Annotated in this window: 52 protein-coding genes, 1 tRNA gene, 1 other RNA gene and 3 pseudogenes (1 of these 57 running past the window's edge); 28 read left to right on the top strand and 29 right to left on the bottom strand. The window is 66.7% G+C overall.

The window, feature by feature from the left end; translation table 11 throughout:
• The 5 genes from sfnG to ABIB14_RS08545 all read right to left on the bottom strand — a co-directional run.
• Positions 1-881 carry the 5' portion of a dimethylsulfone monooxygenase SfnG gene (gene sfnG / locus ABIB14_RS08565; RefSeq protein WP_354235453.1) on the bottom strand. It extends 313 nt beyond the left edge of the window, so the window shows 881 of its 1,194 coding nt (coding positions 1-881); it begins with the start codon at positions 879-881; its stop codon lies off the left edge, out of view.
• 23 nt (positions 882-904) lie between these two features.
• Positions 905-3,013, bottom strand: a complete 2,109-nt coding sequence (locus tag ABIB14_RS08560; RefSeq protein WP_354235530.1) for an acetate--CoA ligase — start codon at positions 3,011-3,013, stop codon at positions 905-907.
• Positions 3,004-3,915, bottom strand: coding sequence for an ABC transporter permease (locus ABIB14_RS08555; RefSeq protein WP_354235452.1), 912 nt, complete (start codon positions 3,913-3,915; stop codon positions 3,004-3,006). Before ABIB14_RS08555 ends, ABIB14_RS08560 begins: the two co-directional genes overlap by 10 nt.
• Positions 3,915-4,967 carry an aliphatic sulfonate ABC transporter substrate-binding protein gene (locus ABIB14_RS08550; protein WP_354235451.1) on the bottom strand — a complete coding sequence of 351 codons (1,053 nt, stop codon included), beginning with the start codon at positions 4,965-4,967 and terminating at the stop codon, positions 3,915-3,917. Before ABIB14_RS08550 ends, ABIB14_RS08555 begins: the two co-directional genes overlap by 1 nt.
• Positions 4,968-5,066: 99 nt before the next feature.
• Positions 5,067-5,960 carry an ABC transporter ATP-binding protein gene (locus ABIB14_RS08545; RefSeq protein ID WP_354235450.1) on the bottom strand — a complete coding sequence of 298 codons (894 nt, stop codon included), beginning with the start codon at positions 5,958-5,960 and terminating at the stop codon, positions 5,067-5,069.
• A 337-nt stretch (positions 5,961-6,297) separates the two neighbouring features.
• Between ABIB14_RS08545 and ABIB14_RS08540 the strand changes: the two genes are divergently transcribed.
• Positions 6,298-6,720 carry a CoA-binding protein gene (locus ABIB14_RS08540; RefSeq protein ID WP_354235449.1) on the top strand — a complete coding sequence of 141 codons (423 nt, stop codon included), beginning with the start codon at positions 6,298-6,300 and terminating at the stop codon, positions 6,718-6,720.
• A 74-nt stretch (positions 6,721-6,794) separates the two neighbouring features.
• The gene (locus ABIB14_RS08535; RefSeq protein WP_354235448.1) at positions 6,795-7,673 is read left to right on the top strand and encodes a polysaccharide deacetylase family protein; all 879 of its coding nucleotides are present in this window, start codon (positions 6,795-6,797) and stop codon (positions 7,671-7,673) included.
• 28 nt (positions 7,674-7,701) lie between these two features.
• On the opposite strand, the gene ABIB14_RS08530 is transcribed toward ABIB14_RS08535, so the two are convergent.
• The gene (locus tag ABIB14_RS08530) at positions 7,702-8,730 is read right to left on the bottom strand and encodes an isopenicillin N synthase family dioxygenase (RefSeq protein WP_354235447.1); all 1,029 of its coding nucleotides are present in this window, start codon (positions 8,728-8,730) and stop codon (positions 7,702-7,704) included.
• A gap of 236 nt (positions 8,731-8,966) precedes the next feature.
• Here ABIB14_RS08530 and ABIB14_RS08525 point away from each other — a divergent pair, with 236 nt between their 5' ends.
• The 6 genes from ABIB14_RS08525 (at position 8,967) to ABIB14_RS08500 (ending at position 11,782) form a co-directional block, all read left to right on the top strand.
• Positions 8,967-9,380 (top strand): MmcQ/YjbR family DNA-binding protein, encoded by a 414-nt coding sequence (locus ABIB14_RS08525; protein ID WP_354235446.1) that lies wholly within the window; start codon positions 8,967-8,969, stop codon positions 9,378-9,380.
• Entirely contained in the window at positions 9,377-9,925 is a 549-nt protein-coding gene (locus ABIB14_RS08520) for a DUF1990 domain-containing protein (protein ID WP_354235445.1), read from the top strand. The genes ABIB14_RS08525 and ABIB14_RS08520 overlap by 4 nt, the downstream gene beginning before the upstream one ends.
• Before the next feature lie 218 nt (positions 9,926-10,143).
• Positions 10,144-10,461 (top strand): putative quinol monooxygenase, encoded by a 318-nt coding sequence (locus ABIB14_RS08515; RefSeq protein WP_354235444.1) that lies wholly within the window; start codon positions 10,144-10,146, stop codon positions 10,459-10,461.
• Between the two features lie 76 nt (positions 10,462-10,537).
• On the top strand, positions 10,538-10,831 hold the full coding sequence (locus tag ABIB14_RS08510; RefSeq protein ID WP_354235443.1) for a DUF503 domain-containing protein: 294 nt from the start codon (positions 10,538-10,540) through the stop codon (positions 10,829-10,831).
• A 136-nt stretch (positions 10,832-10,967) separates the two neighbouring features.
• The gene (locus ABIB14_RS08505) at positions 10,968-11,183 is read left to right on the top strand and encodes a hypothetical protein (protein ID WP_354235442.1); all 216 of its coding nucleotides are present in this window, start codon (positions 10,968-10,970) and stop codon (positions 11,181-11,183) included.
• Positions 11,180-11,782, top strand: a complete 603-nt coding sequence (locus ABIB14_RS08500; protein WP_354235441.1) for an endonuclease domain-containing protein — start codon at positions 11,180-11,182, stop codon at positions 11,780-11,782. Before ABIB14_RS08505 ends, ABIB14_RS08500 begins: the two co-directional genes overlap by 4 nt.
• Before the next feature lie 80 nt (positions 11,783-11,862).
• On the opposite strand, the gene purL is transcribed toward ABIB14_RS08500, so the two are convergent.
• The 3 genes from purL to purS are packed head-to-tail and all read right to left on the bottom strand — an operon-like array spanning position 11,863 to position 15,216.
• A complete protein-coding gene (purL, locus tag ABIB14_RS08495; RefSeq protein ID WP_354235440.1) occupies positions 11,863-14,196 on the bottom strand; it encodes a phosphoribosylformylglycinamidine synthase subunit PurL in 2,334 nt (777 codons plus the stop codon).
• On the bottom strand, positions 14,193-14,963 hold the full coding sequence (gene purQ, locus ABIB14_RS08490) for a phosphoribosylformylglycinamidine synthase subunit PurQ (RefSeq protein WP_354235439.1): 771 nt from the start codon (positions 14,961-14,963) through the stop codon (positions 14,193-14,195). The genes purL and purQ overlap by 4 nt, the downstream gene beginning before the upstream one ends.
• Before the next feature lies 1 nt (position 14,964).
• Entirely contained in the window at positions 14,965-15,216 is a 252-nt protein-coding gene (gene purS, locus ABIB14_RS08485) for a phosphoribosylformylglycinamidine synthase subunit PurS (RefSeq protein WP_011690410.1), read from the bottom strand.
• 232 nt (positions 15,217-15,448) lie between these two features.
• Between purS and ABIB14_RS08480 the strand changes: the two genes are divergently transcribed.
• The gene (locus ABIB14_RS08480; RefSeq protein ID WP_354235438.1) at positions 15,449-15,634 is read left to right on the top strand and encodes a hypothetical protein; all 186 of its coding nucleotides are present in this window, start codon (positions 15,449-15,451) and stop codon (positions 15,632-15,634) included.
• Positions 15,635-15,924: 290 nt separating this feature from the next.
• Positions 15,925-19,158 carry a S8 family serine peptidase gene (locus ABIB14_RS08475; protein ID WP_502909636.1) on the top strand — a complete coding sequence of 1,078 codons (3,234 nt, stop codon included), beginning with the start codon at positions 15,925-15,927 and terminating at the stop codon, positions 19,156-19,158.
• A gap of 73 nt (positions 19,159-19,231) precedes the next feature.
• Here ABIB14_RS08475 and ABIB14_RS08470 read toward each other — a convergent pair whose 3' ends face one another.
• The 4 genes from ABIB14_RS08470 to ABIB14_RS08455 form a co-directional block, all read right to left on the bottom strand.
• Positions 19,232-19,609 (bottom strand): serine protease inhibitor, encoded by a 378-nt coding sequence (locus ABIB14_RS08470; protein ID WP_354235436.1) that lies wholly within the window; start codon positions 19,607-19,609, stop codon positions 19,232-19,234.
• Positions 19,602-20,576 (bottom strand): 3-methyladenine DNA glycosylase, encoded by a 975-nt coding sequence (locus ABIB14_RS08465; RefSeq protein WP_354235435.1) that lies wholly within the window; start codon positions 20,574-20,576, stop codon positions 19,602-19,604. Before ABIB14_RS08465 ends, ABIB14_RS08470 begins: the two co-directional genes overlap by 8 nt.
• Positions 20,545-21,105, bottom strand: a complete 561-nt coding sequence (locus ABIB14_RS08460; RefSeq protein ID WP_354235434.1) for an SSI family serine proteinase inhibitor — start codon at positions 21,103-21,105, stop codon at positions 20,545-20,547. The genes ABIB14_RS08465 and ABIB14_RS08460 overlap by 32 nt, the downstream gene beginning before the upstream one ends.
• Positions 21,106-21,180: 75 nt before the next feature.
• Complete coding sequence (locus ABIB14_RS08455; RefSeq protein WP_354235433.1) at positions 21,181-21,666, bottom strand: MarR family winged helix-turn-helix transcriptional regulator; 486 nt, start codon at positions 21,664-21,666, stop codon at positions 21,181-21,183.
• A 79-nt stretch (positions 21,667-21,745) separates the two neighbouring features.
• Here ABIB14_RS08455 and ABIB14_RS08450 point away from each other — a divergent pair, with 79 nt between their 5' ends.
• Both ABIB14_RS08450 and ABIB14_RS08445 read left to right on the top strand, forming a co-directional pair.
• A complete protein-coding gene (locus ABIB14_RS08450) occupies positions 21,746-21,970 on the top strand; it encodes a hypothetical protein (protein ID WP_354235432.1) in 225 nt (74 codons plus the stop codon).
• Positions 21,971-22,136: 166 nt separating this feature from the next.
• Positions 22,137-22,352 (top strand): hypothetical protein, encoded by a 216-nt coding sequence (locus tag ABIB14_RS08445; protein ID WP_354235431.1) that lies wholly within the window; start codon positions 22,137-22,139, stop codon positions 22,350-22,352.
• Between the two features lie 92 nt (positions 22,353-22,444).
• Here ABIB14_RS08445 and ABIB14_RS08440 read toward each other — a convergent pair whose 3' ends face one another.
• The 4 genes from ABIB14_RS08440 to ffs form a co-directional block, all read right to left on the bottom strand.
• Positions 22,445-23,803, bottom strand: coding sequence for an aspartate kinase (locus tag ABIB14_RS08440; RefSeq protein ID WP_354235430.1), 1,359 nt, complete (start codon positions 23,801-23,803; stop codon positions 22,445-22,447).
• Positions 23,804-24,240: 437 nt separating this feature from the next.
• Positions 24,241-24,840: a recombination mediator RecR gene (gene recR, locus ABIB14_RS08435; RefSeq protein WP_354235429.1), complete on the bottom strand. Its 600-nt coding sequence runs from the start codon at positions 24,838-24,840 to the stop codon at positions 24,241-24,243.
• Between the two features lie 51 nt (positions 24,841-24,891).
• On the bottom strand, positions 24,892-27,897 hold the full coding sequence (locus tag ABIB14_RS08430) for a DNA polymerase III subunit gamma and tau (protein WP_354235428.1): 3,006 nt from the start codon (positions 27,895-27,897) through the stop codon (positions 24,892-24,894).
• Positions 27,898-27,924: 27 nt separating this feature from the next.
• Positions 27,925-28,021, bottom strand: an RNA gene (gene ffs / locus ABIB14_RS08425) — signal recognition particle sRNA small type.
• Between the two features lie 214 nt (positions 28,022-28,235).
• Here ffs and ABIB14_RS08420 point away from each other — a divergent pair.
• A tRNA-Ser gene (locus ABIB14_RS08420) sits at positions 28,236-28,320 on the top strand.
• A gap of 45 nt (positions 28,321-28,365) precedes the next feature.
• Here ABIB14_RS08420 and ABIB14_RS08415 read toward each other — a convergent pair.
• The gene (locus tag ABIB14_RS08415; protein ID WP_354235427.1) at positions 28,366-29,322 is read right to left on the bottom strand and encodes an oxygenase MpaB family protein; all 957 of its coding nucleotides are present in this window, start codon (positions 29,320-29,322) and stop codon (positions 28,366-28,368) included.
• 229 nt (positions 29,323-29,551) lie between these two features.
• On the opposite strand from ABIB14_RS08415, the gene ABIB14_RS08410 reads away from it, so the two are divergent.
• The 4 genes from ABIB14_RS08410 to ABIB14_RS08395 all read left to right on the top strand — a co-directional run bounded on the left by ABIB14_RS08410 (position 29,552) and on the right by ABIB14_RS08395 (position 34,251).
• Positions 29,552-31,036 carry a M23 family metallopeptidase gene (locus ABIB14_RS08410; RefSeq protein WP_354235426.1) on the top strand — a complete coding sequence of 495 codons (1,485 nt, stop codon included), beginning with the start codon at positions 29,552-29,554 and terminating at the stop codon, positions 31,034-31,036.
• A gap of 89 nt (positions 31,037-31,125) precedes the next feature.
• On the top strand, positions 31,126-31,611 hold the full coding sequence (locus ABIB14_RS08405; protein WP_354235425.1) for a glutathione peroxidase: 486 nt from the start codon (positions 31,126-31,128) through the stop codon (positions 31,609-31,611).
• 278 nt (positions 31,612-31,889) lie between these two features.
• The gene (fdhA, locus tag ABIB14_RS08400) at positions 31,890-33,101 is read left to right on the top strand and encodes a formaldehyde dehydrogenase, glutathione-independent (RefSeq protein WP_354235424.1); all 1,212 of its coding nucleotides are present in this window, start codon (positions 31,890-31,892) and stop codon (positions 33,099-33,101) included.
• 205 nt (positions 33,102-33,306) lie between these two features.
• Entirely contained in the window at positions 33,307-34,251 is a 945-nt protein-coding gene (locus ABIB14_RS08395) for a phosphodiesterase (RefSeq protein WP_354235423.1), read from the top strand.
• 48 nt (positions 34,252-34,299) lie between these two features.
• Here ABIB14_RS08395 and ABIB14_RS08390 read toward each other — a convergent pair whose 3' ends face one another.
• Positions 34,300-35,940: a stealth family protein gene (locus ABIB14_RS08390; RefSeq protein ID WP_354235422.1), complete on the bottom strand. Its 1,641-nt coding sequence runs from the start codon at positions 35,938-35,940 to the stop codon at positions 34,300-34,302.
• Between the two features lie 37 nt (positions 35,941-35,977).
• Positions 35,978-36,889, bottom strand: a complete 912-nt coding sequence (locus tag ABIB14_RS08385; protein WP_354235421.1) for a hypothetical protein — start codon at positions 36,887-36,889, stop codon at positions 35,978-35,980.
• 156 nt (positions 36,890-37,045) lie between these two features.
• Here ABIB14_RS08385 and ABIB14_RS08380 point away from each other — a divergent pair, with 156 nt between their 5' ends.
• Both ABIB14_RS08380 and ABIB14_RS08375 read left to right on the top strand, forming a co-directional pair.
• A complete protein-coding gene (locus ABIB14_RS08380; RefSeq protein WP_232084840.1) occupies positions 37,046-37,345 on the top strand; it encodes a type II toxin-antitoxin system VapB family antitoxin in 300 nt (99 codons plus the stop codon).
• A complete protein-coding gene (locus ABIB14_RS08375) occupies positions 37,338-38,015 on the top strand; it encodes a LytR C-terminal domain-containing protein (RefSeq protein ID WP_354235420.1) in 678 nt (225 codons plus the stop codon). The genes ABIB14_RS08380 and ABIB14_RS08375 overlap by 8 nt, the downstream gene beginning before the upstream one ends.
• Here the strand turns inward: ABIB14_RS08375 and ABIB14_RS08370 are convergent.
• Positions 38,012-38,659 (bottom strand): TetR/AcrR family transcriptional regulator, encoded by a 648-nt coding sequence (locus ABIB14_RS08370; RefSeq protein ID WP_354235419.1) that lies wholly within the window; start codon positions 38,657-38,659, stop codon positions 38,012-38,014. The two genes, ABIB14_RS08375 and ABIB14_RS08370, sit on opposite strands and share 4 nt — an antisense overlap.
• Before the next feature lie 755 nt (positions 38,660-39,414).
• Here ABIB14_RS08370 and ABIB14_RS18755 point away from each other — a divergent pair.
• Positions 39,415-39,588, top strand: a complete 174-nt coding sequence (locus tag ABIB14_RS18755) for a recombinase family protein (protein ID WP_502909634.1) — start codon at positions 39,415-39,417, stop codon at positions 39,586-39,588.
• A gap of 76 nt (positions 39,589-39,664) precedes the next feature.
• On the opposite strand, the gene ABIB14_RS08360 is transcribed toward ABIB14_RS18755, so the two are convergent.
• The 3 genes and pseudogenes from ABIB14_RS08360 to ABIB14_RS08350 all read right to left on the bottom strand — a co-directional run.
• Complete coding sequence (locus ABIB14_RS08360) at positions 39,665-40,363, bottom strand: GOLPH3/VPS74 family protein (RefSeq protein WP_354235418.1); 699 nt, start codon at positions 40,361-40,363, stop codon at positions 39,665-39,667.
• 81 nt (positions 40,364-40,444) lie between these two features.
• Positions 40,445-40,653: pseudogene (locus tag ABIB14_RS08355) on the bottom strand (Y-family DNA polymerase); the annotation flags it as partial.
• Positions 40,654-40,680: 27 nt separating this feature from the next.
• Positions 40,681-40,823, bottom strand: a pseudogene (locus ABIB14_RS08350) (LexA family transcriptional regulator); the annotation flags it as partial.
• Here ABIB14_RS08350 and ABIB14_RS08345 point away from each other — a divergent pair.
• Positions 40,823-41,311 carry an MFS transporter gene (locus ABIB14_RS08345; protein WP_354235417.1) on the top strand — a complete coding sequence of 163 codons (489 nt, stop codon included), beginning with the start codon at positions 40,823-40,825 and terminating at the stop codon, positions 41,309-41,311. The pseudogene ABIB14_RS08350 and the gene ABIB14_RS08345 overlap by 1 nt on opposite strands.
• On the opposite strand, the gene ABIB14_RS08340 is transcribed toward ABIB14_RS08345, so the two are convergent.
• Both ABIB14_RS08340 and ABIB14_RS08335 read right to left on the bottom strand, forming a co-directional pair.
• A complete protein-coding gene (locus tag ABIB14_RS08340; protein ID WP_354235416.1) occupies positions 41,210-41,920 on the bottom strand; it encodes a DsbA family oxidoreductase in 711 nt (236 codons plus the stop codon). The genes ABIB14_RS08345 and ABIB14_RS08340 overlap by 102 nt on opposite strands.
• 54 nt (positions 41,921-41,974) lie before the next feature.
• Positions 41,975-42,511, bottom strand: a complete 537-nt coding sequence (locus tag ABIB14_RS08335; RefSeq protein WP_354235415.1) for a GNAT family N-acetyltransferase — start codon at positions 42,509-42,511, stop codon at positions 41,975-41,977.
• Positions 42,512-42,706: 195 nt separating this feature from the next.
• Between ABIB14_RS08335 and ABIB14_RS08330 the strand changes: the two genes are divergently transcribed.
• A complete protein-coding gene (locus tag ABIB14_RS08330; protein ID WP_354235529.1) occupies positions 42,707-43,855 on the top strand; it encodes an MFS transporter in 1,149 nt (382 codons plus the stop codon).
• A gap of 335 nt (positions 43,856-44,190) precedes the next feature.
• Here ABIB14_RS08330 and aceB read toward each other — a convergent pair whose 3' ends face one another.
• Together aceB and aceA are read right to left on the bottom strand one after the other, a co-directional pair.
• The gene (gene aceB, locus ABIB14_RS08325; protein WP_354235414.1) at positions 44,191-45,867 is read right to left on the bottom strand and encodes a malate synthase A; all 1,677 of its coding nucleotides are present in this window, start codon (positions 45,865-45,867) and stop codon (positions 44,191-44,193) included.
• Positions 45,868-45,965: 98 nt separating this feature from the next.
• On the bottom strand, positions 45,966-47,312 hold the full coding sequence (aceA, locus tag ABIB14_RS08320; protein ID WP_354235413.1) for an isocitrate lyase: 1,347 nt from the start codon (positions 47,310-47,312) through the stop codon (positions 45,966-45,968).
• A 146-nt stretch (positions 47,313-47,458) separates the two neighbouring features.
• On the opposite strand from aceA, the gene ABIB14_RS08315 reads away from it, so the two are divergent.
• The 6 genes from ABIB14_RS08315 (at position 47,459) to ABIB14_RS08290 (ending at position 54,527) form a co-directional block, all read left to right on the top strand.
• On the top strand, positions 47,459-48,970 hold the full coding sequence (locus tag ABIB14_RS08315; protein ID WP_354235412.1) for a helix-turn-helix domain-containing protein: 1,512 nt from the start codon (positions 47,459-47,461) through the stop codon (positions 48,968-48,970).
• 474 nt (positions 48,971-49,444) lie between these two features.
• On the top strand, positions 49,445-50,809 hold the full coding sequence (locus ABIB14_RS08310) for an MFS transporter (protein WP_354235411.1): 1,365 nt from the start codon (positions 49,445-49,447) through the stop codon (positions 50,807-50,809).
• A gap of 67 nt (positions 50,810-50,876) precedes the next feature.
• Positions 50,877-51,560 (top strand): GntR family transcriptional regulator, encoded by a 684-nt coding sequence (locus ABIB14_RS08305; RefSeq protein ID WP_354235410.1) that lies wholly within the window; start codon positions 50,877-50,879, stop codon positions 51,558-51,560.
• Positions 51,557-52,360: an aspartate/glutamate racemase family protein gene (locus tag ABIB14_RS08300; RefSeq protein ID WP_354235409.1), complete on the top strand. Its 804-nt coding sequence runs from the start codon at positions 51,557-51,559 to the stop codon at positions 52,358-52,360. The genes ABIB14_RS08305 and ABIB14_RS08300 overlap by 4 nt, the downstream gene beginning before the upstream one ends.
• 11 nt (positions 52,361-52,371) lie before the next feature.
• Positions 52,372-53,793 (top strand): amidohydrolase family protein, encoded by a 1,422-nt coding sequence (locus tag ABIB14_RS08295; protein WP_354235408.1) that lies wholly within the window; start codon positions 52,372-52,374, stop codon positions 53,791-53,793.
• Positions 53,794-53,801: 8 nt separating this feature from the next.
• The gene (locus tag ABIB14_RS08290) at positions 53,802-54,527 is read left to right on the top strand and encodes a maleate cis-trans isomerase family protein (protein ID WP_354235407.1); all 726 of its coding nucleotides are present in this window, start codon (positions 53,802-53,804) and stop codon (positions 54,525-54,527) included.
• 302 nt (positions 54,528-54,829) lie between these two features.
• On the opposite strand, the pseudogene ABIB14_RS08285 reads toward ABIB14_RS08290, so the two are convergent.
• Positions 54,830-55,093, bottom strand: a pseudogene (locus ABIB14_RS08285) (Tn3 family transposase); the annotation flags it as partial.
• Positions 55,094-55,187 lie beyond the last annotated feature (94 nt).

Raw genomic sequence — 55,187 nt, 5'->3', positions numbered from 1 at the left:
GCCTCCTGGACCGCGTCGCGGAAACCCTCGACGGCGGGCTTGTGCGCCTTCTCGACGATCTCGCGGAGGGTGTCGCGGGCTTCCTTTTCGGAATCGCGGGCGATCACGAAGCCGTTCAAACCGAACCTCGGGGAGCCCAGGGCGCCCCCGGCCCCGCGACCGCTTTCTCCGGCGGAAGCGACCACGCCGGCGATGTTTTCCTTGAACCCTTCGAGGTCCTTGCCGTTGGAGAAGTACCAGTCCGCCACCCGGCCGGCGGTGGCCTGCGCCGCGGTCGAGTTGCCGCCGAAGAAGACTTCCGGGTGCGCGCGTCCCGGCACGTCGACCGGGGCCGGCTGCAGAGTGAAGTCGGTGATGTTGTAGTACTTGCCGGACTGGCTGTACTCCTGCTCGGTCCAGAGCCCGCGGAGGACGCGGATGAACTCCTCGGTCCGGACGTAGCGCTCGTCGTGTTCGAGCCATTCGAGGCCGAAGTTCTCGAACTCCGCCTTGAGCCAGCCGGAGACGATGTTCACGGCGGCGCGGCCGTTGGAGATGTGGTCCGCGGTGATGATGAATTTCGCCAGCACCCCCGGGTGCCACATGCCCGGATGGACGGCGGAGATCACCTTGAGCCGCTCGGTGGCGGCCAGCAGGGCGAGGCTGAATGAAGTGGCCTCATGCTGCTTATCCGCTCCGTAGGAGGCGGCGTAGCGGGTCTGGGTCAGGGCGTATTCGAAACCGGAGTTTTCCGCGATCCAGGCCAGCTTCTTGTTGTAGTCGAAGTCCCAGCCGGTGCGCTGTTCGATCGTGGAGACCACGAGGCCGCCGGAGACATTGGGGACCCAGTAGGCGAACTTGAGCGGTTCGGAAAGGCGGGCGACGTCACTGATGTCAGTCATGGTTTTCCTTACTTCTGGGGTATTCATGGGGCATTCCCGGGGATGTTGCGTTCACGGAGCACCTGTTGGATGCCGGCGATCGACGGTTCGTTCTGCAGGGAAGTGGTGTCGCCGAGCGTGGTGCCCTCGAACAGCTGGGTCAGCAGCCGGCGCATGATCTTGCCGCTGCGCGTCTTGGGCACATCAGGAACGACGACGACGTCGCGCGGCTTAGCGATCGGCCCGATGGCCTTCGCGACGTGGGCCCGCAGTTCGGCGTCGATGTCCTTGCGCCGCTTAGCGTTCACGGACTCCCCCGAGCTCGCAAGCTCGCCCGGGGACCCCAGCCCAATCACTACACTCGCTCGTTCCTCGCTCGCGCGATGCGCGGCTACCGAGGAAATCGCCGCCGACTGACGCAGCACTACGAACGCGACGATGGCATGGCCGGTCTTCGGGTCCGCGACCGGGCAGACGCCGGCCTCCACCACGTCCGGGTGCGAGACGAGGGCCGATTCGATTTCGATGGTGGAGAGCAGATGTCCGGAGACGTTGAGGGTGTCATCCACCCGGCCGAGGATCCAGATGTCGCCGTCGTCGTCGTACTTGGCGCCGTCCCCGGCGAGGAACCAGCCCCGGGCCGCGTACTGGCGCCAGTACGAATCGAAGTAGCGCTGCGGGTTACCCCAGACGGTCCGGGCCATGGCGGGGCCGGGGGCGTCCACCACGATGAAGCCCTGGACGCCGGGCGGGACCGTGTTGCCGGCCTCGTCCACGATCCGGGTGCCGACGCCGGGCAGCGGCCGGGCGGCGCACCCCGGCTTGAACTCGGTGTCGGTCGGGGCGGGGGAGAGGATGGTGGCGCCGGTTTCGGACTGCCACCAGGTGTCCACGACGGGGGCGGTGCCGGCCCCGACGTTCGCCCGGAACCAGCGCCACGCCTCCGGGTTGACGGCCTCGCCGACGGTGCCGAGCAGCCGGATCGAGGAGAGGTCGTAACTGGCCGGGACGCCGTCCGGGAACCAGCCCATCAGCGAGCGGACCAGGGTGGGCGCGGTGTAATACTGCGTGACCCGGTATCGTTCGATGATTTCGAAGTGCCGGCCCGGGTGCGGGGTGTTGGGCGTGCCCTCGAAGATGACCTGGGTGGCGCCGTTGGAAAGCGGACCGTAGAGCTCGTAGGTGTGCGCGGTAACCCAGGCGAGATCTGCCGTACACCAGTGGACGTCCTGGTCCCTAAGGGCAGGGTCCGGGTTGCTGAACAGGTGCTCGAAGCTCCAGGATGCCTGCGTGAGGTAGCCGCCGGAGGTGTGGACCAGACCCTTGGGCTTGCCCGTGGTGCCGGAGGTGTACATGATGAACAGCGGCGTCTCGGCGTCGAAGGCCTCCGGTTCGTGGACGTCGGAGGCGTGCCCGACGGCGTCATGCCACCACACATCGCGGCCGGCGGTCATCGGGACGGCATCCAGTTCGTCGGCCGGGGTGGTCCGGTTGACCACCAGCACGTGCTCGACGGAGTTGTCCCCGGCAACGGCGGCGTCCGCGTTGTCCTTGACCGGGACGGCCACGCCGCGGCGGAACTGCCCGTCCGTGGTCACCAGCAGTTTGGCCGAGGTGTCCTCGACCCGGAATTTGAGCGCCTCTGCGGAGAAGCCGCCGAACACCAGCGAGTGAATGGCGCCGATCCGCGCCACCGCGAGCGTGATGATGACAGTTTCCGGGATCACCGGCAGGTAGATGACCACCCGGTCGCCCTGGGTGATACCGAGGTCCAGCAGGGCGTTGGCTGCCTTGGAGACCTCGCGCTGCAGTTCGGCGTAGCTGATGGTGCGGCGGTCGCCCGGCTCGCCTTCGAAGTGCAGGGCCACCTTGTTCCCGCGTCCCGCCGCGACGTGGCGGTCCACGCAGTTATAGGCGACGTTCAGCTTGCCGCCCTCGAACCAGCGGATGTCCGGGCCGGTGCCGGCGTCGACGTCGGCCGGGATACGGCGGTGGGCCGTGTGCCAGGGGGTGCCGGCGGCGGAAGAGCGGCCGGGGGCATCCGCCCAGTCCAGGCGCAGCGCTGCCTGTTCCCAGAAGGCGATGCGGGCCGCCTCGGACAGCGGGGCCGCCGTCGTAGCGACCGCGCCGGCTCCTGTCACGGTCACGCCCATCGTTTTACCGCCCATTTCTCCGCCAGCCCGAGCAGGGCGTCTGTGATCTTGCCGATCACCGCGAGCAGCACGATGGCCAGCAGCAGCCGATCCGTGCGGCCGTTGTTCTGTGAATCCGTGAGCAGGAAGCCCAGCCCCATCGACGATGCGATGAGTTCTGCCGCCACCAGGAACAGCCAGGCCTGGGCCAGTGCGAGCCGGAGCCCGGAGAACACGGCCGGCACGACCGCCGGAAGCTGGACAGTTGTCAGCAGCCTCACCCCCTTGAGGCCGAACGCTCGGGCGGCTTCCACCAGGTTCCGGTCCACGTGGCGCAGCGCCAGCGAAACGGTGGTGAAGACGGGGAAGAACGCCCCGATCAGGATCAGGGTGACCTTGGAGTCCTCGCCGATCTTCATCCAGAGGATCAGCAGCGGCACCCAGGCCAGTGAAGGAACGGCCCGGAGGGCGCCGATCGTGGGTGCGAGCAGGGCATCGGCGAACCGGGACAGGCCCACCAGTGATCCGAACACGAGCCCCAGCGCGGCGCCCGCAGCGAAGCCGATCAGCACGCGCTGGGTGGAGATCGCGATGTGCTGCCCGAGCTGCCCGCGTTGGAGCAGGTCCAGGCCGGCCTCCAGCACCATGGCCGGCGGAGGAAGCTGGACCACGCTGAACACCCCGGCGGCCGTGGACAGCTGCCAGGCGGCCAGCACAGCCGCGGGAATGATCAATCCAAGGAGCAGACGCGCCCAGCCGTTGGCCAGGATCCCGGCGGGGGACCATCCGTTCGCCGGGGAGCCGCCTCCACCCTTCACGGGGGAGTTCGGCCGGGCGGCGTCTGCCGGAGTTGCGGGGGCGGCTGCAGCGCGCCCGTCCGCAACACTGTTGCCGGTGAGGTAGTGATTTCCGAGGTGGGACATCAGGAATCCTTGATGGCGGACGCGTCCGCCTTCCTCACCAGCGAGTCATCGAGAAGGGTGGCGACGGCGTCGTCGATCTGCTTCTGGCTCGCGACGTCGCCGGTCTCCACGAAGGTCGGCCCGATCTTGGCCAGGACCTTGCGCTGCGCGTCGCCCGGCGCCGGGTTCACGTTGAGGTTGCTGCGCTCCAGCACCACGGTCTTCGCGACGGCGAGGTCCAGTCCGGCGGCGTCGGCGAGGATCTGCGCGGTCTCGTCCGGGTTGGCCGCGGCCCAGGCGCGGGCCTTCTCGTAGGCGTTGACGACGGCCTGCGCCTGCTTCGGCTTGTCCTTGAGGAAGGATTCCGTGGCGTTCAGGAAGCCGTAGGTGTTGAACGAGAGGTTCCGGTAGAAGAGCTTGGCGCCCTTCTGCTCCGCGCCGGCCATGATCGGGTCCAGGCCAGACCATGCGTCCACGGAGCCGTTTTCCAGCGCGGTGCGGCCGTCGGCGTGCTGCAGGTTCTGCACGGTCACGTCCTTGGCTGACAGCCCGGCCTCGGACAGCGACTGGAGCAGGAAGAAGTAGGGATCGGTGCCCTTCGTGGCGGCCACGGACTTGCCTTTGAGATCCGCCACCGTGTTGATGCCGGAACCGGGCTTGGCCACGAGGGCAGCCCACTCGGGCTGGGAGTAGATGTCGATGGCCTTGATCGGCGATCCGTTGGCCTTGGCCAGGAGGGCGGCCGAACCGGCGGTTGAACCGACGTCGATCGCGCCGGACCGCAGGGCTTCGTTGGCCTTGTTGGAGCCGGCCGACTGGACCCACTTTACGGTCACGCCCTGGTCCTTGAGGGAGGTCTCGAGCCAGCCCTTTTTCTTGATCACGAGGCTCAGCGGGTTGTACGTGGCGAAGTCGATGTTCAGGGTGCCGCCGGCGGCGCCGCTGGCTGCCGGCTGGCCGCCGGAGCCTTCGCCGGCGGCGCAGCCGGTGAGGGCGACTGCAGCGGAGACGGCCGCGGCGGTGAGGAACGAACGGCGGGTGGCGCGGCGGCTGATTCTGCGGGCGAAGGTCATGAAAGTTCCTTTGAGAACGGTGCGGAGGGGTCAAAAAATGTGAGGGCGGGCGCTTCCAGCAGCGCTTCCGGCCGGGCAGGAGAGGAGGGAGTGCGGCGGCTAGTGGCCGTCGACGCCGAGGCTCGCCAGGAGTGAGGCCCGCATTCGGGCCAGTTCGGCCGAAGCCCGGTCACGGGGGCGTTCGCCGGGTACGACGACGGTGCGGACAATCGTGGCGCCGGGCGCCGCAGCGGCCTCCGGGGTGCCTTCCAGGACGGCGCCGGGCATGCCGGGCGTCGGCTGGCCCGTTTCCTTACCGAGGACGATGATGCGGTCGGCCAGTTGAAGGGCCTCGTCGACGTCGTGAGTCACGAGCAGCACAGTGGTCGGCTCCGCGCGGTGGACGTCCAGCAGCAGGTCCTGCATTTTGATCCGGGTCAGGGCGTCGAGTGCGCCGAAGGGTTCGTCGAGCAGCAGGACGCCGGGGTTGCGGGCCAGGGCGCGGGCCAGCGAGGCGCGCTGGGCCATGCCGCCGGAGACCTCGCGCGGACGGTGCTTGGCGAAGTCCTGCAGTCCCACGAGTTCGAGGAGCCGGGACACCTTGGCCCTGCCCTCCCTGGCGCTGACGCCCGTGGGGAGGCCGATCGCGATGTTCGCCTGCAAGGTGTGCCACGGCAGCAGGCGGGGCTCCTGGAAAGCGAAAGCACACCGGGAATCCACGCCCTGGACCGGTACGCCGTCGATTTCGACGCTGCCGGAGCTCGGGGCATCGAGGCCCGCGGCGGCGCGCAGCAGGGTGGACTTCCCGCAGCCGGACGCGCCGAGAATGGCCAGAACTTCGCCGGCCCGCACGTCAAAGCTCACGTCGCGCAGCACCGTATGCGCCTCGGAGCCGGGGCCGAAGGAACGGCTCAGTCCGCGGAAGTACACCGGCAGGGCAGTCGTCCGGGTGGTTGTGCCGGCGGGCGTGTTTGCCGGTGCCTCAGTCGAGGAGGGGGACAGGACAGCAGTCATAGGGATACTCCATCGGTCCTGGCAGTAGCACCCTTCGGAACGAGCCTCCGGTCCGGGTGGTCAGTCCGGCCGTTCCCGTGGCTCGCTGCCTTGCTATCGCCAGACTCCGGGGAGGACTTCCAACGACCAGGGTTGCTGCGGCTTCATCGATCCAGGTCTCTCGGCCGCTCGGGATGGTCACTACCCACTAAAACGGAATCGCCGGTTTTGCTCAAGTTGGCCGCGTAATATTCGGACACCTACCGCTGTGGAGTGGACCGCGCGTCGATTATTCGGATTGCCTTCTTTCGTCGACGGGCCGCCCTGTCCTCGCAGCGGGCGGACGTAGGCTGAGCAGATGAACCACGTGAACGATCCCGCAGTCATCGAACGGCTCCTGCGCACCAAGGGCAGGTGGGCGATCGTGGGCCTCAGCACCAATGAGTGGCGCGCCGCCTATGACACGTCCCTGTTCATTCGGGACCGCCTCGGCATGGAGATTATCCCGGTCAATCTTCCGGGCGACCCTGTCCACGGCGTGACGGGCTACGCCCGGCTGGCTGACATCCCGTCCGGGCCGCCGATCGACGTCGTCGATTGCTTCGTGAATTCCAGGAAGGTGGGGGACGTGGTGGACCAGTCGATTGCGGCCGGCGCGAAGGCCGTCTGGCTACAGCTGGGCGTTATCGACGAGGCCGCTGCGGAGCGTGCCAAGGCGGCCGGCCTGGGCGTCGTGATGAACGCGTGTCCGGCCCGGGAGGCGCCACGCCTGGGCCTCTGACGGCGGGCGTCGCCGGTCAGTCACTTCTCTCTGCTAACCTGCGCCTGACCTATTTCGCTATGCTGGGACCAGACATGTGTGAGCACCACGCGCCACCGCCGCCGGCGACCCCGGGGCGCAGGACCGCCCTGACGCTCTTGGGTGCCTCACTGGCGGCGGCGTTGGGAGCCTGCGCGGAGCCGGCCGACCAGGCTTCGCCGGCGTCCGGGCCGGCGGCCGCCACGCTTTCGAATCCGGCGGTGCCACAGGTGGCCGCGGTGCCGGTGCGGCCGGGCAGCCAGCGCAAGCCGGTGCTCCCCGACGAGGGCCTGGCCCGCCGCGGGCGCGCGCGGTACACGCCGGACTTCCGGTTGCCCCCGATCCAAAACGGACTCGCGCCTGTCCTCACCAAGATCGACACGAAGCATCCGGTGGTCTTCCTGACCATCGACGACGGCGTCACAAAGACACCCGAAATGGCCCGGCTGATGGCGGAGTACGACTATCCGGCGTCGATCTTCCTGACCCGGAACTTTGTCCGGGACAATCCGGACTTCTTTAAGCAGTTCGCCGCCCAGGGCAGCCTGGTGGAGAACCACACCGTCAGCCATAACATCAACATGGTCAGCCAACTGGGGTATCAGCAGCAGCTTGCGGAAATCACCGGGATGCAGGACTACGCCCAGCAGCAGTTCGGACGCCGCCCCACGCTGTTCCGGCCGCCCGGGGGCGCCTACTCCGTCGCCATGCGGCAGGCGGTCGCGGCCGCGGGGATGAAGGCGATCATCACCTGGGAGGCCAAGTCCAACGCCGGCCACATGGACTACCAGTACGGTAAGGGCTTGCGTCCGGGAGATATCGTGCTGATGCACTTCCGGCCCGAATTCGCCGCCGATCTGGCCGCCTTCCGGGCCGCCCAGCACGCGGCCGGCCTTGAAGTGGTGCTGCTCGAGGACTTCCTTGGCGTTGCCTGAGCCGCACCCTGACTGACAGGACTGGCGGTCAGCGTTGCATCAGGCCGGGGTAGTGCCGTTCGGTCACGTCCGGGTGGGCGCGCATCCTGCCCTTGAGCATGTTCAGGCCAAAGGAGGCCAGCATCGGGTTAGCGGGATCATCCGAGAGCCCGCGGGCCTGGGCTTTCAGCTCCGGCGGCAGCGGCACGGCGTCGATCACGGAGTCCAGCCGCGGGGACCAGAAGAACGGGACGGAGTAGCGGTCCACGCCCGGCGGTGGCGCCTTGACCCGGTGGATGGTGGCGACGAGGTAGCCCTCGGTGGCAACCTCCAGCATCTCGCCGACGTTCACCACGAGTGCTCCCGGAATCGGCTCAACGGTTGCCCACTCCGTGGTCCCGGGTGGGAGTACTTCCAGGCCGCCGACGTCGTCCTGGAGGAGGAGGGTGACAAAACCGTAGTCGGCGTGCGATCCGACGCCCTGGTCGCCCGCAGCTTCCACCACGCCGCCGACGTAGTGCACCAGCTTGCCCATCCAGGCAGGTTCGTCGCTGAAGGGTGCGTCGAAGTGTTCCTCCGGCAGGCCGAGGGAGACCGCGATGCCGCGGAGCAGCTCCATCCCGACGCCGGACATCAGCTCGGCCCAGGCCATGGCCGCCGGCTTGAGCTCGGGCATTGCATGGTCAGGCCAGAGGTTGGGGCCCTGAAGCAGCCAGTAGGGCTGCTCAGCAGGGTAATTGTGGATGGGCTCGCGTTCGGGAGAGTAATCGATCTGCTCCCGCGCGTCCGCCTTGCCCTGGGTGACTTCGGTGCCCATCCGGGTGTAACCGCGGAAGTGCGGTGAGAGCCTGTTGTCCAGCTTCATCCGCTCCTCGAGAGGCAGTTCGAAGAAGCGCCGGAGGAGGCCCAGAAGTTCCTCGGCCTGGCCGGGGGCGGCGCCGTAGCCGGTGATCTGGAAAAAGCCAACGTTATGCGCGGCGTCCCGCAGCTGGCCGATGAATTCCGGGCTGAAGGAACCGTAGGGCCGGCGTGCGGTGCTCAGGTCCAGAACTGGGATGGTGGCCCGTTCAGGTGACATGTTCGGAGACTAGCACTGCCGGGCAGCCGGCGGGAGGCATCATCGAACATCTCCCAGCGTTCGATGTCCACGACACACGAGCCGGCCGCCGCCGATCCGGAACTGGATCGCACCCCGGTGGCGTTCAAGGCCCGAATGGTTGGCGGCTAGGAGGTCAACGGCACCACCCTGGAAGGGCTGCACAGCATCGGAGATGTGCGCCTTGCCGGGTAGGCGACAGCCGATAGGCTCATGGCATGGACGTAGCCGCACTCCGTGGGATTTGCCTGGGCTTCCCCGGCGCCTTCGAGGATTTTCCGTTCGGCCCGGAAACCGCGGTTTTCAAGGTCCGTGCGGCGGTGCCCGGCGGGGCCCGGCACGAAGCCAAGATGTTCGCCCTGTCCGCCATGGATCCGGACGCCTTCGCGGTGAGCCTCAAATGCGAACCCGCCCTTGCCGAACAGTTGCGGGCAGCGCACCCGGCTATCACCGGCGCCTGGCACCTGAACAAGAAGCACTGGAACGGGGTCCGGCTGGACGGGACCCTGCCCGATTCGATGGTCCGCGACATGGTGGAGGACTCCTACGACCTCGTCGTCGCCACGCTCAGCCGGCGGCAGCAGGAGCAGTTGGGCTGGGCCCGGCTCGTACCCGGGGAGACACGGCCATGAGCACTCCCCGGATCGCCGGCGGCGAATTGAACTACGCGGGAATCGGGGCCACCGAGAACGGAGTGCCGCCCGAAGGCAGCGACTGCCTCGTCACCCAGGCCTCCGTGGGCGACGGCGAAGCCGCCTACCGGCGTGCGGTGCAGGGGCTCCTGACCTGGCAGTTGCACAAGCGGGCCGGGCTGCGGGTCCGGGCGGAATCCGACGTCGTGGTTCCCGGCACGCGCGTGGTGAGCGGCTTCGGCGTCGGCCCCTTCCGGATCAACGCGCCCTGCGAAGTGGTCTGGGTCCGGCGGCCGGTGCCGGGCGGCGGGCCGCAGTCCGCCGGTTTCGGCTACGGCACGCTGCCGGGCCATCCGGTCCGCGGCGAAGAGGCATTCGAGATCTCCATCGATGCGCAGGGGATGGTGACGATCACGATCACCGCGTTCGGCGGCCCGTCCAACTGGTTCTACGCCGCAGGCGGCGCCGTGAGCCGGCGGGCACGGCGCCACGTCACTTCCCGATACATTAGGAGTGCCCAAGAACTGGCCGCAGGTGTGGGCTGAGCAGAAGCCAATGGATGCTTGATCAACAAACCCTTGACCGATTGTGGAACTTCGACGATCCCGGCCGCTCGGAAGCCCGGTTCCGTGCGGCGATCGCGGATGCGGACTATGACACGGCCGGATCGGGACCCCGCGGCAGCGGGACCTCGCCTGCGAGGCCATCAAGGCCTGCTGAGCGCCGCACACCAGGTTTTTTTACCCGATAGAAAGGAATTTCAGTGATCTTCATTGTCGTCAAATTTAAGGTCAAGCCCGACTGGTCCGAGCGCTGGCTCGGCCTGGTGGACGAGTTCACCCGGGCCACCCGGCGGGAGCCGGGCAATCTCTGGTTCGACTGGTCCCGCAGCGTGGAGGACCCCAACGAATTCGTCCTGGTCGAGGCCTTCAAGGACGACGCCGCCGGGGACCACGTCAACAGCAGCCACTTCAAGCAGGCCATGGCGGACATGCCGCAGGCGCTGGCCGAGACGCCTCGGATCATCAGCCGCCAGCTCGACGGCGAGGGCTGGGACCGGATGGGCGAACTCGCCATCTAGCCTGCGTCGATTGCTCCGGGCCGGCCCTTCTGAACCCCCAAAACGGCCGGTGCGGAACAATGGATAGCATGAGGGCATGTGGATCGGTTGGATTGAATTCGACATCCTCCTCGGCGATGTCCACAGCCTTAAGGAGAAACGATCCGTGGTGCGCCCGGTGCTGGCCGAACTCAAGCGCCGCTTCGACGTCTCCGTGACCGAAGCGGCGTTCCAGGAGCAGTACCGGCGCACCGTCATCGGGGCCGGGCTCGTCGCCGCCGACCGGGCGCAACTGGTGGACGTGCTCGCCGCCGTCGAACGCTTCGTGGCCGCGCGGCCGGAACTCGAACTGCTCAGTGCCCGCCAGCGCGAATTCCACAGCGACGACTGACCCTCACCCGCCGCCCCGCACCATCGATTGCTCCGTAGCCGCCCTTTTCAGGCCCCATAAGGGCACCTGCGGAGCAACGGATGGGTCGGTGTGGATAACTTCTGCGCCCGCCTGGCGGTTCTGGTCTGATGAAGCCATGAAAACCGCGCGCCCGCTGCCGGAAGACTTCCAGAAACGCCCCTTCACCGTTGCCGAAGCCGCTGCGGCCGGGGTGTCGGCCAAGCGGCTCCGCCATCGCTCCCTCACGGCGCTCGGCAAGGGGATCCGTTCCCCGGGCCCGACGCCGGGTCTTCCCCTGTGCGTGAAGGTGCGGCCCACCTCAACCGGCCGCATGTCATCGTCCACCGGATGAAGCTGTCCGAAGATGAGGTCACGGTTCTGGACGGAATACCCATCACCACCCCGGAGCGAACCTGGCTGGACCTGGCCGAAATGCTTACCATCGACGAACTCGTCGTGGCCGGCGACAGCTGCGTCCGGGTGCCCCGTACCGAGCTCGAGGGCAGGGACATGCCTTTATGCAGCCTCGCGGATCTACAGCGAATGATCGACCGGCACAAGGGAAAGCGAGGCATCCGCAAGGCGCGAGAGGCTTTAAAACTCATTCGGGTGGGCTCGGATTCGCCTCAGGAATCCTTGCTGCGGCTGGCCCTGGTCCGTGCGGGGCTTCCGGAGCCGGAGCTGAACGTGCCGATCGTTGATGACGCCGGGGCCAGGCACCACGAACCGGACCTGTCCTATCGGAAATACCGGGTCGGGATCGAGTACGAGGGAGAACAGCACGGGGACGAAGCCCAGGTGGTCCGGGACATTTCCCGTTCCGAGCGGTACGCGGCCCTCGGCTGGACCGAGGTGCGGATCTCTAAGCGCCACATGCACGATGATGCCAAAGCCGCCGTGGCCAAGGTCCGGACCGCACTCATCCAGGCCGGCTGGCGCCCCGCCCCTTAAGCAACGACTGCTCCGTAACCGCCGTTCTGAGGGTTCAAAAGGGCGGCTACGGAGCAATCGATGAGGTGGGCCGGTCGGGGTCAGCCGAAGTACTTCGGCAGGGTAGCCTCGTGGGCCTCGCGGAGCGCGCCCAGGCTCATCGTGTCCACGCCGTTGATTTCCAGCTTTCCGCTCTCCGCATCCACGACGCCGATCCGGACGTGGGCGAAGCCGCGGGCGGTGCACATGTCCTTGAACCGGATCTCCTCCGAGCGCGGCACGGCCACGATGGCGCGGGCCTGGGACTCGGAGAACAGCGCGGTGAACAGGTCTACGCCGTCGCGGTCCAGGACGTCCTGCAGTGCGATCCGGGCGCCGACGCCGTAGCGTAGCGCGGACTCCACGAGGGCTGCCGCGAGGCCGCCTTCGGAGAGGTCGTGCGCGGAATCCACCATGCCGTCGCGCGAGGCGTTGATCAGGATTTCACCCAACTCACGCTCGGCGGCGAGGTCCACCTTCGGCGGAAGTCCGCCCAGGTGCCCGCGCAGCTTGGACCACTCCGACCCGTCGAGTTCCGCCGCGGTCCTGCCGAGCAGGTAGATGGCCTGGCCGTCCTCGCGCCAGCCCGAAGGGGTGCGGCGGGCGACGTCGTCCAGCTTGCCCAGCACGGCGACCACGGGGGAGGGGTGGATCGGCACGCTGCCGGTCTGGTTGTAGAGCGAGACGTTGCCGCCGGTGACCGGGATGCCCAGCACCATGCAGGCGTCCGACAGGCCGCGGATGGACTCGGCGAGCTGCCACATGACGTCCGGATCCTCGGGGGAACCGAAGTTCAGGCAGTCGCTGACGGCCATCGGCACGGCGCCGGAGGTGGCCACATTGCGATAGGCCTCGGCCAGGGCCAGTTGCGCGCCGTGGTACGGATCGAGGTAGGTGTAGCGGCCGTTGGCGTCCGTGGCCAGGGCCACGCCGAGTCCTGTTTCCTCATCCACCCGGACCACGCCGGCGTCGTCCGGGAACGCCATCGCGGTGTTGCCGCCGACGTAGCGGTCGTACTGGTTGGTGATCCAGGCCTTGCTGCACATATTCGGCGACGCCACGAGCTCGGTGACCGCGGCGGCCAGCTCCGTCGGGGCGGAGGGGCGGCCCGCGTCCTGGACCGACCCGGTGAAGGAATCGGCCTGCACCGAGTCCTGCCATTCGGGGCGCTTGTAAGGGCGGTCGTAGACCGGGCCGTCGTGGGCCACGGTGCGGGGGTCGACGTCGACAATCACGTCGCCGCCCCAGGTGATGATCAGGCGGCCGGTATCGGTGACTTCGCCCAGCCAGGAGTACTCCACGGCCCACTTCTCCATGACGGCCTCGAATGCGGCGACGTTCTCCGGGGTGACCACGGCCATCATGCGTTCCTGCGACTCGGACATCAGGATCTCGCCCGGCGTCAGCGTCGGGTCGCGCAGCAGGACCGAGGTCAACTCAACCTGCATGCCGCCGTCGCCGTTGGAAGCCAGCTCGGACGTGGCGCAGGAAATGCCCGCGGCGCCGAGGTCCTGGATGCCCTCGACCAGGGAGCCCTTGAACAGTTCAAGGCAGCACTCGATCAGGACCTTCTCGGCGAACGGGTCGCCTACCTGGACGGCGGGCCGCTTGGAGGGCTTGCTGTCATCGAAGGACTCCGAGGCCAGCACAGACGCGCCGCCGATCCCGTCGCCGCCGGTGCGGGCGCCGAAAAGAACCACCTTGTTGCCCTTGCCGGACGCGTTGGCGAGGCGGATGTCCTCGTGCCGCATGACGCCGACGGCGAGGGCGTTGACCAGGGGGTTGCCCTGGTAGACGGAGTCGAAGACCATTTCGCCGCCGATGTTCGGCAGGCCCAGCGAATTGCCGTAGCCGCCGATGCCGGCCACCGCGCCGTGCATGACGCGGGCGGTGTCCGGGTGGTCGATGGCGCCGAAACGCAGCGGATCCATCACTGCCACCGGCCGGGCGCCCATCGAGATGATGTCGCGGACAATGCCGCCGATGCCGGTCGCGGCGCCCTGGTAGGGCTCCACGTACGACGGCGAGTTGTGCGACTCGATCTTGAACGTCACGGCCCAGCCGTCGCCCAGGTTCGTGACGCCGGCGTTCTCGCCGATGCCCACGAGCATGTCCTTCTTCATCTCCTCGGTCACCTTTTCGCCGAACTGGCGCAGGTGGTTCTTGGAGGACTTGTAGGAGCAGTGCTCGCTCCACATCACGGAGTACATGGCGAGCTCGGCACCGGTGGGGCGGCGGCCCAGGACCTTGACGACCTCGTCGAACTCGTTCTGCTTCAGGCCCAGCTCGGCCCACGGGAGTTCGGTGTCCGGTGTCTTGGCCGCGTTCTCGACCGTGTCGATGTTGAACTTCTTGGCGGTCTCCGCGGGCGCCGCCACTGCGGGTGTCTCCGTCATTTGTTGTCTCCCACGATCTTGTTCAGGACAGAGGTGAAGAAGCCGAGGCCCTCGGTGCCGGAGCCCTCCTCCGGGCCGAAACCGGACTCGACGGCATGCTCGGGGTGCGGCATAAGGCCCACCACGTTGCCGGCGGCGTTGGAAATGCCGGCGATGTCGCGGCGGGAGCCGTTCGGGTTCCAGCCGACGTAGCGGAACACCACGCGGCCCTCAGCCTCCAGGGCGTCGAGCGTCTTCTCGTCGGCGATGTACTGGCCGTCCTGGTTCTTCAGCGGAACAGTGATTTCCTGGCCTGCGGCGTAGTCACCGGTCCAGGCCGTGGTGTTGTTCTCCACGCGGAGGACCTGGTCGCGGCACATGAACTTCAGGTGGTCGTTCTTGATCATGGACCCCGGCAACAGGTGCGACTCGGTCAGGATCTGGAAACCGTTGCAGATGCCGAGCACGGGCAGCCTGGCATCCGAATTGGCGGCGTCGATGACCTGCGCCATCAACGGCGCGAAGCGCGAGATGGCGCCGGCTCGGAGGTAGTCGCCATACGAGAAACCGCCGGGAATCACGACGGCGTCGACGTCCCCCAGGGTGGTGTCGGCGTGCCAGAGCGCCACCGGGGTGGCGCCGGCCAGGCGGACGGCCCGGACGGCGTCGCGGTCATCAAGGGTGCCGGGGAAGGTGACGACGCCGATCCGCGCACCCGCGAGCTTGCGAGCATCAGGAGCGTCTGCGGCCACGGTGGCGGCCCCGCCGATCAGGGGGAGTTCAGTCATCTCAGGCCTCGACGACCTCGACGTTGACGACGTCCTCGATGACCGGGTTGGAGAGCAGGGTTTCCGCGGCATTGCGGGCCTGGGCCAGGATCTCCTCCGTCACCTCGCCGTCGACGGTCAGTTCGAACCGCTTGCCCTGGCGGACAGAGCTGAACGCGGTAAAGCCCAGGCGGGGCAATGCACCCACGATGGCCTTCCCCTGCGGGTCGAGAATCTCGGGCTTGGGCATGACGTCGACAACGATCCGGGGCATCCGGCAACTCCTGTGCGTGAGCATTGGGTAAGGGCGCAGCGGAGCGATGCCGTCTCACGCCGTTCCGCTATGTGATGAGGACAACGGTGTTTTTGGACAATATGAACGGGCGCTCCGCGAGCTTGCACCCCTATTCTACCGGGCGCCGTGCACCTCGGCGCATTCGTGAAGCCGGGGTCCGGGGCAGTCGGTGACTATGGTCTCCGCGGAGTGCGCTCAGTAGGATGGGTGAATGGCTGAGAAATCGAAATCCGTGCTGATTCCCGTGGTTGCTGCCGCCGTCTTCGCCGGCCTCGGCCGGATGGTGCTGCAGAAGATCAAGGCGGACAGGGCGGCCAGGTCGAGCAACGTGGCCGCACCCCTTGACGACAAGACCCGCGCCTGGATCAGCGAGGTTGTCCGCACGCCCCGGCAGTAGCCGGCCGCCGGTCGAGAGCGTCTAAAACCCCGCAGTAGTTACTCCTTCTGCCGGGACGGCCCCGCCGTCCCGGCGTCGCCCTGTCCATGGACAGCTGTCCCTTGTCGAGCGGTGTGACAACTTTCGATTATTGGCTGTGTCCTATGTCATATTTAGCTATCAGTCTGTACTGTATGACTCGGCTGGTATCCGCCGGTGCGCGAGACTCGACTCCTGTTCCCGCACCCGTTCCTGCCGACTTACCCGGCACTGGCGCCGGGACCGTTCCTTCTGAAAGGTTCAAATCACTCGTGAAATCACCAGGAAAGAGCTTCCTTCGAAGCGGGGGACTACGGAGGGCCGCGGCACTGACCCTGGGCTTGCCGGTTCTCCTCTCTACAGCGGCCATAGCGCCCGCCACCGCGTCGCCGGCGCAGGGAGCCACGGTAGCCGGAATCGCACAGAGAAATCTGGATCCCGCCAGCTACCCGGACGGTCGCTACATCGTCCTCCTCGCTGAACAGCCGGCGGCTACCTACGACGGCTCCACGGCCGGGATGCCGGCCACTAAGCCCTCGAAGGGCAAGAAACTCGACGCCAACAGGGGCGAGGTCAAGAATTATCGGGCCCACCTGGAGCAAAAGCAGGCAGAGGTCGCCGGAAAGCAGAACGTCCCGATCCGGCGCCAGTTCTCGGCGGCGGTCAACGGCTTCAGCGCCACGCTCACCACGGACCAGGCCATCAAGCTCGCGAAGGACCCCAGCGTCCTGACGGTCGCCCCCGACACGGAAAACGCTCCGGACTACTCCAGCACCGACTTCCTGAAGCTCAGCGGCGCCAACGGCGCCTGGAACACCAAGTTCGGCGGCCAGGATGCGGCCGGCAAGGGCGTCGTCGTCGGCGTCATCGACACCGGCTACACCCCGGACAGCGCGTTCTTCGCCGGCGACGAAGTCAAGCCGCTGGTGGGCCGTCCCGTCGTCGGCGTCCCCTACCGCACCGCGGACGGGAAGATCGCCATGCTCAAGGCCGACGGCGACACCTTCACCGGCGAGTGCCAGAAGGGCGAGGGTTTCGACGGCTCTGCCTGCAACTCCAAGGTCCTCTCCGCACACTACTTCGCCGATGACTTCCTGAAGTTCGTCCCGCCGGACGAGCGAGCCGACCAGATCTCCCCCGTCGACGTCGCCAGCCACGGCACCCACACGGCGAGCACAGCGGCCGGCAACGCCAACGTCGAGACGATCGTTGACGGCCGGAGCTTCGGCCTGACCAGCGGCATCGCGCCGGCAGCGAAGCTCTCCGTGTACAAAGTGTGTTGGGAAGACACCGACCCCAACACCGGCGGCTGCTACAGCTCTTCCTCGGTTGCCGCTGTCGACCAGGCCATCACGGACGGCGTGGACGTCCTGAACTACTCGATCTCCGGATCCGCGACGTCCGTGATCGACCCGGTCTCGGTGGCGTTCCTGAACGCGGCTTCTACCGGCATCTTCGTCGCCGCCTCCGCCGGCAACTCCGGCCCCACCGCCAGCACGGTGAACCACGGCGCGCCCTGGGTCACCACCGTCGCGGCCACCAGCTTCTCGCAGGAGCTGCAGGGCACCATCGAGTTCGCCGACGGCAGCAAGTTCCGCGGCGCGAGCATCATGAACCGCGAGGTTAAGAACGCCGGGGCCGTGCTGGCAGCGAACGCGGCCGCCGCGAACCCGCCGTCGACCCCCGCATTGTGCGGGCCCGGCACCCTTGACCCGGCGAAGATCGCCGGCAAGGTCGTGGTGTGCGACCGCGGCGTTGTAGACCGCGTCGCCAAGAGCACCGAAGTGGCCCGCGGCGGCGGCGTCGGCATGATCCTGGTGAACCTGAGCAACTCCTCGCTGGACACGGACCAGCATGCGGTACCGACGGTGCACGTGAACCCGCCCGCCACCGAGGCCATCAAGGCCAAGCTCACCAAGGACCCGGGAATGACGGTCTCCCTGGTCAACAAGGACACCACCGGACTGCCGCTGGAGGCACAGCCGCAGATGGCAGGCTTCTCCTCCCGCGGGCCGCTGCTGGCCACCGACTCGGACCTGCTGAAGCCCGACGTCGCTGCTCCCGGCGTAGCTGTGCTCGCCGGAGTGTCGCCGCTTGGCTCGGACGGGGCCAAGTTCGGTTTCATGTCGGGCACGTCCATGGCCGCTCCGCATGTTGCCGGCTTCGGGGCGCTGCTCCTGGGCAAGAACCCGGACTGGTCCCCGGCTGCGGTGAAATCCGCCATGATGACGACCGCGTCCGAGGTCAAACTCGCTGACGGCTCTAAAGACACCGACGTCCACGCGACCGGCGCGGGTGAGGTCGATCCGGCCCGCATGGTGGATCCGGGCCTGGTCTACGACGCTGGCAGCGAGGATTACCTGAAGTTCATCCAAGGCACCGGTGTCGATCTCGGCCTGCCGTCCAGCACCAAGCCGCGGGACATGAATGTTCCCTCGTTCGCACTGGGCAACCTCACCGGCAAGATCGAGGTCACCCGAACGGTGACCGCCCTGACCCCTGGTGTTTACAAGGTCAAGGCCAACGTCCCGGGCATCAAGGTCAGCGTGTCCCCGGCCGCCCTGAACTTCAAGGATGCGGGCGAACAGCGTACCTTCAAAGTCACCTTCGAAAACCAGGGCGCGGCGTTGGGCAAGTTCGCCATGGGCTCGCTGAGCTGGGAAGGTGCCGGCAAGACCGTTACCTCGCCGATCTCGGTCCGCCCGCAGTCGGTCGTTGCCGCCAGCGATGTCGCCTTCAGCACGGACAAGGCCGCCGGCTCCGGCGACATCAAGGTGGTTTCGGGCACGGATGCACCGATCCAGATGACTCTTGACGGGCTCTCCAAGGCAGATTCGACCACCGTGGAGCTCGTCCCCGGCGTCTTCACCGGCACGAGTGATGCGTCCAACTATGTCAAGACCGTCCAGGTTCCGGTAGGAAGCCCGCTGGCAAAGTTCTCGGTCCTCTCCACGGACCCGAAGGCCGACTTCGATATGTACGTTATGACACCCAACGGTCCCCTCACGGTGGCCACGTCGTCGGCCAGCGAATCGGTTTCCATCCCGAACCCGGCCGCCGGCACGTACACGATCTACGCCAACCTCTACGCCAGCCCGAACGGACAGGCTACGAAGGCGTCGGTGGACGCCGCGGTGCTCGTCGCCAATGTTGGCAACGCGTCCCTCTCACCGAACCCGCTGAAGCTGGCTAACGGCAAGGCCGGCCAGGTCACCCTTAACTGGAAGGGCCTCCAGGTGGGCTCGTACATCGGCCGGGTGACCTTTGCCGGCGCGAGCTCGCCGACCTTCGTCAGCGTGATCGTGACCCCGGCCGGCACGGTCGTCGTGCCGCCGACGTCCGAGGATCAAGACAGCAACGACGGTCCCGGCGACAGCGGCGACTCGGGACACCACGGCAACCAGGACAAGGACAAGGACAAGAAGGAAAAGGGCAAGAAGGTGAAGAAGGAGAAGGGCAAGATCCAGAACGGGGACCTGGCTCAGGCTCCGAACAACGCCATCTAGGCACAACCCTTCCTTACAACGGCAATGACCGGCGGCTTGTACCCGCCGGTCATTGCCGTTTATGCACCGCGCCTCAGACGGCGCCCGTGGATCCGGCGGTGCCGCCCAGCAGAGGCGCCATGGCCCGCCAGCGTGCTATTTCGCAGCCGTCGGTGCGGTTGAATTCGCTGTGGACTTCGCGGCCCAGATAGCGCCCGGTGACCACGGCAACCTGTGGTCCGCCGTACTGCTGGGTGCACAGCTTCGGCGGTCCGGGCTGCGGGAAGAAGACCTCCTCGCCGTGTAGCCGGAGGGCCTGCAGCGCCGCGGCAGGGTCCGGCAGGGTGGAACCGGCGGACGTGCCGCCGTCGGCGACCAGACGGAAGCTGTACTCCGGGGCGCCGGGCGCCTCGGTCAGCCGGATGGAGAGGTCGACGTCGTGCAAGCTGTTCGTTCCGGTCGGGTCAGTCATGGCGTCCTTCCTGGGGGGTGTCGGCGCCGGCGGCCGCCAGCAGCGGGCTGAGTTCGCGGAGCAGCCGCTGGCGCAGGTCCTGTGCGGCGGCCGCGAAGGCCCGCTGCTGCTCCACGTATTCAGCCTTCCCGTCCGGCGTCTCGATCCGGATGGGCGGGTAGCCCCACTCGCTCAGCTCGTAGGGGGAGGCGCGCATATCCATGGCACGGATCCGCCAAGACAGCTCGAAGCAGTCCATGACCAGCTCGCCGGGCAGCACGGGTGAGAGCTTGTAGGCCCACTTATAGAGGTCCATGTTCGCGTGCAGGCAGCCTGGCTGTTCCATGGTCCGCTGGTTCTCGCGGCTTGGCCGCAGGCTGTTCAGTGGCGCCGCATCCGGGGTGTAGAAGCGGAACGCGTCGAAATGCGAGCACCGGATCCGGTTCTCCTCCACCACCCGGTCGGTTCGCTCCGAACCGAGCCGTAGCTTCAGGTACTCATGCCGCAGTTCGAATTTGTCCTGCCGGTAGACCATCGCCCATTCGTGCAGCCCGAAGCAGCCAAACTGTGCGGGCCGGCTCCGGGTCCCCGCGAGGATGACGCCGGCGAACTGCACGGCGTCGCGGCGCTCGCTGAGGAATCGTTCGACGTCGACGGTCACGGCGTCCGTGCCTGGTGCCAGTCCCGCGGCGGCGAGTTCGGCGGCGTCGGGTACACGGTAGTACTTCCAGCCGGCGCGCGCCGTAGCTGCCGGTCCGGAGAGCACGACGCCGGCGCCAGGGTGCCAGCGCAGCAGCTGGCCGGGCTTTTGCGTGTAGTAGGTGAAGAGGAAATCCTCCACCGGGTGCTTACGGCCGGTTGACCGGCGCGCGAGGTAGGGATCAGCGTAGGCCCGGACGCGCTGCTGGTGGGCGGCTTCGCGCTGGAGCCAGTCGCTCTGCGTGAGGTGCTGCAGTTTAGACAGCCCCGCCCGTTGATCCCAGGACATCCTTGGCGGCCTTCCACTGGGCGATTTCACAGCCGTCCCGCAAACTGAAATTGGCTTCGACGGCGCTGCCGTCCACGGAACCGGTCACGGTTGCCTCCGCCGGGCCGCCGTACTGCTGGGTGCACACCTTGTCCGTGGGCCGCGGGGCGGGGCTCAGGAGCGCGGCGTTGTCCTTCAGGGCGGTGCAGGCCGCAGCGGCGGTGGGGTGCTGGCTTTCCGCCGCCGGAATCCCCTTCTGGCAGACCAGCGTGTAGTTGGCGGCCTGCCCGCTGGCGGAGGGCTTGACCATGATGGCCAGCTCGGCGTTGCCCTGGCCGGGGCCGGCAGTGGGGGCCGCGGCCGACGGTGACGGTGCCGGGGCGGTGGATTCGGCGTCCGCCGACGGCGTACCCGAGGCCGGGGCGCTGGCCGAGACTGAGCCTTGGCTTGACCCGGTCGTGGCGCCTTGGCCGGACCCGCCGGGTGAGCAGGCGGTCAGGCCGGCCGCCGCCAGCAGGACAAGCATGGCGGGAATCAGGGTCTTGCGCATTGGCGGTTCTCCTCGGTTCACCTAATTCTAGCGCCGCGGGGCGGGCCTGGCGCGGGGCAGGACCCTCGGCCGGGCCTAGCTGGCCGGGCTGGCCGCTCCGTTGTCTGCTGATCGGGTGGCTGCGATGAGTCGCATCATGGAGGTATGCAGTTCTGCGACCTCCTCGCGGTCCAGGCCCAGCCGGGCCAACATAGTGCCGGGCACCGCTGTAGCCTTCTGCCGCAGCGCCGCGCCGCTGGCGGTCAGGCGCACGGCGAGGCTGCGCTCGTCGCCTTCGGCCCGCTGCCTGGTGATGTGGCCCGCCACTTCGAGCCGCCGCAGCAGTGGCGAAATTGTGGCGGGCTCCTGGGCGAGGGCATCGCTGATATCGCGGACGGAGCGGGGACTCGATTCCCACAGGCACAGCATCACCAGATATTGCGGGTGGGTGAGGCCGAGCGCGTCCAGGACCGGCTTGTAGGCCCCCACCACGCTGCGGGATGCGACGGTCAGGGCGAAACAGAGTTGACGCTCCAGCAGGAGATCCTCGTCCACGGAGGCGGTTCCGGCGGGGTCGGGCATCGGGCCCTCCTCAAAATAGTTAGTGCACTAATGATTAGCGTACACTGGCAGCATGTCAGCTTCGAAGGAGTAGGTAGCGATGGAGAAGGAAAACGCCGCCCAGCGGTTCATGCGTGCGACCGGGAAACTACGGGCAATCATCGGCCCTGCCAACCGCAGCTCGCTCGGCCATGAGATGACGGAGCAGAACCGCCAGTTGCTGGCCCAGCGGGAGGCGGAGGCCCAGCAGTGGGCGACCCTGCACCGGCCGGACGGCAGTACCTACGTGGTTCCGCGCAACCCCGAGGACAAGTCCTTGCGCTAGGCCGACCACTCCGGCTCCGGCTCCGGCCTGCCGCACGACACTGCCGTCGCCCGTGCCTTTTGCCGCCGTCGGGCGTAAAATGAGGGCACTGGCGCCACCTGCGCCGCAGCTTTTCCGCTTTGCCTGTCAACGGGAAGGGGGTGGAAATGTGGCATACGCACTGAGGATGGCTGCACTGAGGCAGCACCTGCGCCCCTCGTCTTGGGTATGGTTCCTGTTTGGCCCTGCCTCGCGGGGGGACTACGACTCGCCGGTCCTGCACTCGCACGATGATTATGAGCAAGCCTCGGAGACCGATCTCGCTGGATTCGAAGTTGAGTCCGACTCCCAGGGACACCATTACGCCGTCCGTCGGGAAGACCTCCCCAAGGAACAGGTCTGACCCGCCCGGAAGCGGAACCTAAAAAGGGAGCGGCGACTGCCGCTCCCTTTTCGTGGCACTTGCGGGGCGGGTGGGGTCCGCGGGCCCGATCGTTAGCGGCCGGTGCCGCCGTAGACCGTTGCCTCGTCGTCGCCGTCCAGGTCGAACGCCTTGTGAATGGCGCGCACGGCGTCGTCGAGCAGGTCGGCGTGCGTCACCACGGAGATGCGGATTTCCGAGGTGGAGATCATGTTGATGTTGATCCCGGCCTCGGAGAGCGCGGCGAAGAACCGTGCAGAGACGCCGGGGTGTGAGCGCATTCCGGCGCCGATCAGGGACAGCTTGCCGATCTTTTCGTTGTATTCGATGTTCTCGAAGCCGATTTCGGCATGGGCGGCTCGGAGGGCGTCGAGGGCGTCGGCTCCTTCGACGATCGGCAGGGTAAAGGAGATGTCCGTCCGGCCGGTGCCGTGGGTGGAGACGTTCTGGACGATCATGTCGATGTTGGAGTGCGCGTCGGCGATCACCTGGAAGATGGCCGCGGCCTTGCCGGGAATGTCCGGAACGCCGACCACAGTGACTTTGGCTTCGGAACGGTCGTGTGCAACGCCGGAGATGATTGGCTGCTCCAAGGCAACTCCCTCTTGAATCGTGATCTTGTCATCGGCGCTGGGCAGGACCCAGGTGCCTTCGTTCTGGCTGAATGAGGAGCGGACGTGCAGCGGCATCCCGAAACGGCGGGCGTATTCCACGCAGCGCAGGTGCAGGATCTTGGCGCCGGAGGCCGCGAGTTCCAGCATTTCCTCGCTGGAGATGCGGTCGATCTTCCGGGCGGAGGGGACCACTCGCGGGTCTGCGGTGTAGATCCCGTCGACGTCGGTGAAGATTTCGCAGACGTCGGCGTCGAGGGCCGCGGCCAGCGCCACCGCCGTGGTGTCCGACCCGCCCCGGCCCAGTGTGGTGATCTCGTGTGTAATGCGGCTCATGCCCTGGAAGCCCGCGACAATGGCGATATGTCCCTTGTCGAGGGCGGTGCGGATCCGGTGCGGGTCGACGTCGATGATCCGGGCCTTGCCGTGGATGCCGTCGGTAATCATCCCGGCCTGTGAGCCGGTGAAGGACTGCGCCGAGGCGCCGTACGTGTTGATGGCCATCGCGAGCAGCGCCATCGAGATGCGCTCCCCGGCGGAAAGGAGCATGTCCATTTCCCGGGCCGGGGCGGAGTCGGTCACCTGGGCGGCAAGGTCCAGGAGTTCGTCGGTGGTGTCGCCCATGGCGGAAACCACGACGACGACTTCGTCGCCCGCGTTGTGGGCGTCGACGACGCGTCGGGCGACGCGTTTGATGCCTTCCGCGTCCGACACGGAGGAACCGCCGAACTTCTTCACGACCAGGTGCTTGGTGGCGGCGGGAACCGCGGGCAGTTCCTGCGGCTTAGCGGCGGTGTGCACTTCGGTAGTGGGCGTACTCATGCGCGGACCTTCACTGGATCAGTCGGAGTTTGGAAGTCAGGAACGGCCTTGGCTTCTGGACGTTTAGCTTCAGGACGGCGTGACGTGTCAACCCAGTTTATCGCTGGCGGCTCTCCGGCGTTCAATTGTGACCCAATCTCAGCCGTTTGGCGGACTACCGCACGCTGGCCCGGTCCCGGGGCGCTTCCGGGGTTGCCTCGACAGAACATGCCCATCCTGCGCCCCGGCCGGCGGACATGCCCAGCTTGCACTGCGGCCAGCGGACATGCCCAACGGGGGCGTGGGACATGCCCGCTGCTGCGCTCGAAGGATGGGCATATGAGTACTGTGCCCATTGCCGGCCCTTCCCTCTGGACATGTCCGAACCCCACGCAATGGCTCAACTGGACAAAAACGGCCCGATTAAGCCTGCGGGAAGCGCTCCGTGGGTGGTGGGATCAGGTCAGCGCGTTGCGGCGGCCTTCGAAGGCCCGGCCAAGGGTGACTTCGTCGGCGTACTCAAGGTCGCCACCCACCGGCAGGCCGGAGGCGAGTCTCGTGACGGCGATGCCAATCGACTTGAGCATCCGCGCGAGGTAGGTGGCCGTGGCCTCGCCCTCGAGGTTAGGGTCGGTGGCGATGATGATTTCCTGGATGGCGCCGTCGTTGAGCCGGGTCAGCAGTTCACGGATCCGCAGCTGCTCCGGGCCGATCCCGGCAATGGGGTTAATGGCGCCGCCCAGTACGTGGTACCGGCCGCGGAAAGAGCGGGTGCGCTCCACGGCCAGTACGTCCTTGGATTCCTCCACGACGCAGATGACGGACGGGTCGCGGCGCGGGTCCCGGCAGATATTGCACAATTCCTGCTCGGTGACGTTGCCGCAGACGGTGCAGAACTTTACCCGCTCCTTGACAGTGGTAATAGCCTCGGCAAGGCGCTTCATGTCCTGCGGGTCGGCTTCCAGGATGTGGAAGGCAAGACGTTGGGCGGACTTGGGCCCGACGCCGGGAAGGCGTCCTAGCTCGTCGATCAGCTCCTGAACCGCACCTTCGTACACGTTTTCCTCGTTTGTTTGGGGGAGCGGCAACCGGTACGGCCGCCGGGAAGGCTAGAAGCGTGGTGCCAACGGGCTTCCGTCCAAGGAGCGCTCTTCGAGCAGCTTCCCGCCCAGGATACGCTCGACGGCGGCGCGGCCGAAGACGCCGGATTCCTCGATCGTTTCGTCGTCGGCGCTGGGTATGTCCTGTTCGTAGCTCGTCACGGCCACGGCGGAGCGCACGGGTGCCTTGGCGCGTCCGGCCTCCGCCTCGGGGCTGTTCGACAGTCGCTGGTAGAGGCTCTGGCGTCCTGGGCCTGAACTGGCGTCAACCGGGGCAGCGGTCACGGCCGGGGAGAACTCAAGCCCAGCGGCAGCAGGAACGAGCTGAGCCAAAGATGCGCGGGCGTCCACAGAATCGGCTTGTCCGGAAACAGATGCGGCCTGGAAGGCACCGACCGGTTCGGGAATCTGAGCAGCGGCCGGCTCGTAGTGCGGCGGCTCGGACTCGGGGCTGGGCTGAGCTGGCTCCGGTGGGGTGTGCCGGCCCACGTTCAATTCCGTGCCGACGTTCCAGACCCCGGGGGACTGTTCGACGGCGAGTGCCCACGGGTCCGCGGATGAGTCCGTGGCGGGCGTGGCCGAGGCGGGGGCGGCGGTGCTGGCTGCGCTGCTGACCGAACGCTTGCGTGCTGCAGTCCGCGTGGGTGCTGGTGCGGGCGCTGCTTCAGCGGCAGGCCGCACGGGTGCCGGGGCTGAAGGATCCCAGTCCATCGGCGGCTCCTCGTCCAGGGGCGGCGCATCTTCGTCCCTCGGCGGCCCCCAGTCGTCGTCCGGGTAGGAGAAGGAGCCGCTGGCATTGGTAACCTGGCCGCCGGCGGTCTCGGGGGATGCTCCGGTCCGCGGGCTGGCAACGGCCGGGGCGGCAAGGGACGGGGCGCCGGGCGATACGGGTGCCGCCGTGCCCACAGCCTCAGGAGCAGCCGTGCCAAGGTCGGGGCCGTCGGCGACACCGTTTCCGACACTGCTTCCAACTCCGTTTCCGGCCGCCGGCACGGATTCCGGTTCGGGCACGGCCGCCGGCACCAGACCCCAGGCGACATCCGCCGGGTTAGCCGGGGCTTCCCGGCTAGCGAGCGCTTTTGGGTCTGGCTCAGAGCTCGCTGGGCTGTTAGCGCCGCCGCCTACGGCGGTGATCTGGCAATCGATGCCGATGGTCGTGTGGATCGCCTGGCGCAGGTTCTCCGCGTGGTCCGCGCGGCCAAAGGCTCCGGCGAGTCCCGGCGTGGTGAAGGACAGGGTCAGGACCTGGCCCTCGAAGTGGCCCACCTGCGCGTTGGGTTCGACGAGCGCCCAGGTGCTGCGCTTAATTTTGGTCAGTGCCTGCAGGATTTCGGGCCAGGCGCGGCGCAGGACCTCGACGTCGGCTCCGGCGCCGGGAACCGGGGTCGATGCGGAAACGCTGGCAGTAGCGCGCTCCGCCGGTGCCGGCTCGGATGCTGCAGGCCGGATCGAGTCTGCCGGCGCGGCGGCCTGCGGGGCCTGCTCCGGGCGGACTGCCCGGGCCGCCGGTACCGGCTGTGCAGTGGGGTCGGCGGCCGGAGCAGCGTCTGGTTCAGTTCGGGAGGCGACTTTCGCGGCCGAGGGTTCCTCCGCCGGCCAGTCGCTGGTGCTGACCCGGGGCGGTGTGAGCGGGGGCCGATCCTGGCGCGGTTCTTGGGCGGAAGCTGCGGGTGCAGTGCTCGCCGGCGCAAGCTCAGTACCGGCGGACCCGGTCCGGTCCGCGGTGCCGGCCGGTCGGGTGGTTCCCGGGGCTGCGGCAGCTGACTGAGTCGCAGCTGGCTGAGCGGCCGCCGGCGCGGGGACAGCGGGCACGGGTGCCGCGGCGGGCGTTCCGACGTCGTTCCCGGCGTAATTCAGGCGCCGCTCCACCCGGTCGATGCGGGCGGCGATCCCGCGTTCGGTCTGCTCCGAGCTGGGCAACAAAATGCGGGCGCAGAGTAGTTCCAGGTGCAGCCGCGGCGACGTTGCACCGGTCATTTCGGTAAGCGCGGTGTTGGTGACATCCGCCGCGCGGGACAGTTCGGCGGCACCGAGGTTGTGTGCCTGATTGTGCATCCGCGCGATCTGGTCAGCGGGCATTCCGCGCAGGATCGACTGGGCACTCTCCGGCATGGCCTGCACGATGATCAGGTCCCGGAATCGTTCGAGCAGGTCTTCGACGAAGCGGCGGGGGTCGTGGCCGGTCTGAATGACGCGGTCCACTGCGCGGAACACGGTGGCCGCGTCGGAGGCGGCAACGGCCTCGACGACGTCGTCCAGCAGGGAAGCGTGCGTGTAACCGAGCAGGGCCACGGCCAGTTCGTAGTCCAGCCCGTTCGGGCCGGCGCCGGCCATGAGCTGGTCCAGCACGGAGAGCGAGTCGCGCACGGAGCCGCCGCCGGCGCGAATCACGAGCGAGAGCACGCCGGGCGCCACAGGCACATTCTCCTGCCGGCAGAGCAGCTCCAGATAGGCCATGAGAGGCTCCGGGGGTACCAGCCGGAAGGGGTAGTGGTGGGTGCGGGACCGGATGGTTCCGATCACTTTGTCCGGCTCAGTGGTGGCGAAGATGAACTTGATGTGTTCCGGCGGCTCTTCGACGATCTTAAGCAGCGCATTGAAGCCGGCCGAGGTGACCATATGGGCCTCGTCAATGATGAAAATCTTGTAGCGGTCACGTACCGGGGCGTATGTGGCGCGTTCGCGCAGGTCCCGGGCGTCGTCCACACCGCCGTGGCTGGCGGCGTCGATCTCGATCACATCCAGTGAGCCGGAACCACCGCGGGCGAGTTCAATGCAGCTGGGGCACTTGCCGCAGGGGGTGTCGGTTGGGCCCTCGGCGCAGTTCAGGCAGCGGGCCAGGATCCGGGCGGAGGTGGTTTTGCCGCAGCCGCGAGGACCCGAGAACAGGTAGGCATGGTTGACGCGGTTCTTCCGCAGAGCCGTCATGAGCGGCTCGGTGACGTGCTCCTGCCCGATAACATCCGCGAACGAATCGGGGCGGTATCTTCGGTAAAGGGCGGTAGTAACAGTCACAGCTAAACCCTACCAATCGGCACAGACAATAAAGACCCCCCATGCACCCGCCAGAGCCCATTTACCCTTGCTACCTTCCGGTCCTGGGGGAGTTCAACAGGATGACGCCACATGAGGGGCCGACGACTAGCTTACCCGACGATCGCGCGTGCCTCGAATCCGCCTGCCGGCGCGAAGGACATGCCCATTGATTGCGCCGTGGGGCGGGCATATGGGGGGTATGTCCAGGGTTCGGTCCGGGCGCGGAGCATGTCCCATGGCGGGGGTACGAAGGGCTCAATTGGGCGCAGCCGGGAAGTTCAGGTATTCTAGTATCTGCTTTTGATTCAGAAGCTACTGGAGAATTCGCCTAGCGGCCTATGGCGCACGCCTGGAACGCGTGTTGGGTTAACGCCCTCGGGGGTTCAAATCCCCCATTCTCCGCGGTTGGCCCCGGTCTCTTGGACCGGGGCCTTTTTGCGTCCGGGGTTAGAGTTTTGACCCATGGCACCGACCCGCCCGTGCCGCCGGACCCCTACCCGGGTACCCCAGGCGGCGGAGCCGTTGACGGGCAGCCTGCTCGCTTGGGCCGACCCTGCCGAGGGCAAGATGGACGACGCCGAGCGTGACTTTGGTTGCCAGTTTCACCGGCAGCGGCAAGGGGCCGAGCCGTGCTGTCTGCAGCCCCAGCAAATCCCGGTATTTAGGCTCGAGGCTGGCCACGGCCGCGGCGAACAGCACCCGGTATCCGGGCCTGAGGACCGGGTGCAGCGGGGGATCCCGGATGAAGGCCACGGTCTCGGCGACCTTGTCGCCCGAGCTGAGTTCGCCGTCGTCATACCAGCGGTCGAGTTGCCGGCGCATCTCCGCTTCGCTCAGTGGCGGCGACTCCACGCCCATCAGCGTTCCCGCCTGCGCCCATTCGCGCACGTACGCATCCGGGCCGCCCGGAATTGGCCGGCCCCAGAGCTTGTGCACGGACAGGAAGGCATCCGTGAAGGCGATATGCACCCAGCGGAGCAGCTCCGGGTCGTTCGCGGCGTAGGGCCGGAGTTCACCGTGCCCGTCGAGGTAGACCCCGTGCACCGACTCGTGCAGGCGCAAAACCCAGCCGGACGCGGCGCGGGCCGCGCCCGTCGATCCGTAGGTGACGGTGAAGATCCAGCGGATCGTCCCGGCGAGCCTGCCCAGGGGGTCTTCGCGGAACCGGGAATGGTCGTGGACGCCGGCCAGGGCGCCCGGGTGCAGCGCCTGCATGAGGAGCGCCCGGATCCCTGCAACGATGGTCGGCATACCCCCGTGCACGGCCCAGACGGCGGAACCGGGGCGGTGATAGCCCGCATCGTCGCCCTCCGCTAAGTGACCCACCCATTCTGGAACCGCATCCCGGGTTCCGGTGAAGGTCTGCTTGAGCTCGGACTGCCATTCCCTGAGGACATTGCGCATACTCCTATTGTTACCCGGCTTCTTACCCGGCGCAGGCGGGGGTCCTACGTGCTTTCTCGGCGACTGCTACTGAGATGCCACCCAAGTCGCCGAACGGCGCCCCGAGAATGCCACGAATCGGCCGGAACCCAAGGAGTTCGGAGGTTCACAGACCCGGTCGATTGTGTTCCCATAAGGGGTGAGTCCGTTGAGATTGGGGTCTGGCGGACAGAATTGCAGGAGTCACATCGTGGGAAAACACTGGGGAAACTCATCGAGTGAGCAGTCCAAAAGTCCGGGGGTCGTCGCCCGCGCTCTGGCATTAACCGCGGGCATCGCCCTTGCCGTGCTGGTCATCGGGGTCCCGGCCCCCGTGGGCATCTCAGCGCGGGTGGCGCCGCAGTTGCCGCCGCCCGCCGGATCGGTTGGTCCCGGATTCCTGGAGTCCGGGTCTGATGCGCCGGCCGGTGCGGGAAGTCCTGCCGGGGTGACGCCCGATGCGCTGACCGCTGACCGCCGTGCCGCTGTTTCCTATGCGCGGACCACGGTCCAGACCGCGTCCAGAAACGGTATCGCCGAGCTCCGTCTGGCGGCCGCCGGTCTGTCGCGTCCGGCGCAGGGGTTCCTGATGGCTCCGCTCGAAACGCTGGTGGAGACCTCCCCGTTCGGTTTGCGCACCAGCCCGGTGACCGGTGCCGCCGGGGAATTCCACTGGGGCCAGGATTTCGCCGCGCCGTGCGGTACCCGGGTCTATTCGGCCGACGCCGGTGTGGTGCGCGCCGTCGGATGGCACCCCTGGGGTGGGGGCAACCGGGTCGAAATCGACCACGGCAACGGCCTGATCACCACCTACAACCATCTGCAAGGCATCGCGGTGAAGAAGGGTCAAACGGTGGGAGTGGACGAGCTCATTGCCAAGGTGGGCACCACCGGCTCTTCCACGGGATGCCACCTCCACTTCGAGACGATCCTCAACGGCTCGCACACTAACCCCCTGAACTGGACCTTCGTTCCCACCCGCCAGGTGGACCGGCTCGACGACCTCCAAATGGTCAGCTACGAGCCCGGCGCCAGCGGCACTGGCAGCACCGGTTCCGACTGGGCCGTCCCCGTCACCGGAGATCCCGCCCATGGAGTCACCGGCAGGGTGCAGGAGACTCGCGTTCCGGTGGCTTCGGGGGGCCCCGCTGCCACTCCCACGCCGCCGCCTGCAGTCGCGGCTGCGCCAAAAGCGACGTCGACGCCGAGACCCCCGTCAAGCACAACTGTCACGGGCGCCACACCGCCGCGGACCGCCGCTCCCACTCCGCCCTCGACGGTTCCGCCGACGCAGACGCCGAGCCCCGCACCGTCGACGGTTCCGCCGACGCAGACGCCGAGCCCCGCACCGTCGACGGTTGCGCCGACGCCGACGCCGACGCCGAGCCCCGCACCCCCGGCCGGCGCGACGCCGACGCCGCCCACCGTGACGCCTACCGTGCCGGCTTCAATGCCCACGACCGCCCCTGCGGTGACGCCCTCGGCGACAGCGCCCGTGCCGACACCACCTGCGGCTGCTCCTAAGGTGACGGTCACCAAGAAGCCGACGCCCACGACTGCCCCCGTGATTACGCCCTCGGCGACAGCTCCTACGCCGGCACGAACCGCCACGGCAGCCTCCACGGTGACGGCCACGACGAAACCAACAACCACGTCCGCCCCGGCGGTGACGCCCACGGCGGCCCCAGCGCCCTAGTCCGAAGCAACCGGCCCACCCATACCGCCGTGCCCCGGCACCGAACTACAGTGTGAAAGATCACGCACCCTAGTTCGAGGAACGCACCCATGCCCTCCCTGCATTCAATCCCACTAACCCTCAATGACGGCACCGAAACGGACTTCGGCCGGTTCAGCGGCCAGGTGGTGCTGGTGGTGAACGTGGCATCCCAGTGCGGGTTCACGCACCAGTACGCCGGGCTCGAGGCCCTCCACAACAAGTTCCGCGAGGAAGGCTTCACGGTGCTCGGTGTCCCGTGCAACCAGTTCGCCGGGCAGGAGCCTGGTGCCGACGCCGAAATCGCCGAGTTCTGCGAACGCAACTTCGGCGTGACGTTTCCGCTGACCACCAAGGCCGACGTCCGCGGCAAGAACCAGCACCCGCTCTATGCACAGCTGACCCGGTTCAAGAACGGACCTCTGCCTGGACTTGTGAAATGGAACTTCGAGAAGTTCCTGGTGAACGGCGACGGTGAGATCGTGGGCCGCTTCGCGCCGACCGTCGAGCCCGATGCGCCCAAGGTAATCGAAGCGGTCCGACGGGCGCTCGGCTGAGCAGTAGCCGGTCAGCGTCACCTCTCCGAGGCCCAACCGGGGGACGCCGGCCCCCGACGAAACGACCGGATTAGCAAGAGGACAACGGCCCCCTACCCCAAAGTAGGCCCACCGCCTAGACTGGCGGCACCCTCCGATGTTCCGGGCCTCCCCGCGGGCGCAGACGCGTCCGACGTCGGCAGCGCAGCCGGGACAGGCTTGTGGAGGGCGCATCAGAACGCTTCGTGAATCACAATTGGGCACTCAACAATGGGGTCCGTGAAACCAGGAGGAAAGTGATGACAGGAAACAAAGCCGTTGCCTACAAAGCGCCAGGAAAAGTCGAACTCATCGACATTGACTACCCCACCTTCGAACTCAAAGACGGCCCGGGGGTCAACCCCGCCAACGTCGGCCGACAGGTGCGCCATGGCGTGATCCTCAAAACCGTTGCCACGAACATCTGCGGCTCGGACCAGCACATGGTCCGCGGCCGCACCACCGCCCCGGCCGACCTGGTGCTCGGCCACGAAATCACCGGCGAGGTCGTCGAAGTCGGGCCGGACGTCGAGTTCATTAAGGTGGGGGACATCTGTTCCGTCCCTTTCAACATCGCCTGTGGACGCTGCCGGAACTGCAAGGAGCGCAAGACCGGAATCTGCCTCAACGTCAACCCGGACCGGCCGGGCAGCGCCTATGGGTACGTTGACATGGGCGGCTGGGTGGGCGGCCAGGCCAACTACGTGCTGGTTCCGTATGCGGACTGGAACCTGCTGAAGTTCCCGGACAAGGATCAGGCCCTCGAAAAGATCATGGACCTGACCATGCTGTCGGATATCTTCCCGACCGGTTTCCACGGCGCCGTCACCGCCGGCGTCGGCGTGGGTTCTACGGTCTACATTGCCGGCGCGGGGCCCGTCGGTCTTGCCGCTGCCACGAGCGCGCAGCTGCTGGGCGCCGCCGTCGTGATTGTCGGCGACATGAACGAAGACCGGCTGAAGCAGGCACGCAGCTTCGGCTGCGAAACCGTCGACCTGTCCCAAGGCGGACCGGCGGAACAAATCGAGCAAATCCTCGGTGTGCCGGAAGTCGACTGTGCTGTTGACGCGGTCGGCTTCGAGGCCAAGGGGCACGGCCACGACGCCAAGGAGGCTCCGGCCACGGTGCTGAACTCCCTGATGGAACTCACTGCGGCCGGCGGTGCGCTCGGCATCCCCGGGCTCTACGTCACCGGCGACCCGGGCGGCGTGGACGAGGCGGCCAAGAAGGGCGCGCTCTCCCTGAGCCTCGGCACCGGCTGGGCCAAGTCGCTGAGCTTCACCACCGGCCAGTGTCCGGTGATGAAGTACAACCGTGGACTCATGATGGCGATCCTGCACGACAAGGTTCAGATCGCGAAGAACGTCAACGCCAAGGCGATCCCGCTTGAGGACGCACCGAAGGGCTATGCCGAGTTCGACGCCGGCGCGGCCACGAAGTACGTGCTCAACCCGAACGGCTACCTGAGCTAGCCGAAACATATCCGAGTAGTCCACTTCCGGCGGGCACAACCGGTATCTACCGGAGCAAGTATGTGCCCGCCGGAATACCCGGTTACTGCCCGTCTTCAGACATGCCTACGTGACTTTGCGCCCTGCCGGCCGAATGTCTGGTTGGATAGATATTACTGAGAGGGACGCTGGGGGCCACCGCCCCCACCCAACCAGGAAGGTTGCAATGGAGTTCATCGAGGCCGAGCACCCCCGGCCACGCCATTTCCTACTCCACTTAAGTGATCCCCATCTGCTGGGCGGACCGGATCCCCTCCACGGCGTGGTGGACAGCGACTCCCGGCTCAGGCAGCTCTTCGATGAAGTCCGCGCTTCCGGCGCGCACCCCGAGGCCGTGATCTTCACCGGCGATCTGGCGGACCGCGGGGAGGCGGAGGCGTACGCGAAGCTGCGCGCCATCGTGGACCCTGCCTGCAAGGCGATGGGCGCCAAGGTCATTTGGGCCATGGGCAACCACGACAACCGGGCCAACTTCCGGGCCGTGCTGCTTGACCAGCAGGCCGACGGCGCCCCCGTGGATCACAGCTACTTCATCAACGGCCTGCGGATTATTACCCTGGACACCACGGTGCCCGGCTTCCACCACGGCGAGCTAAGCTCCGAGCAGCTGGAGTGGCTGGCCGCCGAGCTCTCCACTCCGGCGCCCGACGGCACTATCCTGGCCCTCCACCACCCGCCGATTCCCTCCGTGCTGGACCTTGCCGTGCTAGTCGAACTTCGCGGCCAGGCCGCTCTCGCGGGGGTGCTGCGCAACTCCGACGTACGTACAATCCTCGGCGGGCACCTGCATTATTCAACGACTGCCATGTTTGCCGGCATCCCCGTCTCCGTCGCCTCGGCCTCGTGTTACACCCAGGATCTGAACGTTCCCGTCGGCGGCACTAGGGGGCGGGACAGTGGCCAGTCGTTCAATCTGGTCCATGTCTACGAGCACACGATCGTGCACTCCGTGGTGCCGCTGGGGGACACCCTGCCCGCAGTGGGAGAGTTTGTCACCGCCGAGGAAGCCCGACGTCGGATTGCCGCGGCAGGCATAAGCTTTCCGCGGCAGGCCAGGCTGGAGGATCCGGCGAACGCTCCCGGCCACCGGCGGATCAGCACCCGGAACTAGCACCCGGCTGCTGCCGCCGTTTGCTGTCCGGCCGTTGCTGCTGGCCCGCTACTTCTCCCAGGGCGCCTTGATCGGGAAGTAATTGTCCAGAAAATCCGTCACGAGCTTGGCGCGTTCCTCGGCCGGCACCTCCGGAAAACTCCCGTCGTTGAGGCAGAAGAAATCCACGTTCCGCTTGGAAAGCAGCTTGGGCAGGTAGTTGAGACCGGCGCGGGCCGTCGTGTCCACGTACCTGACCTTGGCCGCAGTCTGGGTCACGGCCCGGCCGGTCAGCAGCGCGTAGTAATGATAGAAAGAATTCGTCACGGAGATGTTGTCCGCGGCCCGGAACCTGCTGGCCGCTGTCTTGGCGAACTCGGCGGGGAACTCCTGCTCCATTTGTGCCGCCACACTCCGCCGCAGCGGTGCTGCGCTGTGCTCCAGATGCCGGGTGGTAATCCGACCGAAGCGGTCCCAGAGAAGCTTCCGGTTCACCCGGGCCGCGTTCTCGAAGCCGCTGCGCTCGGCGTCGTTTTCGCCCAGCCCAATCCGCGTCTCCGCCTCGATGAATTTGGTGATCCCGCCAGGCGTGAAGAAGATGTCGGGTCCCACGGCTCGGCCAAAAAACATGTCGTCATTGGAATACAGGAAGTGCTCGGACAGGCCCTCGATGTGGTGGAGTTGGCTCTCCACGGCCTGGGAGTTGTGGGTCGGCAGCACTGAAGGGTCGGCAAAGAACTCCTCGCTGCGGACGATTGTCACGCCCGGGTGCTCTGCAAGCCAGGACGGCGCAGGCGAGTCGGTCGCGATGAAAATCCGGCGGATCCACGGAGCGAACATGTAGACCGAGCGCAGCGCGTACTTCAGCTCGTTGATCTGCCGGAAGCGGGCCTCGTGGTCGTCCCCCTCGCCCACGACAACCCCGGCCATCCGGGCACGCCGTGCCGCCACGTACTCGGGCGAACTGCCGTCCACCCAGGAGAACACCAGATCGACGTCGAAGCTGATGTCGCTTGCGTGGTCGGCGAACATGTTCTCGATGGTGGGCCACGTGTGTCCGTAGCGTTCAACGGTGCCGCGCACGGCGTCCTGGGCCAGCAGGGTCCGCCTGGTCAGCGAGTTTTCGATCGGCAGGATCAACTGATCGCCTTCGAAGCTCCAGAGCTCCAACTGGACGCCGGCCGAAGCCCCGAACTCGAGGCCGCCCTGCGGCTCCACCCGGGGCCGGTACAGCCGGAAGATCCGGCCCTGACGGTTGGGCGAAAGCTCGCCGTCCGCCACCAACACCGAGGACTTCTTTTTGGCGTCCACGGTCATGGAGTAAAACGGTTCGTCCCGGCAGGCCTCGACCAGGGCGGTGCGGAGTTGCCGGCGGTATTTCCAGTCCACCGCAATGACCGGACGGTCGTTGTTGCCGCGCACCAGCAGGTAGTCCAGTTTCGCCTCGGCCAGCACGGAACGCAGGAACAGCAGGTCCTCCACCATGGCCTGGTACGGCGTGCGGTTTTCATTGATCAGCGCGTACCGGCCGTGCCGGCGGACGACGTCAGGGCGCGTCCGGAGCCTGGCGACAGCTGCCGGCGAAGTTACTTCCGCATGCGCCGGTGTCTCCTCACCGGCCTGGCTGCCGTAGTAGATCTCATCCTGGATCAATGCTTCTGTAATGTCGTATCTCCGAGCGTTTGAAGGTGCGTGGATCTCTACTTGCATGATAACGTGCGGCGCAAAACGGCCCGGTGACGAGCTCTCAACCGGCCAGGGCGTCGCGCCAGCGGCGCAGAAACGCTGCCCCGGCGTCATCGTGGATGACCTCGTCGCCCAATCCCAGGTCGGCGGCGGTCAGGACCGTGTACGGCTTGACCGGAATGCCATCGGCGGGACGGACGTCAACGTGTTTCACCGGGTGCTCGTGGTGGTGCAGCCAATCCGCCATGGCGTAGTCCGTACGCGAGTCGCCCATTGTCCGCCAGGCCAGAGGGGTGATCCCCTGGGCCGCCAGCAGTTCGACCGCCCGGCTCGCACCCAGATCCTTGCCCAGCCGGACGGACTCGATGTCGGTGGAGATGATGGTGGGGTCCACTCGATAGTCGATCTGGTCGTCGCTGTTCGGGGCGTGGTGGTCCAGCCGTACCACGCCCAGGCCGTGGCGGCCCATCAGTTCCATGGCGTCGGCGTCGAACAGCGCTTGTTCGTCACGGTAATCGGCATTGGCGACGGAGATGTGCTGCTCCACGGAGACCATCGCCCGCTTGGTTTCGTCGTAGAACATGTGGGTGGCGTAGTCCTCCGCGACCAGCCGGCGGACGTCGTCCCCGAAGGCCTTCGGGACGGCGAGTTCACGGTCCACATGGACGGGGCCGGCTCCGGCGGCGGTGTAGCTGAACCACACGGCGCCCTTTTCGCAGATGGCGTGGACGACGAGTCCCTCCGGTATCCCGGCGGCGATCATCGGCTCCATCACCTGTTCGCGGATGAAGGCATCCGAACGGCCGGTGTTGAAGATGACCGGGATCCCGGCGGCCGCCAATGCCAGGAGGTCAGCGATGATGCCCGGCTGGACGGTGCGGGTGAGCGGACTCGCCACGGGGCCGTCGACGTCGAGCAGCAGAGCCAGCGGCGGAGCCGCGGGGGGTGTGGTGGAAGTCCCGGATGCAGTCATGCGTCCATTCTCTCAGCAGCGCCGCTACTCCGGCTGCGCTGGACCGGCGGCGCCCATCCGGACACTGCAGTCACAGATGGTCACTGTTTGGCCACAACCTTCCCCGCCGTGGCCGCGCGGATTCCCCTGGCCGGGGAACTTCCTTAAGCTTGCATGGTGATCTTCAAAGCTGTGGGCGAGGGACGCCCTTACCCCGACCATGGTTTCAACACGCCGAAGGACTGGGCGGCGCTGCCGCCGCGTCCGGTCCGCTTGGACGAACTCGTGACCACCAAGCGAACCCTGGACCTTGAGGCGTTGCTGGCCGAGGACTCGACCTTCTTTGGCGACCTCTTCCCGCACGTGGTGGAGTTCCGCGGCGTGCTGTATCTCGAGGACGGCCTGCACCGGGCGGTCCGGACTGCCCTGCACCAGCGCACCGCGATCCACGCCCGCGTCCTGGTGATAAGTGGCTAGGAAGCCGAAGGACCCCACCGTCCTGCACGGGCACCGCATCATTACCGGCTCCGACCTGCGGGCGGCCTTCGTGGAGCAGGACGGGCTGGATAACCCGGTGCGGATGCGGCGCCGCATCCTGCACGGAGTGGTCCTGGTGCTCCTGGTCGGGCTGCTTGCCGCCGGTGTCGTGGTTGCACTGGCAATCATGAACGGCCAGATCAAGATCCCGACGGCTGAACGCAGCCAGGCGGCGTCGCTGTGCCCGGATGCGTCGTTCGACTACACGCCGCACGACAAGATCAAGCTGAACGTCTACAACTCCACGGGCCGTCCCGGGCTGGCCCGGACGGTGGCCGGTGAGTTCCTGGCCCGCAAGTTCGTGGTGGGTGCGGTGGGCAACACCCAGTCCGGCTACCGCGGGGTGGCGCTGGTAGTGTCCGGCGCCGCCGGGCAATCCGCGGCGTTCAGCGTCCAACGCAACCTCCCGGGCTCGGACTACGTGCAGGACGGCCGCAACGACCCCAGCGTGGATGTCATCCTCACCGGAGACTTCAAGTCGCTGGCCACTCCCGATCTCGTGGACCAGACGCCCGGCAAGCTCAGCTGCCCGCGGGAAACCCGCCGTGTGGCGGACGATCCCAAATGGCCTGTCGTGCCGACAGTCGTGCCGGCCAGCCCCAACCCCTAAGCTGCCGGCGCAGCGGTGCGGAGGGGGCGGCCGGCGTCGTCGAATCTTGCTCCGGCGCCCAGTTGGATGAACCGCACGGTCCTGGTGATCCGGGCCTCAGCGTCCGAATCCGCGCCGGCCCCGTCGCCCCGGGCCGCACTCGAGGAGAGGGTGCCGTGGATGAGCTGGGCCAGCTGGGTGATATCCGCCGCGGGAAGATAGCCCTGGGCCATTCCGTCGCGCAGGATGCCTTGCAGCAGCAGGCTGAGTTCGCCCACATGGTCCGCCAGCTTGGCAAACGACGCGGGGGACAGGACTGCTCCCATCGCGGGCCCGGGCGGCAGGTGGCGCCGGCTCAGGTCGGCCACTTGGGCGCGCACGTAGAGGGCCAGCCGCTCCACGGGGTTTCCCAGCGACGCGAGCGAATCCCGCAGTTCGACGAGGAAGCGCTCGGTCTCGTCCAGGGCGTAGGCGATCAAGAGCTCTTCGATGTCCGCATAGTAGTTGTAGACCGCGGTGCGGCCGATCCGGGCATGCCTGGCTACATCGGTCATGGTCAGGCCCGGCAGGCCGTGGGTGAAGAGGAGTTCCCCGAACGCCGTCAGGATGCGTCGCTGGGTCTCGGCGCGTTGGGCGGCGTTGCTCGCGGCCGAAATCCTGGGCATAGGGACACTTTAGCGCCATCTGTCAGTAAAGGGTCAGCCCACGTGCAGCCCGCCCGAGGCACATTGACAGTTCCGTCGGTATACGCGCTTTTTTCTCTTGCTGGTCGAGATTCTCTCCCAAGTTAGTTGATGCGCGGCCGTACCCGGATCGGCTGATGCAACTCTGACCTGCACCGCGGTCTGCACCAGGGGCGCTCTCCGGGCCCGATCCAGGGCATCAAAACCGTAAGGAGAGTCCACAATGACGGCGTCGCCGCCGTGTGTCCGGAGAGTCCGGCTAAACCCTGGCCGGCCGATGGCTTGGCCTAAATGGATGAATGTCTTGCCCTGGCGACTTTGTGGGCCGTGCGCTTGCAGCCAGCCCCGGCGCGGACGCCGCGTTGAGTATCGCCATCCGCGCCGCCCGGCGTTTCCGTTGTGGGAACTCACGGCCGACGAACTGGCCGTGAGGTTACGTAGCCAGGCACCGCGCATCCACGATCTGGCCCCGGACTCAGCCCTGGCGACCGTCGACGCCTGATACCGGGGCAACATCGAGAACAAGAGTCCTGCCCCGTCCCGGTGCGCGGCACTGAGCGGCTCACGCGACAGCACGAGCTACGGGCCGGCCGTTACTGGCCACACGGCCTTGGGCTTGGCCCAGCGCGGAATTTGCATCATCTTGGGCCTCGCCTAATGGTATTGACGCCTACGCGGAAGGGCGTGCGCATCGAGTTCCTCAAGGAGCGCGTGGTCTTCACGGGCGAGGATTCCCGATGGTGAACCTGATCCTCCCCGTCACCGGCGCCTTTGCCGAGTTCGAACGGGCCCTGATCGGGGAACGCCAGCGCGAAGGGATAACCCTGGCCAAGGCCGCGGCGCCTACCGCGGACGCAGGAAAGCGCTCTTGCCCGAGAAGGCGGCCGAGCTGCGGATGCGGGGGAGCATAAGACCGGCAACGGCGTCGGCAGGGGACCACAGGCACATTTTCAGCCCGGAACGGGCGCCCCGCAAGGGGCACATTGGCTAGATGGGCGGTTCAGCCGCCGCTCTGAGCTCGCGGAGTTCGTCCTGGACTGCACGGGACGGCCAATGATCACCCGTCAGGTCCTGAATCCGGTTTTGATGCGCTGCCGGGAAGAGCTTCTCAAGCAGTCCTGCCGCGTGAAGGAGTGCGATCAGCGCACGGGTACCGGGATCGGTTTCCGCGTGAGCAGTTTGTGCGGGATCCGGATCCGCGGCAGAGGGACCGGATGCCGGCTCGGCCTGGCCATCGCTTAGCGCCGCCTCAATCCTCTTCAGGAGCGCTGCCTCTGGAGCATGGTCCTTCTCGGGGTACCGCACGATCTTGAACACGCCGAGGTGCTTGTCGCTGACTTTATCCACGATGCCGCGAGAGGCCAGGCTCTCGTAGACACGTTGCACTTCGGCGCGACCCTCCAGCATTGAGACCCACCTTTCGGGAGAGTGCGGACGGGATTTGTGGCGGATGATCTCCAGCTCGTGCTGGAGATGCGTTTGCGGCTCTGTACCGGTGGCCCGGACATTTTTCCCCTGCAGTTCGATTGCGCCAAGCAGGTCCAGCTCGGCCAGGATTGCCCCCGCCACAGCGATCCTCAGTAAGTAGGCCGGCAGCTCGGGTTCGCCGTCGATGTCATTCGTTGCCAGGATGAGGAAGGCCTGTGGAAGGCTTAGTTCCTCGGCCTCAGGTGTTTGAGCATCCATAAGATCATGTTCCCCCCGTCAGGCGTCCACCACAACCAGTCTCGTTGATCCATCGAAGATGCCTGTAGAGGGCGACGAGGCCCACTCCTTGGCGCGGGTGCGAGTTTGAACCACGCTTCACCCATGGCGATGGTCAGGGCCTTGGCTTCGGGGGAGCGGGTGACGGCGCAGCCACCGTTGTTGGAACGGACGATCACGGGCCGGCCCTCCAGGGCGGGGGTGAAGGCCCGCTCGGCGGAGACGTAGAGGCAGTTCACATCCACGTGCGCGATCTGCGGCAGCCGCCGCATGAGACCCGGCTTAGCCACGGCCGGGCCTTAGATGTAATGGAGGCAGCGGGTGGCGACGCCCCACACCGCCAGATCGGATAGGGACGGTACCCGGATGTCCGGGTACCGGGGTTCTCGGCCTGCAGCACGACCCCGGTGCTCGTGATCCGGAGCCAGTTGATGGTCAGCTTTGGGCGCCCTCCTGGTGGCCTCGGTTGCTTCCGGCCAGCTGGTCAGCCGCACCGGCCGCTACAAGTGGATGCCGATTGTTGGCGGCCTCCTGGTCGCCGTCGCACTGGTGCTGCTTTCCACCCTGAAGCCGGAGGCGCCGCTCTGGAAAATCTGCGCCTACCTTGCCGTGACGGGCCTGGGCCTGAGCACGCAGATCATGGTGCTGATCGTGCAGAACTCCTTCCCGCTGCGGGAGGTGGGCACCGCTACGGCGTCGAACAACTTCTTCCGCCGTTTCCGGGGCCGGTCGGCCATTGACTCAAAGGATCACGCCCCGGAAACGCCGCCGAATCTCACCCGGGCATGCCGATTTCGATGGCGCCCTAGGTTGATGGCAGCCCCGGACTCAGACGGCGCAGCCGACCGGTCCGCAGGCCCCGCTGTCCGGGCCGTCCGCGCCGGCGTCAACCATCACAAGCGGGTGGCTTTCCTGCCACGCCTGCTCTAGGGCTGCGGTGAAGGTCTCGGCAGGCTGGGCGCCCGAGAGCCCAAACTTGCGGTCGATTACGAAGAACGGCACTCCGCTGACGCCCAGGGCGCGGGCCTCCGCGAAGTCCTGCCGGACGTCATCGGCGTACTTGTCCGAGCTGAACAGCTCGTCCACCTCGGACGCGTTGATCCCGAGGTCCAACCCCAGCGAAGTGAGGTAGTCGCGGCTGCCGATGTCGCGCCCATGCTCGAAGTGGTCGCTGAGCAGCCGTTCCTTGGCGGCCGACTGCTTTCCGTGCGCGGCGGCGAGATGGATCAGTCGGTGGGCGGTGAAGCTGTTGGCAACCACGACGTCGTCAAAACGGTAGTTGAGGCCCTCGCCGCTTGCCTGGGCCGCCACGTGCTCGAACATGCCGGCGACCTGGGCCGGGGCCATGCCTTTGCGGGTGCTCAGGTAGTCCAGTTCGGTGCCGTCGTAGTGCTCCGGCAGGCTGGGGTCCAGCTGGAAGCTACGCCACTGCACCTCTACAGCAGCGCGGTGCGGGAACGCCGCGAGGGCGGTTTCAAAGCGGCGCTTGCCGATGTAGCACCAAGGGCAGGCCACGTCGGACCAGATCTCAATCTTCATGCTGTGGACAACCTTGCCGGGTCCGGGCTCATTCCCGCGAGGGCGGAGCCGCAGTCAGGGCGTCATGCGGCGCGCCATGACGTAGTCGTGTTCCACGGTGGTCCCCAGCCTGAACGACTTGGTGCCGACCTTGCGGAAGCCGGACTTCTCGTAAAACCTGATGGCTCGGGCGTTCCGGCTGTTTACGCCGAGCCAGAGGCTCGCGGCTCCCGCACCCGCGGCCGCGGCGATGCTGGCCTGCATCAGTTCGGCCGCCGCACCCAGGCCGTGATGGTCCGGGTGGACGTAGCACTTGCTCAGTTCCGTGCCGGGCGTCCCGCCCAGGGCAGCGGTCACATCGGGATCCTGCGGAGGCCGGGCCACCAGCAGGCTATAGCCGCGAAGTTCCCCTGACTGATCGATCACCAGCACCGTGACGTCAGGATCGGCAAGGTATCCCCGGAAGTTGGTTTCGCCGAGTGTGTTTGCCAGGTGCGCGGCGATGTCCTCCGGTCGGGACTCCGGCGGGCAGGCCAGCGGGAAGGTGATGGCTGCGAGGTCTGCCAGCGCGCCGGCGTCGTCGGCCGTGGCCCTCCGGATGTGGTGCGTCATGCCCAAGATGCTAGTCCGCAAACCGCGCCGCCGGGCCCTCGTGAAGTGCGGTTCGTCATGTTCCGGCGGATGCGGCGCGGGGCCGCGGCGGCGCGTGATAGGCATGGGACTGATGAAAACATACTTACGTCCGGTCGTCAGGCCGCGGGCTGCCGGGTGAGCGCGCTGGCGAGGATCCCGCGCGGCGGGCTGCTGATGATCGCGATCGGGCTCATCGCCCTCAACATGCGGGGGCCGTTCGTGGCGGTCGCGCCCGTGGTGGGCGCCATGCAGCGCGATCTGGGGTTCTCGCCGGTGGAGATCGGCTACCTGACGGGCATCCCGGTGCTCTGCTTCGCGCTCGCCGCGCCGCTGGCCTCGCTGGCCGGCCGGAAGCTCGGGCCGGAGTTCGCGATCACGCTGACCCTGCTGGGCGTGCTGCTCGGCGTCATGGTCCGTTCCGCTGGCGGCGGCGCGCTCGTAATGCTGGGCACCGTGATCCTGGGCGTGGCCATCACAATCGGGAACATCGTGGTACCGCTGATCATCCGCCGCGACTTCAGTCCGGCCAAGCAGGGCGCGGCCATGGGCACCTACACCGCCGCGTTGAACATCGGCTCCTTCGCCACCTCCGTGATTACGGCGCCGCTGGCGGAGTTGCTGGGCTGGCGTCCGGCCATCGCGGCCTGCGCCGTCTTTGCGGTCGCGGCAGCTGCTGTGTGGGTTCCGGCCGCCGGCAGCAGATCGTACCGGCCCCAGGCGATCCCCGGGACGGACCTCACCCGAGCTTCGAGGCGGCCGGCGTCCCGCTGGATTACCGTGGCGCTGACCGTGGGATTCGCCGGCCAGGCGTTCTCCTACTACGGGGTAACCGCCTGGCTGCCCAGCCTCCTTTCCGACGAACTGGGCCTGGCGCCGTCGGCGGCCGGGGCCGGCTCCTCGCTGTTCCAGATCCTGGCAATTACGGGTAGCCTCGGCGTGCCCTTCGCGGCGCGCATCGCCAGCACGACGACGGTCGGACTCACTCTCGGGGCGCTGTGGCTGACGGTGCCGGTGGGGCTGCTGCTGGCGCCCGAGTTGTGGTGGCTGTGGTCATCCTTCGGCGGGGCTGCGCAGGGCGGCGGTATCACCCTGATCTTCACCGCCATCATCCGGCTTGCCCGCGACCAGGCGTCGGCAGGCCGGCTGTCCGCCGTCGTGCAGGGGGCAGGCTACTCCTTCGGAGCCGTGGCGCCCACGCTGCTGGGTTACGTGCACGGCGTCTCTGACTCATGGACCGGGCCGCTGCTGATGATCCTGGGCTCCGTGGCCATGTTTATCCTGGGGTGTGCACTGTCCCTGCGCCACGTCCCGAAACCGCATTAGCTGAACAGCACTGGCTGTCCGGGACGCTAACTAATTTAATGTGAGTCTGCGGCTCCGATCAACGAGCCCGCATGCGTTGGCAACGAGCTCGGCGGTATTGGATGACCCCAGGCTCCAATCCGGGCAGCAGCCCCGGGGCGCAGTATGTAGCCCCGGCCACGCCGTCCGGTGTTCGACGCCGTTGGGGTGGTGTTGCCGGTTGACGGGGGTGTATTCCGCTGCCGGGCCGCCGCCCCGGATCTCGGGGGCCCTGTTGCGAAGGGTATGGCAGCCCGGCAAACGGAATTCTGGAAAGCCGGGTCCGGCCGCCGTAAGCGGCGGCCGGACCCGGGCGGCTATACCGCCAGCAGGCCGGCGTCGTCGGTGATCGCCCCGTCGGCGCCGTCGCGGGCTTCGTGCAGGAAGCGGTCGTAGGCCGGCAACGTCAGGAAGGCGGGGAACTCGTTGCTCAGCGTGACCTCCTCGAAGATGTCCCGGGCATCGGCGAACCGGTCGCCTTCGAAGCGTTCTAGCCGAGCGAATTCCTCGTCCAGCATGTCTTCCACCCCCTCGAGGGTGATGACGTCGCCCGCGTCCGTGATAGCCCGGGAGAAGATCCACTGCCACAGCTGTGAGCGGGAGATTTCGGCGGTGGCGGCGTCCTCCATCAGGTTGTGGATGGCCACCGCGCCGTTGCCGCGCAGCCAGGACTCGATGTACCGGATGCCGACCTCAATGTTGTTCCGTACGCCCTGCTCGGTGATCGTTCCCGTGGTGGAGGAAAGGTCGATCAGCGCGCGTTCGTCCGGGGTGACGTCCTCGCGGAGGCGGTCCAGCTGGTTCGGACGGTCGCCGAGCACGCCGTCGAACACCTCGCGGCACACCGTCACCAGGTCCGGGTGCGCCACCCAGGAGCCGTCGAAGCCGTCGCGGGCCTCGCGGGTCTTGTCGGCGCGGACCTTCTCGAAGGCGATGGCGTTGGCTGCCTCGTTCTTCCGGTTGGGGACGGCCGCTGCCATGCCGCCGATCGCCATGGCGCCGCGTTTGTGGCAGGCCCGCACCAGCTGCTCGGTGTAGGCGCGCATGAACGGCTGCGTCATGGTGACCTGGCCGCGGTCCGGCAGGACGAAACGCGGGCCGCGGGTACGGAAGTTCTTGATCAGCGAAAAAATGTAGTCCCAGCGGCCGGCGTTTAGTCCGGCGGCGTGCTCGCGCAGTTCGAAGAGGATCTCCTCCATCTCGAACGCCGCGGTGATGGTCTCGATCAGCACGGTGGCGCGGATGGTGCCCTGAGGGATGCCCAGCAGGTCCTGGGCCAAGACGAAGATGTCGTTCCACAGCCGCGCCTCGAGGTGGCTCTCGATCTTCGGCAGGTAGAAGTACGGCCCCTTGCCCTGGGCTATCAGCCGGCGGGCGTTGTGGAAGAAGTACAAACCGAAGTCCACGATCCCGCCGGCCACGGGGGTGCCATCAATGAGCATGTGCTTTTCCGGCAGGTGCCAGCCGCGGGGCCGGACCACGATTGTGGGCAGCTGCTCGGCCGCGCGGAGCCTGTACTCCTTGCTGTTATGGCCGTCGTTTGACGTGAAGTCGATCCTTCGCTCCAGCGCATCGGTGAGGTTGAGCTGGCCCTGGATGACGTTGCGCCAGGACGGCGTGGAGGAGTCTTCCATGTCCGCGAGCCAGACCTTGGCGCCGGAGTTCAGCGCATTGATGGTCATCTTCTTGTCCACCGGGCCGGTGATCTCCACGCGGCGGTCTTCCAGGCCCGGCGCCGGGGGAGCGACGCGCCAGTCCGGGTCGTTGCGGGTGGATTCAGTTTCGGGAAGGAACCGCGGATCCTGGCCCCTGCTGATTTGCTGGCGCCGCTCCTGCCGCGCCCGCAACAGCTCCTGCCGTCGCGCCGCCGTCGCCTTGTGCAGCTTGGCCACGAATTCCAGGGCGTCGGGCGTGAGCACCTCTTTCTGCCGGCAGATGGGCTGCGCGGTCAGCGTGATCCCGTTGATGGTGAAGTTGTCGGTGAAGCTGTTCATCGGAGTATCTCCTTGAATGTCCCTCGTTGCCCTACCACTTATGGTCCCCACGGGCGTCCAATGAGGACCATAAGTGATAGGGCAGCGGGCGGGAAGCGTTAGTGGAACTGGCCTTCTTCGGTGGATCCCACCAGGGCCAGGGTGGATGCGTTCGGGTTGAGCGCGGTGGCGATGTCGTCGAAGTAGCCGGTGCCGACTTCGCGCTGGTGCTTGGTGGCGGTGTAGCCGCGGGACTCAGAGGCGAATTCCTTCTCCTGCAGCTCGACGTAGGCGCTCATGCCTTCACGGGCGTAACCGTGGGCGAGGTCGAACATCGAGTAGTTCAGGGCGTGGAAACCGGCCAGGGTGATGAACTGGAAAGTGAAGCCCATGGCGCCGAGTTCACGCTGGAACTTCGCGATCGTGGCGTCGTCGAGGTGCTTGCGCCAGTTGAACGACGGCGAGCAGTTGTAGGAGAGCATCTGGTCCGGGAACTCGGCCTTGACGGCCTCGGCGAACTTGCGGGCCAGCTCCAGGTCCGGGGTGCCGGTCTCCATCCAGATGAGGTCGGAGTACGGTGCGTAGGCCTTGGCGCGGGCAATGCAGGGTTCGATTCCGTTGCGGACCTTATAGAAGCCCTCCGGGGTACGGACCGGCTGTCCGCCTTCGCGGAGGATGAATTCCTGGTCACGCGGATCGACGTCGGAGGTGATCAGGGTGGCTGCTTCCGCGTCGGTGCGGGCGATGATAATGGACGGGGTGCCGGCGACGTCGGCGGCCAGGCGGGCGGCGTTCAGCGTGCGGACGTGCTGCTGGCTGGGGATCAGGACCTTGCCGCCGAGGTGGCCGCACTTCTTCTCCGAGGCGAGCTGGTCTTCCCAGTGCACGCCCGAGGCGCCGGCCTGGATCATAGACTTCATCAGCTCGTAGGCGTTGAGCGGGCCGCCGAAGCCGGCCTCGGCGTCGGCCACGATCGGGACCATCCAGTCCTCGACGGTCTGGATGCCTTCGGAGAACTCGATCTGGTCCGCCCGGAGCAGGGCGTTGTTGATGCGGCGGACCACCGTCGGCACGGAGTTGGCCGGATAGAGCGACTGGTCCGGGTAGGTGTGGCCGGAGTTGTTGGCGTCGGCGGCGACCTGCCAGCCGGAGAGGTAGATGGCGCGGAGCCCGGCCTTGACCTGCTGCACGGCCTGGTTGCCGGTCAGGGCGCCGAGGGCGTTGGTGTACTGGCCTTCCTTATGCTCCTCGGTGAGCTGCTTCCACAGCTTCTCGGAACCGCGGCGGGCCAGGGTGTGTTCCTCGGAGACCCGGCCGCGGAGTCGGACGACGTCGGAAGCCTTGTAGTCCCGAGTGACACCTTCCCAGCGCGGGTTGGCAGCCCACTCGAGCTCCAGGGCTGCGGCTTGGTCGCTTGACGTGTCCTGGCCGGACGGCTGCTGGGTGGGCTCAAATGCTGCAGTCATTGCTGATCTCCTTCATGGGGCCCGGTGACCGGCCTGTGCTGCGACTCTGCAGCTCCAAGCCGGCGGCTCCGGTGCGGTGGTTCTTTCCGTAAGATCTACTTTTCTGTACTTTCGAGGGGCTCTCTAGACCAAGACCGTGGAAAGAAATGCACTTCTTCGCGTATTCTCAAGAAATGCACCCCGCCAGCTGGAACCGCCCCGCCTCATCAGCCGCCTCACCCGCCGCCCCGGAGGTGGACGTGATCAGCATGGGCCGCCGCGTCCGGCACCTGCGCAAGGCGGGCGGTCTGACCCTCGATGACCTGAGTGCCGCCGTCGGCACCGCCCCGAGCCAGCTGAGCCTGATCGAAAACGGGAAACGCGAGCCCAAGCTCGGCCTGCTCCAGCAACTCGCGGCGGCGCTCAGCGTTAGCATCGACGAACTGCTCGGCGCCGAACCGCCCAACCGTCGGGCAGCCCTGGAAATAGAACTGGAACGCTACCAGCGCAGCCCGATCTACGAGTCCTTGAAACTGCCGAAAATCCGCATCAGTTCGCGTCTGCCCATGGACGTGCTGGAGTCCATGGTGGGGCTGCAGCATGAGCTGGAACGCCGTCTCAACGAACAGGTTGCCACACCGGAAGAGGCCCGCCGCGCCAACGGAGAGCTGCGGGCCATGATGCGCGAACGCAACAACTACTTCCCGGAGTACGAGGCCGAGGCGCAGAAGGTCCTGGCCTCGGTGGGCCACACGTCCGGCCCGCTGTCCCACCACGTCATCGCGGACGTTGCAGGGCATCTTGGGTTCAGCCTGCACCATGTCAGCGACCTGCCGCATTCCACTCGTTCCGTAACGGACCTGAAGAACCGCAGAATTTACCTCACGCAGAACGCCCGCAGCGACCACGACCCCCGTTCGGTGCTGCTCCAGGCCCTGGGCCACTACGTGCTGGGCCACCAGACGCCCACGAACTACGGGGATTTCCTGATGCAGCGCGTCGCCACGAACTACTTTGCCGCAGCGCTGCTGCTGCCGGAGCAGGCCACTGTGGAGTTCCTGCAAAAAGCGAAGCAGGCCAAGGAAATCGCGGTGGAAGACATCCGGGACGCGTTCGCGGTGTCCTACGAGACCGCCGCGCACCGCTTCACCAACCTCGCCACCCAGCATCTGGACCTCCGCACGCACTTCCAAAAGACCCACCAGAGCGGCATTATCTACAAGGCCTATGAGAACGACGGCGTGACGTTCCCACAGGACCATACGGGCGCGATTGAGGGCCAGTTCTCCTGTCGGAACTGGACCTCCCGGGTGGTGTTCGACGTGCCGGACAAGTTCAGCGCGTACAACCAGTACACCGATACGCCGGCCGGTACCTACTGGTGCACGGCGCGGACGGAGCGCTCCGCAAACGGTGAGTTTTCGCTCTCCGTGGGGGTGCCCTACGCCCAGGTGAAGTGGTTCCGCGGTCGCGACACCACGGAGCGGTCCAAGTCGACCTGCCCGGATGAGAGCTGCTGCAAACGTCCGCCGGCCGCCCTGGCCTCGGAATGGGCCGGCAACGCGTGGCCCTCGGCCCGGGCGCACTCGCATCTCCTCGCCGCAATGCCGCCCGGCGCGTTCCCCGGTGTGGACGAGACCGAGGTTTACTCGTTCCTGCAAGCTCACTCCGGCAGCTGAACTTCCGGACTAGGAGATTCTGAGATGCAAAGCGATATCGGGCCCTTCAGCACAGGTCCTGCTCCCGGCGACACAGAGACACCTGTCGGAAGGCCGGCGGGAAGAGCGGCGGCCACCAGAACTGGTTAGGTCTCAACCGAAGGGTTTCCTGCCGGGGCAGGTACTCCTCGGTATCGACCTGCGCGGCGCCCGACGACGCGGCGCAAGGTCCGCCACGGCTGTCACAATCCGTTTCCGGACACTTTCTGGCCGGATTTAGCGAAAATGCCTTGACAGTGTCGTACATCACTCGTACCTTGATTGTGGGATCCCAAATTGGGATCCCAAAACAACGAAGTAGCTGGTCCGCTCCCGTTTGTATGCGAGTTTCAGCTTTTGTCCCCCGTGCCACGGGCCGATTCCCTTGCCCTCCCGGCGCGTCCGTTCTCATTCGTACCTTTCCCCATCCGTAAACTTCCCCGTGAAGGAGAAGCTGTGTCCATTCCACACACCGAAACAGCGGCGACGTCCCTTGAAGGCCCGTCCACAGATGCCACCACGCTCGAACCACAGAAGGACGGGGTGCAGCGCCGCACCAACGTCCGCTGGAAAATGTTCCTGCTCCTGCTGGTCCTCGTCGCCGTGAATTACATCGACAGGGGTTCCATCTCGGTGGCCCTGCCGATCATCCAGAAGGAATTCAATCTCGCCCCGGAGCTGGTCGGCCTGCTGCTGTCCGCCTTCTTTTGGACCTATGCCCTGATGCAGATCCCGGTCGGATTGTTGATTGACAAATTCGGGCCCCGCAGGGTTATGACCGCGTCCTGCATCGGCTGGGGTGCGGCTACGGCAGCCTCCGGTATGGCGGGCGGCTTCCTGAGCATGTTCATCGCCCGCATGGGCATCGGCGTCACCGAGGCGGGCGTGATGCCCGCCGGCGGAAAGCTGAACGCCATCTGGATGCACAAATCCGAACGCGGCCGCGGTGCCACCATTCTGGATGCAGGCGCTCCCCTCGGCGCCGGGCTCGGCGGCATCCTTATCGCAGGGCTGATTGCATCGACCGGCAGTTGGCGCTGGTCCTTCGTGGTTGCGGGGGCTGCCACTGTGCTCATGGGCCTGGCCGTCTGGTGGTACGTAAGGGACAATCCCCGCGAACACCGCGGCGTCAACGAAGCCGAAGCCGCCTACATCGAGGCCTCCCACGCAGCAGAGGACGCTGAGGCGAAGCTCGACGGCAGCCAGGGCAAAAGGGCCTTGCTCCCTTACTTGAAGTTCCGGTCTTTCTGGGCCATGTGCTTCGGCTGGCTGGGCTTCAACGGCGTTTTTTACGGGTTGCTGACGTGGGGGCCGCTGTATCTGGCCCAGGCCAAGGGTTTTGACCTTAAGACCATCGGCTGGTCCACCTTTGTGATTTTCGGGGCCGGCTTTGTCGGAGAAATCCTCGGCGGCACCATCGCGGACAAGTGGCGCAACTCCGGAGCCTCAGCCAACGTCGTTATGCGGACCCTCCTGGGCATCTCCAGCGTCGTGGTGATCGGCGGACTCATCGGAGTGACCGTTGTTGCCGACTCGACGACCGCCGTCGTTCTGCTGTCCGTGGTGATGTTCTTCCTCCGCTGGGTAGGCTTGTTCTGGAGCATCCCGTCCATCCTCGGCGGCCGGACCAACGCCGGCGTCCTGGGCGGCGCCATGAATTTCAGCGGCAACATCGCCGGCTTCGTCACCCCGATAGCCGTGGGCCTGATCGTGGGCGCCACCGGTTCCTACACGTGGGCGCTGCTGTACTTCGTGGGATCCGCAATCATCATGGGCGCCTCGGTACTGACGCTGAACTACAACAAGCGCCTGCCTGTCTAAGCTAGCGAGATGCACCTGTTCCTGAAGCCGGGAACGCACTGCCACAAAAGAACCCGAATGGAGCATCATGCTTGCCGCAGAAAAATCCCAGGACAAGGAACGCCCCCTCCGCGAGGCTGTCCGGGATACGCTCCGCACGAGGATCTTTGAGGGGCATTACGTTCCCGGCACCAGGCTGGTGGAGCGGGACCTAGCCGCCGAGTTCAACGTGTCGCGGCTTCCCATCCGGGAAGCGCTGCGCATGCTTCGCCAGGAAGGTCTCATCAGTGACCGTGGTGCCCGCGGAGTCGAAGTCAGTACGCTGAGCCCCAAGGATGTCGAGGATCTCTTCGACGTCCGGCAGTCACTCGAGGTACTGGCTTGCCGTCTGGCCGCTGCCCGCGCCACCGCCGAAGACCTTGGCGGCCTCAAAAGTTTGCTGGACGAGGCCGACCGCTGCCTCGCCATGGGCGCGGTCATGGAGGCCCACCGGGCGAACAGCGAATTCCACGATGCCATCACCCGGATCGCGGACAACGGCTTCCTCAAGTCCGCGCTGGAACCCCTTCAGGGCCGGATGCACTGGCTCTTCCGCCATGTCAGCGACCTGCCGGAACTCATCGAAGAGCACCGGGCCCTCTATACCGCCATCGCCAGCGGCGACCCGGATCGCGCAGCCATCCAGTCGGCGTCGCACATCGACAAATATCGTGGCCAATTTCCGGAGGACTTCCGCCGGACAGAACCCACCCTTCATCGGAAGACCTTATGAAACTTCTTGTCATCAACCCCAATATCAGCGAGGACGTTACCGCCCTGATCGAAGCTGAGGCCCTGCGTTCTGCATCGGCTGGAACCGAACTCGTGGTCCGCACCGCCGGTCATGGTGTGGAGTACATTGAAACCCGTTTTGAATCGCTGATCGCAGCGGGCGCGGTGGCCGAAATTATTGCCGAACATACCCGGGTCCCGGGCCTGATCGACGGCGTCGTCGTGGCCGCTTTCGGCGATCCAGGCATGCCGGCGCTGAAAGAACTCGCCGATGTCCCCGTTATCGGGATTACCGAGGCGGCCCTCTGCGCGGCGGCCCTGCAGGGACACCGCTTCTCCATCATTGCCATCTCGAACCGGATCCGGCCGTGGTACCTGGACTGCGTGGAACGCTTCGGCCTTGGTGGCCGACTGGCATCGATCCGCTCCATCAACGAGTCCTTGAACGGGATCGGTTCCGTGCAGCAGGACTTCAAGGAAACCCTGCTGGCGCTGAGCCGGCAGGCCGTCGCCGAGGACGGGGCCGACGTCGTGATCCTTGCCGGGGCGCCGCTCGCCGGGCTGGCCCGCGAACTTCGAGGCCAGATCCCGGTTCCGGTGGTGGACGGCATCTCCGCCGGCATCCGGATGGCGGAGGCCGTCGTCGCCCTGGATTCCGGTCTCCACCGCGCCGGCGCATTCGCCCCGCCACCCATCAAAGGACGCAAAGGGCTCTCCGGAAACCTCGACGCCGCGCTTGCCGCCGCCCAGGAGACCGCCCTTAGTCCCGCACCCAGCACCCAGTCCATAGCTTCCCTCTAAGGAGGACACCGATGTCCCACCAGCCACATCTCGTTGTTGCCAACGCCACCGTGGTCAACGGCTCCGGCCGCCAGGCGGCCCATATCGTAATCCAGGATGGGCTGATCGCCGCTCTGGTTGATGCCGCGGAACCAGTTCCCGGCGCCGCCCGCACCATCGACGCCGCAGGAAAGCTCGTAATCCCCGGCGGCGTGGACGGTCACTGCCACGTGGCCCAGGTGACCGGCCGCTTCCGCACCCTGGACGACTACCGCACCACCTCCACCGCCGCACTCTGGGGCGGCACCACCACCATCATCGACTTCGGGATTCCACGCGACGCACAGGAAACCCCGCTCGCCGCCGTCCTGCACAAGAAGGAACTGGCCACCCAGTCCAGGTGCGATGTTGCCCTGCATGGAACTGTGATCAGCTGGGACGAAACCGTCCCCTGGCAGCTGGAACGGCTGGCGGCCGAGGGGGTGCGCTCCGTCAAGATGTACACCACCAACCGCGGCACCACCATGGCCGACGGAGACACCATTTTGAAGGTCATGCGGGAAATGGTCCGGCTGGACGGCCTCACCTACATCCACGCCGAACACGACCCGATTATCGCTGACTGCACCGAGCAGCACGCCCAGGACGGCCGGATCGGCATCGAACACCTGCACCGGACCCGCCCCGAGCTTGCTGAGGAAATCTCCGTCAAGGAGACCCTGGCCATGGCCGAATACACCACGGCACCCGTCTACTTCGTCCACCAATCAACAGCTGGCGCGGTGGACCTGGTGACCGAGGCAAGGAGCCGAGGAATCGAGGCTTACTCCGAGACCTGCCCCCACTACGTCACCCTGGACGATTCGGTTTATGGCTCGGCGTTTCCGGAATGGTTTGCCTGCTGCCCGCCCATGCGCAACCCGGAGACCGTCGCGGCCCTCAAGGAACGATTGGCTTCCGGGGCCATCCACACCATGTCTTCGGACCACTCCTGCTACGACCTCTCCCAGAAGCGGGAACGAACCGACGACATCCGCGAAATGCCCCACGGCCTCCCGGGCGTAGAAACCAGAATGCCGGTCACCTTCACCGCCATGACCTCCGCCGGGGCCAGCGTCGAAGACTTCGTGGAAGCGTTCTCCGCAGCACCGGCGCGTATAAACGCTGTTCCAGGCAAGGGCCGCATCGCGGAAGGATACGACGCCGACCTGGTCATCTTCGACCCCGCTGAAGAGCGCACCGTGGACGGCAACGCCCTCCACATGGGCACGGACTTCTCCCCGTTTGACGGCAAGGTACTGACCGGCTGGCCCGCCGCCGTCATTTCTGCCGGTCATGTGGTGCTCGATGCCGACGGTTTCCATGATCCAGGGGCCGTTGGCCGCTTCGTGGCCCGCGACGGCTTCCGGCAGCACCAGTCCAACGCCCCCTTCACGCACGCCGCCACTCTTTAGGAGACCCGATGCCATCAACATCCCGAGCCCGTCGGATCGGCATGATCGTGCCATCCTCAAACACCTGCCTTGAGCCCCAGACCTACCGCATCCTTGGGGACCGGAGGGACGTCACTATCCATTTCACCCGCATCCCTGTCACCCGGATAGCCTTGGACGACTCGTCGGACCGGCAGTTCGACCCGGCAGTCATGCGGGAAGCCGCGCAACTGCTTGCGACGGCGGACGTTGACGTGATCGCCTGGAACGGGACCTCCGGCTCCTGGCTGGGTGCGGCCCACGATCGGGAGCTGGTCCAGGAAATCACAGACGCCACCGGCGTCCCCGCCACCACCTCCACACTGGCGTATCTGGAAGCGTTCCGGACACTCGGCACGGAACGGATCGGCCTTTTCACTCCGTATACCGAGGATGTAAATCACGAGGTGATCGCTTCCTACGAGCGGGAAGGGATCAAGACAACCGGCCACCGGGCACTGGGCTTAAGTGACAACGAATCGTTCGCCCGAGTTACCGCGGAGGAGATGAGGCCCGGCTCCCTGGAACTCGCAGCTACTACCCCCGACGCCCTCGTGTACCTGTGCACCAACCTCTACGGCGCCGACATCACGGCCGAAATCGAAGAATGCACCGGAATTCCCGTCCTGGACTCCGTGGCCGTAACACTCTGGCACGCCCTTAAAATCGCGGGTGCACCCCTCCTGGACCCGCGCTGGGGCAAACTGCTGACGTAGCAAGAGCCATCGGCGACCTTCCGTAAACCACAACTTGAAGCGTCGATGACACCTCCCGGGGCGACCCTCTGGTGGCCCTCGTGCCTTCATACCAGCAACTATTTTGATCCGTATCAGCCCATATCCATACGGGCGCGTCACCGGGAGCTCTCCGGGTGACGCGCCCGTTGCGGCAAGAAGTTCCGCGCTTGAGCTCGTGCTGCATGGCAGTGCGTTTGCCGGACGGCGGCAGCGTCCCAAATGAAGGTCGTCCCAGCAGTTGCCCTCTGCGGGCCGATGACAGCCCTGTGGAATATCCGACGCTAGGGTTTTGCGGATCGTCGTTGTGGCCGGTATTTGCCGGATTGCTGTGGTTGGGTCGTGGCCAGGTGCAGTCTCCGGTGACGTTGATACCTTCCCAGCCAGGAGCGGAAGGAATTGCAACGGGTCCGGGTTTGTGGTGTTGCCCCGCTGTCCGAGGTGGTGATGGTGCGGTCGTGGCCAAGCGTTTTCCAGCAGCGCACGACGGCTGCAGTGAGGAGATTCAGCCCGCTGGCCCGATATCGCTGTTGTTCGACGGAACGGTTGTTAGGCGTCGCAGTGTTTGACTGTGGCGCCGTCGGTTTCTGTGACGACGGGCCGGGCACGAAAACGCCCCGCTGGTTGTTTCCGGCGGGGCGT

This window comes from Arthrobacter sp. UYEF3 (assembly GCF_040546245.1).
Taxonomy (GTDB): Bacteria; Actinomycetota; Actinomycetes; order Actinomycetales; family Micrococcaceae; genus Arthrobacter.
The sequence above is the reverse complement of the archived record's forward strand: the minus strand, read 5'-3'. Positions and strand labels throughout refer to the sequence as shown.

Coding starts and splice junctions, on each gene's coding strand:
- ABIB14_RS08560 (WP_354235530.1), bottom strand. CDS start 3,013: ATGGGCGTGACCGTGACAGGAGCCGGCGCGGTCGCTACGACGGCGGCC.
- ABIB14_RS08555 (WP_354235452.1), bottom strand. CDS start 3,915: ATGTCCCACCTCGGAAATCACTACCTCACCGGCAACAGTGTTGCGGAC.
- ABIB14_RS08550 (WP_354235451.1), bottom strand. CDS start 4,967: ATGACCTTCGCCCGCAGAATCAGCCGCCGCGCCACCCGCCGTTCGTTC.
- ABIB14_RS08545 (WP_354235450.1), bottom strand. CDS start 5,960: ATGACTGCTGTCCTGTCCCCCTCCTCGACTGAGGCACCGGCAAACACG.
- ABIB14_RS08540 (WP_354235449.1), top strand. CDS start 6,298: ATGAACCACGTGAACGATCCCGCAGTCATCGAACGGCTCCTGCGCACC.
- ABIB14_RS08535 (WP_354235448.1), top strand. CDS start 6,795: ATGTGTGAGCACCACGCGCCACCGCCGCCGGCGACCCCGGGGCGCAGG.
- ABIB14_RS08530 (WP_354235447.1), bottom strand. CDS start 8,730: ATGTCACCTGAACGGGCCACCATCCCAGTTCTGGACCTGAGCACCGCA.
- ABIB14_RS08525 (WP_354235446.1), top strand. CDS start 8,967: ATGGACGTAGCCGCACTCCGTGGGATTTGCCTGGGCTTCCCCGGCGCC.
- ABIB14_RS08520 (WP_354235445.1), top strand. CDS start 9,377: ATGAGCACTCCCCGGATCGCCGGCGGCGAATTGAACTACGCGGGAATC.
- ABIB14_RS08510 (WP_354235443.1), top strand. CDS start 10,538: ATGTGGATCGGTTGGATTGAATTCGACATCCTCCTCGGCGATGTCCAC.
- ABIB14_RS08505 (WP_354235442.1), top strand. CDS start 10,968: ATGAAAACCGCGCGCCCGCTGCCGGAAGACTTCCAGAAACGCCCCTTC.
- ABIB14_RS08500 (WP_354235441.1), top strand. CDS start 11,180: ATGAAGCTGTCCGAAGATGAGGTCACGGTTCTGGACGGAATACCCATC.
- purL (WP_354235440.1), bottom strand. CDS start 14,196: ATGACGGAGACACCCGCAGTGGCGGCGCCCGCGGAGACCGCCAAGAAG.
- purQ (WP_354235439.1), bottom strand. CDS start 14,963: ATGACTGAACTCCCCCTGATCGGCGGGGCCGCCACCGTGGCCGCAGAC.
- purS (WP_011690410.1), bottom strand. CDS start 15,216: ATGCCCCGGATCGTTGTCGACGTCATGCCCAAGCCCGAGATTCTCGAC.
- ABIB14_RS08480 (WP_354235438.1), top strand. CDS start 15,449: ATGGCTGAGAAATCGAAATCCGTGCTGATTCCCGTGGTTGCTGCCGCC.
- ABIB14_RS08470 (WP_354235436.1), bottom strand. CDS start 19,609: ATGACTGACCCGACCGGAACGAACAGCTTGCACGACGTCGACCTCTCC.
- ABIB14_RS08465 (WP_354235435.1), bottom strand. CDS start 20,576: ATGTCCTGGGATCAACGGGCGGGGCTGTCTAAACTGCAGCACCTCACG.
- ABIB14_RS08460 (WP_354235434.1), bottom strand. CDS start 21,105: ATGCGCAAGACCCTGATTCCCGCCATGCTTGTCCTGCTGGCGGCGGCC.
- ABIB14_RS08455 (WP_354235433.1), bottom strand. CDS start 21,666: ATGCCCGACCCCGCCGGAACCGCCTCCGTGGACGAGGATCTCCTGCTG.
- ABIB14_RS08450 (WP_354235432.1), top strand. CDS start 21,746: ATGGAGAAGGAAAACGCCGCCCAGCGGTTCATGCGTGCGACCGGGAAA.
- ABIB14_RS08445 (WP_354235431.1), top strand. CDS start 22,137: ATGGCTGCACTGAGGCAGCACCTGCGCCCCTCGTCTTGGGTATGGTTC.
- ABIB14_RS08440 (WP_354235430.1), bottom strand. CDS start 23,803: ATGAGTACGCCCACTACCGAAGTGCACACCGCCGCTAAGCCGCAGGAA.
- ABIB14_RS08415 (WP_354235427.1), bottom strand. CDS start 29,322: ATGCGCAATGTCCTCAGGGAATGGCAGTCCGAGCTCAAGCAGACCTTC.
- ABIB14_RS08405 (WP_354235425.1), top strand. CDS start 31,126: ATGCCCTCCCTGCATTCAATCCCACTAACCCTCAATGACGGCACCGAA.
- fdhA (WP_354235424.1), top strand. CDS start 31,890: ATGACAGGAAACAAAGCCGTTGCCTACAAAGCGCCAGGAAAAGTCGAA.
- ABIB14_RS08395 (WP_354235423.1), top strand. CDS start 33,307: ATGGAGTTCATCGAGGCCGAGCACCCCCGGCCACGCCATTTCCTACTC.
- ABIB14_RS08390 (WP_354235422.1), bottom strand. CDS start 35,940: ATGCAAGTAGAGATCCACGCACCTTCAAACGCTCGGAGATACGACATT.
- ABIB14_RS08385 (WP_354235421.1), bottom strand. CDS start 36,889: ATGACTGCATCCGGGACTTCCACCACACCCCCCGCGGCTCCGCCGCTG.
- ABIB14_RS08370 (WP_354235419.1), bottom strand. CDS start 38,659: ATGCCCAGGATTTCGGCCGCGAGCAACGCCGCCCAACGCGCCGAGACC.
- ABIB14_RS18755 (WP_502909634.1), top strand. CDS start 39,415: ATGGTGAACCTGATCCTCCCCGTCACCGGCGCCTTTGCCGAGTTCGAA.
- ABIB14_RS08360 (WP_354235418.1), bottom strand. CDS start 40,363: ATGGATGCTCAAACACCTGAGGCCGAGGAACTAAGCCTTCCACAGGCC.
- ABIB14_RS08340 (WP_354235416.1), bottom strand. CDS start 41,920: ATGAAGATTGAGATCTGGTCCGACGTGGCCTGCCCTTGGTGCTACATC.
- ABIB14_RS08335 (WP_354235415.1), bottom strand. CDS start 42,511: ATGACGCACCACATCCGGAGGGCCACGGCCGACGACGCCGGCGCGCTG.
- ABIB14_RS08330 (WP_354235529.1), top strand. CDS start 42,707: ATGATCGCGATCGGGCTCATCGCCCTCAACATGCGGGGGCCGTTCGTG.
- aceB (WP_354235414.1), bottom strand. CDS start 45,867: ATGAACAGCTTCACCGACAACTTCACCATCAACGGGATCACGCTGACC.
- aceA (WP_354235413.1), bottom strand. CDS start 47,312: ATGACTGCAGCATTTGAGCCCACCCAGCAGCCGTCCGGCCAGGACACG.
- ABIB14_RS08315 (WP_354235412.1), top strand. CDS start 47,459: ATGCACTTCTTCGCGTATTCTCAAGAAATGCACCCCGCCAGCTGGAAC.
- ABIB14_RS08305 (WP_354235410.1), top strand. CDS start 50,877: ATGCTTGCCGCAGAAAAATCCCAGGACAAGGAACGCCCCCTCCGCGAG.
- ABIB14_RS08300 (WP_354235409.1), top strand. CDS start 51,557: ATGAAACTTCTTGTCATCAACCCCAATATCAGCGAGGACGTTACCGCC.
- ABIB14_RS08295 (WP_354235408.1), top strand. CDS start 52,372: ATGTCCCACCAGCCACATCTCGTTGTTGCCAACGCCACCGTGGTCAAC.
- ABIB14_RS08290 (WP_354235407.1), top strand. CDS start 53,802: ATGCCATCAACATCCCGAGCCCGTCGGATCGGCATGATCGTGCCATCC.